Origin of the sequence: Hafnia paralvei ATCC 29927, assembly GCF_001655005.1 — a bacterium.
Classification (GTDB): domain Bacteria; phylum Pseudomonadota; class Gammaproteobacteria; order Enterobacterales; family Enterobacteriaceae; genus Hafnia; species Hafnia paralvei.
In genome coordinates, this window is the sequence record NZ_LXET01000013.1 from 1 (window position 1) to 57444 (window position 57444).

At 48.7% G+C, this 57444-nt stretch carries 57 protein-coding genes and 4 pseudogenes (1 of these 61 only partly in view); 25 read left to right on the forward strand and 36 right to left on the reverse strand.

Translation table 11 applies throughout. The features are described 5' to 3' along the window. Positions 1-183: 183 nt before the first annotated feature. Positions 184-375: pseudogene (locus M988_RS23320) on the forward strand (Arm DNA-binding domain-containing protein); the annotation flags it as partial. Positions 376-397: 22 nt separating this feature from the next. Next, positions 398-589 (forward strand): hypothetical protein, encoded by a 192-nt coding sequence (locus tag M988_RS23325; protein ID WP_428838866.1) that lies wholly within the window; start codon positions 398-400, stop codon positions 587-589. A gap of 250 nt (positions 590-839) precedes the next feature. Here the strand turns inward: M988_RS23325 and hxsA are convergent, their stop codons facing one another. The 7 genes from hxsA to M988_RS04415 all read right to left on the reverse strand — a co-directional run bounded on the left by hxsA (position 840) and on the right by M988_RS04415 (position 6271). After that, positions 840-1475: a His-Xaa-Ser repeat protein HxsA gene (gene hxsA, locus M988_RS22260; RefSeq protein ID WP_074388427.1), complete on the reverse strand. Its 636-nt coding sequence runs from the start codon at positions 1473-1475 to the stop codon at positions 840-842. Then, positions 1472-2584: a His-Xaa-Ser system radical SAM maturase HxsC gene (gene hxsC / locus M988_RS04390; protein ID WP_064572997.1), complete on the reverse strand. Its 1113-nt coding sequence runs from the start codon at positions 2582-2584 to the stop codon at positions 1472-1474. The genes hxsA and hxsC overlap by 4 nt, the downstream gene beginning before the upstream one ends. Then, positions 2577-3965: a His-Xaa-Ser system radical SAM maturase HxsB gene (hxsB, locus tag M988_RS04395; RefSeq protein WP_064573000.1), complete on the reverse strand. Its 1389-nt coding sequence runs from the start codon at positions 3963-3965 to the stop codon at positions 2577-2579. The genes hxsC and hxsB overlap by 8 nt, the downstream gene beginning before the upstream one ends. Then, on the reverse strand, positions 3965-4237 hold the full coding sequence (hxsD, locus tag M988_RS04400) for a His-Xaa-Ser system protein HxsD (protein WP_064573003.1): 273 nt from the start codon (positions 4235-4237) through the stop codon (positions 3965-3967). The genes hxsB and hxsD overlap by 1 nt, the downstream gene beginning before the upstream one ends. Positions 4238-4712: 475 nt before the next feature. Next, a complete protein-coding gene (locus tag M988_RS04405) occupies positions 4713-5051 on the reverse strand; it encodes a helix-turn-helix domain-containing protein (RefSeq protein ID WP_064573006.1) in 339 nt (112 codons plus the stop codon). A 53-nt stretch (positions 5052-5104) separates the two neighbouring features. After that, entirely contained in the window at positions 5105-5356 is a 252-nt protein-coding gene (locus M988_RS04410; RefSeq protein ID WP_064573011.1) for a YdgH/BhsA/McbA family protein, read from the reverse strand. 141 nt (positions 5357-5497) lie between these two features. Beyond that, complete coding sequence (locus M988_RS04415) at positions 5498-6271, reverse strand: SDR family oxidoreductase (protein WP_064573013.1); 774 nt, start codon at positions 6269-6271, stop codon at positions 5498-5500. Positions 6272-6419: 148 nt separating this feature from the next. Between M988_RS04415 and M988_RS04420 the strand changes: the two genes are divergently transcribed. Continuing rightward, positions 6420-7313, forward strand: a complete 894-nt coding sequence (locus tag M988_RS04420) for a LysR family transcriptional regulator (RefSeq protein WP_008815055.1) — start codon at positions 6420-6422, stop codon at positions 7311-7313. Positions 7314-7347: 34 nt separating this feature from the next. On the opposite strand, the gene M988_RS04425 is transcribed toward M988_RS04420, so the two are convergent. The 3 genes from M988_RS04425 to M988_RS04435 all read right to left on the reverse strand — a co-directional run bounded on the left by M988_RS04425 (position 7348) and on the right by M988_RS04435 (position 10417). Next, a complete protein-coding gene (locus tag M988_RS04425) occupies positions 7348-8337 on the reverse strand; it encodes an aldo/keto reductase (RefSeq protein ID WP_064573015.1) in 990 nt (329 codons plus the stop codon). 26 nt (positions 8338-8363) lie between these two features. Further along, on the reverse strand, positions 8364-9215 hold the full coding sequence (locus tag M988_RS04430; protein WP_064573017.1) for an aldo/keto reductase: 852 nt from the start codon (positions 9213-9215) through the stop codon (positions 8364-8366). A 203-nt stretch (positions 9216-9418) separates the two neighbouring features. Next, a complete protein-coding gene (locus M988_RS04435) occupies positions 9419-10417 on the reverse strand; it encodes a LysR family transcriptional regulator (protein WP_306822961.1) in 999 nt (332 codons plus the stop codon). A 116-nt stretch (positions 10418-10533) separates the two neighbouring features. Between M988_RS04435 and M988_RS04440 the strand changes: the two genes are divergently transcribed. From M988_RS04440 to M988_RS04460, 5 genes are all read left to right on the forward strand, one after another. After that, positions 10534-11595 carry an NAD(P)-dependent alcohol dehydrogenase gene (locus tag M988_RS04440; protein WP_061059654.1) on the forward strand — a complete coding sequence of 354 codons (1062 nt, stop codon included), beginning with the start codon at positions 10534-10536 and terminating at the stop codon, positions 11593-11595. A gap of 10 nt (positions 11596-11605) precedes the next feature. Beyond that, positions 11606-11899, forward strand: coding sequence for a Dabb family protein (locus M988_RS04445; RefSeq protein ID WP_061059655.1), 294 nt, complete (start codon positions 11606-11608; stop codon positions 11897-11899). Positions 11900-11929: 30 nt separating this feature from the next. Continuing rightward, complete coding sequence (locus M988_RS04450; RefSeq protein ID WP_064573020.1) at positions 11930-12706, forward strand: SDR family NAD(P)-dependent oxidoreductase; 777 nt, start codon at positions 11930-11932, stop codon at positions 12704-12706. Between the two features lie 464 nt (positions 12707-13170). Next, complete coding sequence (locus M988_RS04455; protein WP_061059657.1) at positions 13171-14001, forward strand: SDR family oxidoreductase; 831 nt, start codon at positions 13171-13173, stop codon at positions 13999-14001. 78 nt (positions 14002-14079) lie between these two features. Next, complete coding sequence (locus tag M988_RS04460) at positions 14080-15135, forward strand: NAD(P)-dependent alcohol dehydrogenase (protein WP_064573022.1); 1056 nt, start codon at positions 14080-14082, stop codon at positions 15133-15135. A gap of 31 nt (positions 15136-15166) precedes the next feature. Here the strand turns inward: M988_RS04460 and M988_RS04465 are convergent, their stop codons facing one another. The 9 genes from M988_RS04465 to M988_RS04505 all read right to left on the reverse strand — a co-directional run bounded on the left by M988_RS04465 (position 15167) and on the right by M988_RS04505 (position 22742). Beyond that, positions 15167-16057: a formylglycine-generating enzyme family protein gene (locus M988_RS04465; RefSeq protein WP_064573024.1), complete on the reverse strand. Its 891-nt coding sequence runs from the start codon at positions 16055-16057 to the stop codon at positions 15167-15169. 10 nt (positions 16058-16067) lie between these two features. Then, positions 16068-16652, reverse strand: a complete 585-nt coding sequence (locus M988_RS04470; RefSeq protein ID WP_064573025.1) for a flavodoxin — start codon at positions 16650-16652, stop codon at positions 16068-16070. A 9-nt stretch (positions 16653-16661) separates the two neighbouring features. Further along, positions 16662-17423, reverse strand: coding sequence for a carboxymuconolactone decarboxylase family protein (locus tag M988_RS04475; RefSeq protein WP_064573027.1), 762 nt, complete (start codon positions 17421-17423; stop codon positions 16662-16664). Continuing rightward, entirely contained in the window at positions 17401-17880 is a 480-nt protein-coding gene (locus tag M988_RS04480) for a (R)-mandelonitrile lyase (RefSeq protein ID WP_064573029.1), read from the reverse strand. Before M988_RS04480 ends, M988_RS04475 begins: the two co-directional genes overlap by 23 nt. Positions 17881-17984: 104 nt before the next feature. Then, positions 17985-18635 (reverse strand): DUF4405 domain-containing protein, encoded by a 651-nt coding sequence (locus M988_RS04485; protein WP_082919412.1) that lies wholly within the window; start codon positions 18633-18635, stop codon positions 17985-17987. A 51-nt stretch (positions 18636-18686) separates the two neighbouring features. Further along, positions 18687-19304 (reverse strand): flavodoxin, encoded by a 618-nt coding sequence (locus M988_RS04490; RefSeq protein ID WP_423749963.1) that lies wholly within the window; start codon positions 19302-19304, stop codon positions 18687-18689. 103 nt (positions 19305-19407) lie between these two features. Further along, complete coding sequence (locus M988_RS04495; protein WP_064573033.1) at positions 19408-20865, reverse strand: heavy metal sensor histidine kinase; 1458 nt, start codon at positions 20863-20865, stop codon at positions 19408-19410. A gap of 15 nt (positions 20866-20880) precedes the next feature. Beyond that, a complete protein-coding gene (locus M988_RS04500) occupies positions 20881-21561 on the reverse strand; it encodes a heavy metal response regulator transcription factor (protein ID WP_023320379.1) in 681 nt (226 codons plus the stop codon). A 14-nt stretch (positions 21562-21575) separates the two neighbouring features. Then, positions 21576-22742: an aldo/keto reductase gene (locus tag M988_RS04505; RefSeq protein WP_211271669.1), complete on the reverse strand. Its 1167-nt coding sequence runs from the start codon at positions 22740-22742 to the stop codon at positions 21576-21578. A gap of 250 nt (positions 22743-22992) precedes the next feature. Between M988_RS04505 and M988_RS04510 the strand changes: the two genes are divergently transcribed. Next, positions 22993-24042: an alpha/beta hydrolase gene (locus M988_RS04510; RefSeq protein WP_064573034.1), complete on the forward strand. Its 1050-nt coding sequence runs from the start codon at positions 22993-22995 to the stop codon at positions 24040-24042. Between the two features lie 186 nt (positions 24043-24228). Here the strand turns inward: M988_RS04510 and M988_RS04515 are convergent, their stop codons facing one another. The 6 genes from M988_RS04515 to M988_RS04535 form a co-directional block, all read right to left on the reverse strand. Next, on the reverse strand, positions 24229-25431 hold the full coding sequence (locus tag M988_RS04515; protein ID WP_064573036.1) for a multidrug effflux MFS transporter: 1203 nt from the start codon (positions 25429-25431) through the stop codon (positions 24229-24231). Between the two features lie 154 nt (positions 25432-25585). Continuing rightward, positions 25586-26197 carry an inovirus Gp2 family protein gene (locus M988_RS04520; RefSeq protein WP_064573042.1) on the reverse strand — a complete coding sequence of 204 codons (612 nt, stop codon included), beginning with the start codon at positions 26195-26197 and terminating at the stop codon, positions 25586-25588. Between the two features lie 326 nt (positions 26198-26523). After that, a complete protein-coding gene (locus M988_RS22265) occupies positions 26524-26904 on the reverse strand; it encodes a putative zinc ribbon protein (protein WP_071777514.1) in 381 nt (126 codons plus the stop codon). Positions 26905-26914: 10 nt separating this feature from the next. Next, positions 26915-27448 carry a hypothetical protein gene (locus M988_RS04525; RefSeq protein ID WP_064573043.1) on the reverse strand — a complete coding sequence of 178 codons (534 nt, stop codon included), beginning with the start codon at positions 27446-27448 and terminating at the stop codon, positions 26915-26917. Positions 27449-27548: 100 nt separating this feature from the next. Then, positions 27549-27761 (reverse strand): helix-turn-helix transcriptional regulator, encoded by a 213-nt coding sequence (locus tag M988_RS04530; protein ID WP_064573044.1) that lies wholly within the window; start codon positions 27759-27761, stop codon positions 27549-27551. A 98-nt stretch (positions 27762-27859) separates the two neighbouring features. Continuing rightward, complete coding sequence (locus M988_RS04535; protein WP_064573045.1) at positions 27860-28441, reverse strand: YagK/YfjJ domain-containing protein; 582 nt, start codon at positions 28439-28441, stop codon at positions 27860-27862. A 602-nt stretch (positions 28442-29043) separates the two neighbouring features. Here M988_RS04535 and M988_RS04540 point away from each other — a divergent pair. The 3 genes and pseudogenes from M988_RS04540 to M988_RS04550 all read left to right on the forward strand — a co-directional run. Continuing rightward, entirely contained in the window at positions 29044-29973 is a 930-nt protein-coding gene (locus M988_RS04540) for a hypothetical protein (RefSeq protein ID WP_156518152.1), read from the forward strand. A gap of 99 nt (positions 29974-30072) precedes the next feature. Further along, complete coding sequence (locus M988_RS04545; RefSeq protein ID WP_064573047.1) at positions 30073-30936, forward strand: GTPase family protein; 864 nt, start codon at positions 30073-30075, stop codon at positions 30934-30936. Positions 30937-31031: 95 nt separating this feature from the next. Then, positions 31032-31451 (forward strand): annotated as a pseudogene (locus M988_RS04550) (DUF932 domain-containing protein); the annotation flags it as partial. A gap of 92 nt (positions 31452-31543) precedes the next feature. Here M988_RS04550 and M988_RS04555 read toward each other — a convergent pair. Next, positions 31544-32035 carry a hypothetical protein gene (locus M988_RS04555; RefSeq protein ID WP_008814461.1) on the reverse strand — a complete coding sequence of 164 codons (492 nt, stop codon included), beginning with the start codon at positions 32033-32035 and terminating at the stop codon, positions 31544-31546. Then, positions 32022-32828, reverse strand: coding sequence for a winged helix-turn-helix domain-containing protein (locus tag M988_RS04560; protein WP_064573048.1), 807 nt, complete (start codon positions 32826-32828; stop codon positions 32022-32024). The genes M988_RS04555 and M988_RS04560 overlap by 14 nt, the downstream gene beginning before the upstream one ends. A gap of 336 nt (positions 32829-33164) precedes the next feature. Here M988_RS04560 and M988_RS04565 point away from each other — a divergent pair, with 336 nt between their 5' ends. The 4 genes from M988_RS04565 (at position 33165) to M988_RS04580 (ending at position 39568) form a co-directional block, all read left to right on the forward strand. After that, entirely contained in the window at positions 33165-33998 is an 834-nt protein-coding gene (locus M988_RS04565) for an EAL domain-containing protein (protein ID WP_064573051.1), read from the forward strand. Between the two features lie 197 nt (positions 33999-34195). Then, entirely contained in the window at positions 34196-35365 is a 1170-nt protein-coding gene (locus M988_RS04570) for an autotransporter strand-loop-strand O-heptosyltransferase (RefSeq protein ID WP_064573054.1), read from the forward strand. Between the two features lie 11 nt (positions 35366-35376). Continuing rightward, entirely contained in the window at positions 35377-38823 is a 3447-nt protein-coding gene (locus M988_RS04575) for an autotransporter outer membrane beta-barrel domain-containing protein (protein ID WP_064573055.1), read from the forward strand. A 61-nt stretch (positions 38824-38884) separates the two neighbouring features. Then, positions 38885-39568 (forward strand): hypothetical protein, encoded by a 684-nt coding sequence (locus tag M988_RS04580; RefSeq protein ID WP_039188382.1) that lies wholly within the window; start codon positions 38885-38887, stop codon positions 39566-39568. A 361-nt stretch (positions 39569-39929) separates the two neighbouring features. Here M988_RS04580 and M988_RS22270 read toward each other — a convergent pair. The 8 genes and pseudogenes from M988_RS22270 to M988_RS22275 all read right to left on the reverse strand — a co-directional run. Then, positions 39930-40034: pseudogene (locus M988_RS22270) on the reverse strand (tyrosine-type recombinase/integrase); the annotation flags it as partial. Positions 40035-40124: 90 nt separating this feature from the next. After that, positions 40125-40445, reverse strand: a complete 321-nt coding sequence (locus tag M988_RS04590) for a hypothetical protein (protein ID WP_008814454.1) — start codon at positions 40443-40445, stop codon at positions 40125-40127. A 440-nt stretch (positions 40446-40885) separates the two neighbouring features. Beyond that, positions 40886-41137 carry a zinc ribbon domain-containing protein gene (locus M988_RS04595; RefSeq protein ID WP_008814453.1) on the reverse strand — a complete coding sequence of 84 codons (252 nt, stop codon included), beginning with the start codon at positions 41135-41137 and terminating at the stop codon, positions 40886-40888. Positions 41138-41264: 127 nt separating this feature from the next. Further along, a complete protein-coding gene (locus M988_RS04600) occupies positions 41265-42011 on the reverse strand; it encodes an SAM-dependent methyltransferase (RefSeq protein ID WP_064573182.1) in 747 nt (248 codons plus the stop codon). Positions 42012-42025: 14 nt separating this feature from the next. Next, positions 42026-42340, reverse strand: coding sequence for a hypothetical protein (locus M988_RS23020; protein WP_174705374.1), 315 nt, complete (start codon positions 42338-42340; stop codon positions 42026-42028). 23 nt (positions 42341-42363) lie between these two features. Further along, positions 42364-42915 (reverse strand): GNAT family N-acetyltransferase, encoded by a 552-nt coding sequence (locus M988_RS04610; protein WP_061059678.1) that lies wholly within the window; start codon positions 42913-42915, stop codon positions 42364-42366. 10 nt (positions 42916-42925) lie between these two features. Then, on the reverse strand, positions 42926-43183 hold the full coding sequence (locus tag M988_RS04615; RefSeq protein WP_004110819.1) for a YjhX family toxin: 258 nt from the start codon (positions 43181-43183) through the stop codon (positions 42926-42928). A gap of 275 nt (positions 43184-43458) precedes the next feature. Beyond that, positions 43459-43599, reverse strand: a pseudogene (locus M988_RS22275) (aldo/keto reductase); the annotation flags it as partial. A gap of 384 nt (positions 43600-43983) precedes the next feature. Between M988_RS22275 and M988_RS04625 the strand changes: the two are divergent. The 8 genes from M988_RS04625 (at position 43984) to M988_RS04665 (ending at position 55088) form a co-directional block, all read left to right on the forward strand. Further along, positions 43984-45045, forward strand: coding sequence for a GGDEF domain-containing protein (locus tag M988_RS04625; protein WP_423749962.1), 1062 nt, complete (start codon positions 43984-43986; stop codon positions 45043-45045). A gap of 676 nt (positions 45046-45721) precedes the next feature. Further along, positions 45722-46549, forward strand: coding sequence for an SDR family oxidoreductase (locus M988_RS04630; RefSeq protein WP_008814450.1), 828 nt, complete (start codon positions 45722-45724; stop codon positions 46547-46549). An 80-nt stretch (positions 46550-46629) separates the two neighbouring features. Next, entirely contained in the window at positions 46630-47685 is a 1056-nt protein-coding gene (locus M988_RS04635; protein WP_039188389.1) for an NAD(P)-dependent alcohol dehydrogenase, read from the forward strand. A 782-nt stretch (positions 47686-48467) separates the two neighbouring features. Next, complete coding sequence (locus M988_RS04645; protein ID WP_039188393.1) at positions 48468-49478, forward strand: LacI family DNA-binding transcriptional regulator; 1011 nt, start codon at positions 48468-48470, stop codon at positions 49476-49478. Between the two features lie 117 nt (positions 49479-49595). Beyond that, a complete protein-coding gene (locus tag M988_RS04650) occupies positions 49596-51017 on the forward strand; it encodes a glycoside-pentoside-hexuronide (GPH):cation symporter (RefSeq protein WP_008814447.1) in 1422 nt (473 codons plus the stop codon). Then, positions 51001-52689, forward strand: coding sequence for a glycoside hydrolase family 32 protein (locus M988_RS04655; RefSeq protein WP_082919409.1), 1689 nt, complete (start codon positions 51001-51003; stop codon positions 52687-52689). The genes M988_RS04650 and M988_RS04655 overlap by 17 nt, the downstream gene beginning before the upstream one ends. Positions 52690-52743: 54 nt before the next feature. Next, positions 52744-54120 (forward strand): NosD domain-containing protein, encoded by a 1377-nt coding sequence (locus M988_RS04660; RefSeq protein ID WP_064573058.1) that lies wholly within the window; start codon positions 52744-52746, stop codon positions 54118-54120. Beyond that, positions 54120-55088, forward strand: coding sequence for a carbohydrate kinase family protein (locus M988_RS04665; RefSeq protein ID WP_061059682.1), 969 nt, complete (start codon positions 54120-54122; stop codon positions 55086-55088). The genes M988_RS04660 and M988_RS04665 overlap by 1 nt, the downstream gene beginning before the upstream one ends. A gap of 201 nt (positions 55089-55289) precedes the next feature. On the opposite strand, the gene M988_RS04670 is transcribed toward M988_RS04665, so the two are convergent. Further along, the gene (locus M988_RS04670; RefSeq protein WP_008814443.1) at positions 55290-56186 is read right to left on the reverse strand and encodes a LysR family transcriptional regulator; all 897 of its coding nucleotides are present in this window, start codon (positions 56184-56186) and stop codon (positions 55290-55292) included. A gap of 199 nt (positions 56187-56385) precedes the next feature. Here M988_RS04670 and M988_RS04675 point away from each other — a divergent pair, with 199 nt between their 5' ends. Then, positions 56386-57444: the 5' portion of an alpha/beta hydrolase gene (locus M988_RS04675; protein ID WP_064573060.1), read on the forward strand. The gene runs 78 nt beyond the window's last position; 1059 of the gene's 1137 nt are visible here — the first part of the coding sequence; it begins with the start codon at positions 56386-56388; its stop codon lies off the right edge, out of view.

Sequence of the window (57444 nt, forward strand, 5' to 3'; positions counted from 1 at the left end):
AAAGCCCGTATGTTGCGGTTTCTGGCCGGTATTATCTCCTGTTATCAACTGGACTTAACAGGAATCAAGTTACCAGTTGGGGGCATAAGTGGGGGCATTCTGTGTTCGGTCCAATGAGATGCTCCAATGAAGCTAAATGCGCGATAGGTAGATGCAGCTAAACCCAGATATAAAGCCCATAAGCTGGCAGATGGTGCTGGCTTATATCTTGAAGTTGTTCCCTCTGGTTCCCGATACTGTCGGATGAAATATCGCTTCAATGGAAAAGAGAAGCGTATGGCTTTTGGCGTTTATCCGGCAGTGTCCCTTGTACAAGCGAGGGCATTACGCGATGAAGCCAAGAAAAAGCTGGTTCGGGATGTACAGCTCAATAACGGAGCATGGATTCCGCCACACGATGAGTACGATTTTGCATGAAGAAGGGTTCAATACGGCGTGGATTGAAACCCAGCTTGCGCATGTCGATAAGAACGCGATTCGTGGGACGTACAACCATGTGTTGTATCTGGAAGGGCGGAGGGAGATGATGCAATGGTATGCGGATCATGTTGATAACGTTGTAAAATATAAAATAATCATAGACTTATGATACGTTCCTTAAATTGGTCGCTTATTAGTAGATAGCGTAGCTACTAAAGCTGAACACCTCCGTTTTGGAGGCGTTCAACCCCAGAAATATTCTTTTTTTGCTGCGTTACATTTATGCTTACTTCAGAAACTTTACATTTGCATCTGACGGTCTGTTTAGTACTAGGAGAGGACGTCGCTTGATCGTACTCACAAATAGTGGACATGCGACTAATACAATTTACTACTTTTCATTTATTTCCCACTGAGATTTAACGAGCCAAAATATTTAAAGAATTCAATAATTGAGTGTCGAGTGTTTCAGTTGCAGGAATTGGTAATCCGTTAGCAATGCGGTAATTTTTCACAGACTGCCTTGTAGATGGCCCCATTATGCCGTCAATATTCCCGTTATAATAACCTTTGTCCAGCAAAGCGAATTGAACCCGCATGATTAAGCGCTTACGCTTCTCTGTACCAGAAGTCAGCCCATTACTTGCACGGTTAGCTTCTGTAGTTCCAACTGAATTCGTCGTATTAGAGTTGTTATTGTCGCTAGAACGAAGCGAACGGACAGAGGAAGAGGACGATGACGAACTTGTTCCTGAACTTGAAGACCCAGATGAGCTTGGTGAGCTGTATGTTTTTGGATAATAAGGAGTGCTGCCACCATAGTACCCGCCACCTGATGATGATCGGTGAGAACTATGGCTACGATGGGAGCTATGACTGCGATGCCCTGCAATGTAGAATGGAACTTCGGTGTTAAGTGGGGCTATCACTAAATCATGTTCATTTAGAGTCATTCCAGGCAAATCACTTGCTCCGATAGATGAATCACTTGCCCATACAGAATTATTGAGTGCCAAAAATCCCGGAAGTAGAGCAGCAAAATTAAATTTTTTCATAAAATTGGTCTCGGTGATTGATGAAAACGGCCTGTTGAGGAACTGAAATAACCAGTGCAGGAAGACTTCTGAGTGCATTCATCACATTCTTTAGGATAGTAATTTTTCCAATCAGAGATAGACTGAGCAGCAAGCTCCCAAGCTCTTTCAGGAAGATGACACAAAGGATAATTAAAAATTGTTAGAGGTATACTTGACCTGTGTGCTGCGTCTATGGCGGAGGTTATTTTCTCACTATAGCTGCTGTGCTCAATGAAGATTGTTGACCAGTTTTTTCGTGCCCAACCGATAGATTCCAACCCCATAAGGGAAATCTGATTGATGTTGGAGAACACACGGCCAACGAACTCTACGATATCATCCAATTCTGTATAGTTAGCCAGTGTCGGAATAACTCTAAGTTCGATATTAATCCCTGAGTTTCCTGCATTGATCAACCCCTTAACCGTTTCATTAAATGCGCCATCACTCCCTACCAGATGATCATGCACAAGCGGTCTTGATGAGTAGAGTGGGATACCAAAGGTGATTTTGATTTTTTTGCTTCGCTTTGCCATTTCCTGAGTAAAATTTATATCAGCAAATTTGCGTCCGTTTGTTAAAACATGCAAAGCAGTATCTGGTGAGTTCTCGATGATAAAATCAATGAAGTCTAGGAAATCATCCCCATACAGTAGAGGCTCACCACCGCTGACCCCAACAACTCCATTCAACCCAAATGAAGCTATAGCAAGAGCTGATTGGGTAAGCAGCCAGCCATCATTTGCTTTCTTTGGTGGCTGGGAACAAAACAGGCACAGGTTATTGCATCGTTCCGTAACTAAGACAGTATTATGATTGGCTCTGCGGGACAGAATAACGCGTATCATATTGCCATTATTGATTATCCCAATATCTCCATCTTCAATTGACTCAAATAATTCAGTGCTAATAATAGAGTAATCAAAGCATGGTAGAATGGCTTCATTATTGCCTTCAGCAACTATCAACAAATTGGGCAAAAAGAATAAAGGATTCACTGGTTTTTGTTTGCATAACCGATAGAAGCCCGTGGGCACATTCTTTTTTGAAGAAAAATGAAAGATATCGTTCCTGATAACCTCAGACATATGCCCATCCTTTTAGCATCTCAGCCTTCGGACCACCTTCTGAGATGCAGTTCATCAGATACCTGAACATCCCTTTGTGATACTGACAAAACGTTGAACGACTCCTATCACCGACAGGCTCACCCTGTACACTTATGTTTTGGCATGGATCTGCACCGCAAAATGGTTGATATGCGCATGTATCACAACCTGGCAGAGCAAAATTGAACGATGAACTCAATACTGCGTTATAGTAAGGACTCTTGGAAAATGATAGCGTTTTAACCTCACCCGCACTGAACTCCGTTTCAGGGTTCACCTTCTGCAACATACGGCTCTCATCGCTACCATATACTCGACCGTCATAATTGAACAGAATACTGTTAAGCACGACCCCACTTGGCGACTTTAAATCCGCATAACCACTAAAGCCGGGATTGAAGATTCTTTTTAGATGAATGGAGGCAGAATGTTCCACAACCCTTATCCCTTCATTGTTGATCTTAAGGATTTCATCTATCAACGAGGCATAGAAACTGAAGTATTCGTCCATAGAAAAGGTAAACGATGCTTTTTGTGCAAACCCATAGGGACTAACAGGTCGGATAAACATGTCTTTGAGGCCAAGAGACAAGTGAGCCTGGACAATTGATCCAGGGTGCCTGATAAGATCTTTAGTAACTGTAGTAACGGTTGCAACGCGACCAGCGCCTAAAGACCGTTTGATAGCCTCTATCCCTGACACTGTTCTACTGTACGCAAGCCCATGACCAAGAATTCGATTACTGTTGTGAACTACTTCCTCACCATCAAGCGAAACAGAGAACGTTATGTTCCTATATCTCGACCATTCAAGCATATCCTCATTCAAGACAGACAGGCTTGATGCTACCACCATCTCAAAATCGGTGCTTCCCAGCGTTTCAGCACATTGCTCATAGATAGACTGAACTAAATCGAACCGCAAGAGTGGCTCTCCACCCTGTATCTCTATCTTGTAAGGTGGTGTCGATAGTTTTTTGATAGTTGAAATGATGTCAGGTATGAGATTGGGATTTAGATCATAACCAGAGGCGTTAACGGAAGCTCTACTGACCTGACAATACTTGCAGGTATGGTCACAACGTAATGTGGGCACAATCATGAAAATTGGCCTGACTGCCAGTTCATTCATCAATCGTTTTGCAAAAGCAGCACTTAAAGCATAGGGGGTTGTGGCTGATGAGCTTTCGTTGGTTATGAAAAGCTTACTTTCTAGGGCGTTTGATTGCTCTGCACTTATTTGCTCATCAGCCAGCTCAAGCAGGTCTTGCTCATCGATGAAGTGATGAAAGCCAGCAAGATTGCTTATAAATACCCGTCCATTAGGCAATCTATCAAAATTGAAAGGCATCAATTCCATTAAGAAAGCCTTTCATCGACACTGCGAAGCACTTTATGGACAATAGAATCTCTCAACGACCCTGTTTTATGCTGTAGTTTTTCTCGCAAAGTGTAATCATTTAGCAGCCTCTCGAATTCATAGAGGCATTCGGGACTATCGCTTTCAAAAGAGATTGTCCAGCAGGATAGCTCCTCACGGAGTTTCCATTGAGTAAGTGGGGTCATCCAGTATAGGCTATTGCGTATAACCCATTCAGAATAAAGTCCTTTTTCAAGCATCCTTTCGCGCATTTCCATTACCTTCCAACTCGAATAATTACAATCAGTAACCGCTTTAAAGCAAACTTTTCCTATGGCAACAATAATACAACATTCCATTGATATGTTACAGGTGACCTGTTCCCCGTTGATTAATACATCTCGACGTTAGTAATGTCATCACCAACAGTGAACTTCCGCATGTCGCTCACATCGGACCTTCAGCTCTGTTAGCTTGTCTGTTCAGTGCCATGAATCGACTAAATAAGATATCTAAAGCTAATGGTTTGCCATGATGAGTATATGGTTGAGATATCGATCTGGTTCTGATCGATTTTTCCGCTGATGTGTGTAATGGCTGAAGGTCATGGTCTAGACGTTGGATGTTAAAACTGGGCTGAGCTTCGTTCCGAACAAGAACCTTCTAGCTCAAAAGGCCTTCAGTTTTTGATGCTGGAATAAATTATCATTCAGGTGATGCTGCATAAGGTTGAAAATATTTAAAATGTTAATTTTTCCTCTTTTCGGCGTTTCTATATCTCGATGGTGGCACTTTGTATTTTTTAGAGAAAATTCGAGTAAAAGTCTGTTGTGAGTCAAATCCATATTTATAGGCTATGCTCAGCACTGGTTCATTAGTTTCAATAAGATCTTTTGCCGCAAGGCTGAGTTTTTTATCTTTGATATATTTCCCAAGGCTAACTTCTTTCACCTGTACAAAAATACGCTGAAGATGCCACTTGGAGTATCCTGCCCGCGCAGCAACATCTTCTATCTTCAGCGGTTTATGTAAGTTTGAATCAATCCATTGAGTTATCTCATCGATGATGTCTTCTGTTCTTAACATAAATCGACGCTCACTATAAGAGGGGGGCACATCATGTTCGAGATGCTAATGATTTACTTATAGATTTCAGCAACCCCATGTAGCTTGTTATCCCCCGTTGCCGACAGGATTTTGAATGACGTTGCTCCTTGCTCATCAGCCTTACGAGAGAGCGCATTCGATAATTCATCAAGCGTATAGGCATTGCTGGCTGAGACTACACCGATCTTTTCTTTCCCATCTGCATGGTTAATTTCCTGAGCGGCAGATGCGGCATTTACTGAAATAAATCCCATGACCAATGAAGTAATAAGTAGTGATTTCATTTCTAATACCTCTTTTAAAATCTATTTTTGAAACTGGACTCGTATCAGGGGAACTATCCCCCTCTGTATATTTGAATATACAGACCTAAGCTGTCATGAGACTGACCGCTATATGACTAAATTGTCAGGGTTGTAGATTGGTTATTTTTTTGAATACAGGTTCAGCTCGTTAATAATGCACTCCGGTTCTTCACGCAAAGGCATATTGTCTATGTCTAAAACCCCATCATTTTTTTGTGGATCATCAGTCTGCAGATCTGCAAACAGTGGGGTAAGATCCTGCTGTGCTTCGCCTCGCTCAGCCACCAGCTCGAATGTTTTATTTTTTGCCTCGTCGTTGGTTAGGGCACTGACCAGAACCTGGGCGATTTGTTCCCGGGATATCACACCATCTTCCGGTGTTCCCGCATGGCGACGATCCCCCTGAAGCATAACAATTCTGTGTTCATCATCATTGTTGTAATCAAACCAGCCGGGCCTGACGATGGTATAGGGATGACCACTTGCCCTGACCAGACGCTCGGAACGTCTTTTCCAGTCATGAACCTCAGTGTGTTGATTCCAAGTGCTGAGTCGTTCAGTTACGCCAATCGTGGTCATCAGGCCGATACGAACAGGCGTATCCTTGAATATGCGTAAAATATTACGCACTCCGCCGTAATCTATCGCTCTGGCACCAATACGACCCTGACCATCGGAACCGAGAGTGAAGATGATGGCATCAATATCTTTCGGCAATTCGGTGAGTGTTTCCGGCATTGAAACATCACCATAAAAAACATCCGTTCCACGAGGAAGCAATTTTACTTTGCGTTTATTTCTCACCAGCGCCACGGGCTGATGACCCATTTCAATAGCGGTATTCACGACATGAAGACCAATACTTCCTGTCGCGCCTGCAACGAGTATTTTCATGATAAACCTTCTGATAATTCGGACTTATTTTCGATACGGTCAGAATATCAATTATCATTATTGTCAGTAATGGGGCTAAAATGATTGTGTCTATGAATACCCTTCATGAGTGTGCGATGAAGGGAATGCCTCTATAAGGAAATCGCCGATGCTCAAAGAAAACTTCAACGAACTGCAAATCTTTCTTGTGGTGGCAAGGGAGCGAAGTTTTACCAAAGCAGCGGGAAAACTGGGCGTTTCTCAGTCTGCGCTCAGCCACGCGATGAAAGCCCTGGAGGAAAGGCTCAATATTCGCCTTCTGACTCGCACGACCCGAAGCGTTGCCCCTACGGAAGCCGGTGAGAGAATTATTGCCTGCCTTGAACCGCGTATTGCCGATCTTGAGCAGGAGCTGGAATCGCTTGTTCAGTTGAACGGCACCGCCTCCGGCAATATTCGTTTATCTGCTGGGGAGCATGCCGCGCGAAGTCTGGTATGGCCGAAGTTAAAACCTTTCCTCAGGGAATATCCGGAAATTAATCTCGAACTGGTGGTTGATAACGGCTTTGTCGATATTGTTGAGGGGCGTTTTGATGCAGGGATCCGCCTGGGCGAAAGCGTGGATAAGGACATGATTGCGGTAAGAATTGGGCCGGACATGAGAATGGCCGTAGTGGGAGCACCATCTTATTTCGCGGAAAATCCTGCACCTGAAACGCCGCACGAGCTACAAAATCATCGGTGTATCAATATGCGCCTGCCAACTGCCGGTGGACTTTACCACTGGGAGTTTGAGAAGGAAGGGAAACCGTTACGAGTCAGAGTGGAAGGGCAGGTCACGTTTAATCTTCAGGCGGAAAGGATTGATGCGGCGTTATCCGGTTTTGGTATCGCCTGTATACCCGAAGACAGGGTGCAGGATTATATAAAGTCAGGAGAGCTTATTCAGGTTCTGCAGGACTGGTGTCCGTCTTTTCCAGGATATTATCTCTACTATCCGAGCCGTAAGCAGCATCCACCCGCTTTTGCACTGATGATTGATGCACTTCGCTACTCGGAATAACGGGTCCGCCATTTGTTGTGGACCCGTCCGGATATTAACGGCCTACTCGAGCCTGATGCTCAGGTGAGTAACGTTCGCCGACGATTTTAATCGTTTCAAGCGCCTGAGTTATCTGCCGTGAGTCATCCTGCGAAAGAATGATGTCGGCAGCTCCCAGGTTTTCTTCCAGCCGGTGCAGTTTCGTGGTACCAGGGATAGGTACAATCCATGGCTTTTGTGCCAGCAGCCATGCCAGCGCGATTTGTGCAGACGTCACGCCTTTCCCAGCCGCTAGTTCGCCCAGCAATGAGACCAGCTTTTCGTTGGCCTCAATTGCCTGTTCGGCGAAACGCGGCACGGTGCTGCGGTAATCATCCTTGCCAAACGTCGTTCCTGGTTTAATTGCTCCCGTCAGGAAGCCTTTACCTAATGGGCTGAAGGGAACGAAACCAATGCCAAGTTCTTCCAGTAACGGTAGGATCTCCTGCTCAGGTTCGCGCCACCACAGGGAATATTCGCTTTGCAGCGCAGTGACCGGTTGTACGGCATGCGCACGGCGAATGGTTTGCGCACCTGCTTCGGACAGACCGAAATGTTTTACCTTACCTTCCGCGATCAGGTCTTTCACCGTTCCCGCAACATCTTCAATAGGCACATCCGGATCGACACGGTGTTGATACAGCAGATCAATGACATCAGTCTTAAGACGGCGTAATGATCCTTCCACTGCTTCACGGATATGCTCCGGACGACTGTTTAAAATCTGCTGCTTGTTGTCGTCGCCAAAGGTAAAACCAAACTTGGTGGCGATGACCACGCGGTCACGAAACGGTTTTAAGGCTTCACCGACAACCTCTTCATTAAGATATGGGCCATACACTTCAGCGGTATCGAAGAAGGTGACGCCGCGTTCAACCGCAGCGCGAATCAGCTCGATAGCCTGACGAGTATTGGTCGCCGGGCCGTAGCCGTGGCTGAGACCCATGCAACCGAGACCAAGCGCGGAGACTTCCAGCCCAGATTTACCAAGAATACGTTTTTGCATTTTATGAATTCCTCTTTTTGCATCGCTTAAACGTCGAGTTTGCGGCCAGTCAGCCATTCCACCATTGCAGGATCACGATGCGAGAAGAAGGCGCTGGTGGCGGTATCAAGTGCGGTAATCTGCAGCATATCTTCAGAACTGAGTTCAAAATCGAGAATGTTGATGTTCTCTTCCATACGTTCTTTTCGCACAGATTTAGCCAGAGAAACGATGCCTCGCTGGAAGATCCAACGCAGTACTACCTGACCCACGCTTTTGCCGTACTTCTGGCCAATTGCTGTTAGCACGGGATGCTGGAACAGACCATTTTTACCCTCTGCAAACGGTGCCCAGGCTTCCGGCTGAATGCCACGGCTTTGATTCCATGGAACCGCATGCAGCTGCTGGTTGAAGGGGTTAACTTCAATCTGGTTCACCGCAGGAGCCACTTTGTTGAAGGCGATAAGGTCGGCCAGTCGGTCTGGATGGAAGTTGCTGACGCCAATGGCGCGAATTTTGCCTGCCTGCTGCAGTTCTTCCATAGCACGCCATGCCCCATGGACATCGCCGTAAGGCTGGTGAATCAGGTACAGGTCAACGTAATCAAGTTGCAGTCGATTCAGAGAGCGTTCGAACTGGGCTTTAGCGCCTTCGTAATGGGTATCCTGTAGCCACAGTTTGGTCGTTACAAAAAGTTCGTCACGGGCGATACCGCTTTGTTTCAGAGCATTCCCGACCTGAGTTTCATTCTGGTAAGACGCGGCGGTATCGATCAGACGGTATCCCGTATCGATGGCATCAATAACGGCTCTTTCGCATTCAGCGGCATCAGACATCTGAAACACACCAAAGCCCAGCAGGGGCATTTCAACACCGTTGTTCAGTTTTACAGTTTGCATGACGTTATCCTTCAGCTGTTGTGTAGGAAAAGCATAACGCAAACTGATTTATTCGATTAGATGGGGTAATTAGCTAGGGTTTATTAAATGTGTTCATTAATTTTGTGGTACTAACGGTAGGCTTTGTACCAAATATAGTTATTCATAGTCTGATTGAGCCCTCAAACCCGGTTTGTTTCAATAAAGGACTTTTCTGTACCCACTCATGGTGACTTATTCAGCCTTTCAGCAGAATAAGTCAGCAGTTCATCTGTAGTCAGGGTAAGCTCCCGGTTGTCCGTTAGCCGTTCAACGGCGAGCTCGATAAATTTTCTGACTCTCAGTGGCTGCGCTTTGCGGCTACCGTAGTATGCGTACAGATGGAGGTGGCTGGCCACATGCTCTGTCAGTAGGGGCACAAGACGGCCTTCGCGTATCAGCGCAGCAGCGGATAGCGATGATAGCTGTGCAATGACCTGCCCGGTCAGCGTGGCCTCGACTTCAATGTCCGTGCTGTTTGTTGCCACAGTTGGAGGAAATTCTCGTGTCTGGATTTCTCCCCCCATGTTCACATACCAGGGGAAAATTGCGTCAGTTCCCGGATGGCGGAAGACACTGCAACGGTGGTACGCCAACTCTTCAAGCGAACGGGGTACACCATGTGCGCGGAGATATGCCGGTGATGCACAGATGATTAGCTGCGCACGGAACAGCGGGCGTGCGATAACCCCCTCAGCAGGCGGAGAACCAAACCGGAATCCTACGTCCACTCGATCAAGTACCCAGTCCCCCATGTTGTCATTGAGCTGCACTTCAGGCTGAACGTCAGGGAAGCGCTGGCAGTATTCGTCAATGATTGGCCATAAAACTGGCGTGAAGGCTGAGCGGGGTCCAACAATCCGCAACGGGCCGGCAATCTCATCTTTTGCCTGCCGTGCACGCGTGAGGGCGCGGTCCAGTACAGCCAGTGCTGGTTGCGTAGCTTCCAGCAGTTGCCTACCTTCCTCTGTCAGAGAGAGGCTGCGCGTTGTCCGGTGCAGAAGACGTACTCCAAGAGAGTCTTCAAGTTGAGCCAGCGCCTGGCTGGCGGCCTGTGAGGTCACCCCTTTTGCGAGAGCGGCCTGGCGCAGGCTGCCCAGTTCCACAGCTTTTGCCAGTATGTCTATTGCTCGGATGTCTTTCGTCAGCATGATGCTTTTTCCGGCCAGGATAAGTGACACCATTATCAATCTATACTTGCAACAGCTTCAACATTTTCCTATCTATTCACTTGATAATTGACTCCCTATAGTAGTCGCACTTCCCGGCACCTTTGGCCGGGATCAACCGGGAGCAAAGAATGTACGTAACCAAAGCTTATGCGGCCACGTCCGCAACATCCCCCCTTGCACCGTTATCGATACCGCGTCGTGATCCGAATGAGCACGATGTCCAAATTGATATTCTGTTCTGCGGGGTGTGCCACTCTGATATTCACCATGTGCGTGATGAGTTCGGTAGTGCCATGCCAACCGTCTACCCGATTGTTCCGGGTCATGAAATTGTGGGCCGAGTTATCTCTGTGGGCACGGCGGTGACAAAACACAAGGCTGGCGATATTGTCGCTGTGGGCTGCCTGGTCGATGCCGATCCGACCTGTCCCCACTGTAAAGCGAATCGCGAACAGTATTCCCCTTCCAAGGTGTTGACGTATAACTCACCGGATAATCACGGTACTGCACCGGTGACCTACGGTGGTTACGCCGAAAGCATTGTGGTGGATGAGCATTTTGTCCTTCAGGTACCGAGGAATCTCGATCTGGCAGGTGTTGCACCGCTAGTATGTGCGGGTATCACTGCCTATTCCCCCATCCGTCGCTGGGGTGTAAAGGCCGGTCAGAAAGTCGGCATCGTAGGTCTGGGCGGGCTTGGCCATATGGGCGTGAAATTTGCCCGTGCCCTGGGCGCACATGTGGTTCTTTTCACCACATCCTCTTCCAAAAAAGAAGATGCACTTCGCGTTGGCGCTCACGAAGTGGTGGTTTCACGCAACACGGAAGAGATGCAGGTCCACGCCGGTACCTTTGATTTTATTCTCGATACAGTGTCCGCCCCACACGATTTGAATATTTACCTTAACCTACTGCATCCGGAAGGCAATCTGACGCTGGTTGGTGCTTCTGCAGACAAAATCGATGTCTCAGCCTACAGCCTTGTTTTTGGTGGACGTAGCCTATCCGGCTCACTGATTGGCGGGATTGCTGAAACACAGGAAATGCTCGATTTCTGCGGTCAGCACAACATCACATCCGATGTGGAAATTATCGGGATTCAGGAGATTAACGACGCTTATGTACGCCTGGAAAAAGGTGACGTCAAATATCGTTTCTCTATTGATATGTCCACCCTAAAAAATGCCTGAGAAATCCCGAATGCTGAAACATATTTTCATTGGCAAAACGTATCAGGGTAAGACTGAAGCAGAGCTGTCTGCTGTAGTCGACATCCTCCGCAATTTGCCCACCATTGTCCCCTGGCTTAAAGCCTTCAGCGTTGAAAAGACGCTCGACTGGTCAGAAACCCAGGCAGTAGTGCTGATTGCCGAATTTGACTCCCGGGAGGATTGGGAGCGTTACATGCACGACCCGGAACACCTGGCGCTCGGAGAGAAAATCAAAGACATCATCGATCTCTCCTGTATGAGCGTAGTGCAGACGATCGCTTAAGCAGCCTGAATGACAAACAGAGGAATATCTATGTCGGTTCAAACATTAAAAGGTAAGGTGGCACTGGTTACGGGCGGTGGAACTGGGCTCGGTCTGGGTGGCGCAAAGTGTCTGGCTGAAGAAGGCGCTTTTGTCTATATCGTGGGTCGCCGTCAGAGTGTCCTGGATGAGGCGATTAGACAGATTGGCCCGAACGCCCGCGCCATCGTTGCCGATGTCTCCCGCAAAGAAGAGATGGTGAATGTCGCCTCTATTATTCAGCAGGAAAAAAGCCAGTTGGACATCATTTTCTCCAATGCAGGCTACTGTATCGGTAAGAAACTGGAGGAGGTGAGTGAAGATTTCTTCGACGACATGTTGAACGTCAATCTGAAAGGGCAGTTATTCACCGTACAGGCCATGCTGCCCATTATGAATGCGGGCGGTTCAATCATTCTGACGTCCTCCATGACCGCCTTTATTGGTCTGCCGGAATACACGACTTACGCTGCGTCCAAAGCTGCGGTTATTGGCATGGCTCGCGTCTGGACCACAGAGCTTAAGTCACGAAATATTCGCGTAAATGTTATTAGTCCAGGAGCTATCCCGACTGAAGGTTATGAAACCGTGCAGGGTATGACCCCGGAGCAGATTGAAGACTTCGCGGCTAAATGTGCCGCTGAAATCCCTGTTGGGCGTGTTGGTCGTGCTAATGAGATCGGAGATGGCGTTGTGTTCCTGGCCTCTGACGCCAGCAGTTTTATCAACGGCATTAATCTGACTATCGACGGTGGGCAGACACAGGTTTACGCCGGTAACCTCTCATAACCCGCTCATACCATGTCAGGAACGCTGGCCTCTCTGCAGGCTCTCTCGAAGCGAAAGAAATAGCTGGCAAGTTCTGTCAGCTTCACGATCAGCGGCCACGCGACTGGTCCAATAAAGTCCTTATCTGCCATTGAGTAAAGTTGCAGTGATTGTCAGCTGAATAAACTTAGCCGCCAGGGATGGGGCTTCCACCTTTCGTTCTTACCGAATCTTCAACGTAATGTACTTGCCAGCTTCGTCAACATTGATGCCATTGTGTTTCCCAGCGAATCATGCAAAGTCATCCTGTTTTCTTGTGTCCCTTTCTCCGCACCAGCCGGACCCAATCTCCGCGATTCATGAGCAAAACTCATAGAGCTAAGCGCGTTAGCCTGGTTAACCCCTTTGTCTATAACCGCTATGCTTTACGCATCGTCAGTGCCGATCTTTATGGTTACTGCTACAACCTATAAACAGGAGTTGGTATGAAAGACGTCATTGTTGTTATCGGAAGCGGGTCTATTGCTCAGGCTATTGCGCGACGTGTCAGCGTAGGAAAACATATTCTCTTGGCCGATATAAAAACTGAGAACGCTCAACAGGCCGAAAATACTCTTTCACGGGCCGGTTTCGAAGTAAGTACTACCACGGTAGATGTCCGTTCTCGTCAGTCGATCCAGGAACTTGTGAAAACTGCGTGTAGCATGGGCGAAATCATGGGGGTTATCCATACTGCAGGATTGTCACCGTCTCAGGCGCAAGCACAGGATCTCATTCGCGTTGATCTCTACGGCAGCGCCGTGCTGTTTGAGGAATTTGGTAAGGTTATTGCGCCAGGTGGGTCCTGCGTCGTGATTGGCTCGCAGTCCAGCCATCGCTTAGCCGTTGATGCGTTGACTCAGGCACAAGCAGATGCATTAGCAGCGTTACCGCCGGAAGAGCTGCTTGAATTGCCGCTGATAAAAGATATTGAAGACAGCCTATATGCTTACCAGATTTCCAAACGCTGCAATGCGCTGCGTGTGATGTCAGAAGCGGTAAAATGGGGCAAGCGTGGTGCGCGAATTAACTGCATCAGCGCCGGTATCGTCTTTACGCCGCTGGCCTATGACGAGCTTAACAGCGCAGAGCGTGGCGCGTTTTATCGCAATATGCTGGATAAATCTCCGGCAGGTCGGGGCGGTACGCCGGATGAAATTGGCGCGCTGGCAGAGTTTCTGTTCGGGCCTAATGGTACCTATGTGACCGGTAGCGATCTGCTTATCGATGGCGGCGCAACGGCATCTTATAAATATGGCGAATTACGCCCGCAATAATCTTTCTTTTTTATCCCACGAGATGATGACCGTCCCATGGCCATCATCTTGCCTCACTTCTTATTCGGAGATTCACAGATGACGTTAAATGTGAAAGGTTATGCCGCTTTTGGTGCGAAAGAAGATTTAGTGCCACATAACTTTGTTCGTCGCGATCCGCGCGATAACGATGTGGTTATCGAGATTTTATACAGTGGGGTTTGCCACTCAGATATCCATAATGCTTTTAATGACTGGGGTGGTGCAAAATATCCGATGGTTCCAGGTCACGAAATCATTGGCCGTGTTATTCAGGTCGGGAAGGCCGTTACAAAATTCAGCCCAGGCGACTATGCCGGTGTGGGCTGTATGGTAGATTCCTGTCAGCATTGCAAACCCTGTGTTCAGGGGTTAGAGCAGTACTGTGAAGAGGGGAATACATTAACCTATAACGACGTTGACAGACATGACCATATGCCAACCTATGGCGGCTATTCTGACAAGATTGTTGTCACCGAAAAATTTGTTATCAAAGTTCCTGATACTTTGGATTTAAAGGGGGCGGCACCGCTGCTCTGTGCCGGTATCACAACATGGTCACCGCTGCGTCACTGGAATGTAGGCCCCGGCAGTAAAGTGGCTGTGGTCGGTTTAGGTGGCCTGGGGCATATGGCGATTAAATTAGCGAAAGCACTGGGTGCAGAAGTTACATTATTCAGTCGTTCGCCGAATAAAGAGGCCGATGCCCGTCGTCTGGGGGCCGCGCATATTGTTATTTCAACCGATGAAAAGCAGATGCAGGGTACGCACAACCAGTTTGATTTGATTATCGATACGGTACCTTATGTTCATGATCTGAACCCCTATATTCCCACACTGGCGTTGAGTGGAACGCTAGTGCTTGTAGGGTATCTGGGGGATTTGAACCCAATGCTAAATAGTACCCCGCTGATCTTAGGGCGAAAATCTGTGGCCGGGTCAGTCATTGGTGGGATTGCAGAGACACAGGAGATGATTGATTTTTGTGCGGAACATCAGATCACATCAGATATTGAGTTGATCAATATTCAGGATATCAATACCGCCTGGCAGCGAATGCTGAAAAGTGATGTTAAATACCGGTTCGTGATTGATGTTGCATCTCTCCAGTCGTAATGAAAAAGGCGGTATATCCTACCGCCTTTTTTTATGGTTTTGGTAAGTCGGTGTAAACCACTCTGAATCCAATACTTATTCCACGGTAATCGGCAGGGTAGGGTTTTCGCCATGCGCTATGCCAGCCATTCGCTGTACTATGCCAGCTACCGCCACGCACGACACGTTCCGAACCATCGTCGGGGCCTTGCGGATTGTGTTCTGGGCTTTGAGCATAATAGCCGGTACTGTAATAATCGCTGACCCATTCCCAGGCATTGCCATAAATATCATATAACCCCCAGGGGTTTGGTTTTTTCGTACCGACGGGATGTGTGCCACCGGTAACAAAATTTTCTCCATGCCAGGCATAATTATCTAACGCAGAAGCGTCATCGCCGAAAAAATAACGTGTAGTACTACCTGCCCGAGCTGCATATTCCCATTCAGCTTCTGTCGGTAATCGATAGCCGGTTGTACCTTCTCGTTTATTGAGTTTCTCTATAAATTCTATTGCATCCTGCCAGGATACGGTCGCGGGATGATCTGGGTGCGTAATACGGTCTGCCATACCTGGAAGAAGATAGTAGGGATTGGAGCGATCGCGTACATAAGGATTTTCCCCCATCACAGCCAACCAGTCTGCTTGTGTAACCTCAAATTGCCCCATGAAAAGATCGTCAGAGAATGTCACTAAGTGTTGAGGTTTTTCTCTGCTATCAGCCGCTGCATCCGATGAACCCATCAGAAATTGCCCTGCCGGTATTGTGATAAAACGCATCCCTAACGAATTAACATATATCTGTTGGTTATTCTCCTGAGTGCTTTCAGTCAATCCCGCATAGGCTGAACCTGATAAAAAAAGAAATAATCCAATACCCTTTAGTACTATCGGCACGCTGATCTCCCTTTGATTTTTCACCATTTTCTTTGCCAGAATCATTTATAAAGAGCTAGTTGCGTATCGTCTCTAACCAACTGGTTACCGTTTCTGTAGTTCTTCGTTCCTGGTCGCATTCAATGACCAGCGGTTTTTCCCGACGCGCAGTTGGGGCGAGACGGGTAAGGAGGTCGTCGCTATCTCCTTTACCGTAGCCACCGTGAGTAATGAAGGGGATGAGTAGTTTGTCCGCAAGGTTGTGGCTGCTGAGAAATGCTTGCACGACAGGCGGCACGCTGGTCCCCCAAATGGGAAAACCTAAATACACGGTCTCATAGCGTGAGATATCTGCGACGCTATTTTTTAATGCGGGCTTTATTCCCCGCTCACGCTCATTTTGCGCTTGTTCAACGTTCTGAAAATAGTCTTCCGGATAAGGCGTAGCCGGTTCGATTTCAAACAGATCTGTATTCAGGCTGCGGTGAATGACACCCGCAATCACCCGCGTATTTCCGCTGCGGGAAAAGTACGCCACCAGAATACGACTTTTACCCTGCACGTTTGCGGTTCCGGTCGCGGCTGATGCCAAAGAAACGTTCGCCAGCGTCAGCCCGGCAAGTGCGGTGATTAATATTCTGCGGTTGGGATCATGCTCCATAACCCACTCCTAATTGTTTGCTAGTGCCTGTTGCAGCGCCTTTTCAGCTCGCGTAGCCGCATCATTTTCACCATGCTCACGCAGAACCTGCGCCAGCTGCCGCAGCTGCTCTGCCGTTAGGCCGACCCGCATGCTTGCTCGCGTATGCGACAGCAGTTGTGATTCGACGCCCGGCGTGGCCGCTAATGCGCCAACCGTTGCCAGCTCGCGGCTTTGCCAGTCGAGGTTATCACGGGCGAAAATGTCGCCGAAAAGATGCGTTTGCAGGAACTGGTTAATCACCGGGGCAAAATCAAACAGCGGGCCCTGGACGGGCGCGCCTGAGATTTTCGTCTGGTTTGCAGTACCGACACGGCGAAGCTCATCCCCGACAGGGATAGGGGCAACCGGTTCTTTGCCCTCAACGTCTTCGATGCCTCGTTGTTTACGTGCTTCGACGACCTTCATCAGTTCATTAAGCGCATTCAGGCTGCGAGGGAAGCCCGTGTAGGCATAGAGCTGGACGAGGATCTCTTTAGCTTCGTTTATCGTAAGTCCGGCGTCGAGTGCCTGATTCAGGGCGGCATTCAGCTTATTCATCTGACTGCTGGCCATCAATGCGGCAATCAACGGGATGGCCTGCTGGCGAGCTGACAGCGTATCTGAAACGGTTTGTTCGTGGTTCATTTCTGAGACTCCTTTATTGACGGGCGCAGCATGTGCCGCGAGACCAGAACCAAAGGTTAGCAGTACCGCTGCCGCTAAAGCTTTAATGGGCATGGTATTGTTCATCTGTCACTAACTCCTTCCAGTTAACGCTTTTGCCATCCACAATCCCGGTTATCGCCAGATGCGTCATCGCGCTGCCGGGGGCCGCGCCATGCCAGTGTTTGACGCCTGCCGGGCAAGAGACTACGTCACCGGCGCGGATAATTTGCACCGGCTGGCCTTCTTGCTGGGTGAGCCCAACACCCGAGGTCACAATCAGCCGCTGACCTGCCGGATGCGTATGCCAGGCGGAACGAGCTCCGGGTTCAAACGTGACATAAGCCCCGGAAACAGGGATGTCGTTATCTGGCTTGAAGAGAGGATCAACCCGGACGCGACCGGTAAAGTTCTCGGCTGGCCCGTACACCGCGTTCTGACTTCCTGTGGGGGCGATATGGACAGCGGGATTTTGCTCCGCTGCCCAGGATGAAAATGTAAAGAGGGGCAGTAACAGCCCGAGGTAACGTAAATGTCTGATCATGCAAAGCGTCCTTATCTACGATGATGGGGAGGGTCTGCAATGATTCTAATCAGGGTGACATGTCGTCAGACTGACGCCAGCCTGACAATTCTGTCAGTTAACCTCTATTGGGGTGACATCGCTTTGCATTTTCTAAATATAAAAAACCAAAGCAAAAAGCGCGTCATTAAGGCAAATAAAACAATAATGGCCAGGTAGCGGAAATAAAAAAGAAGGGCAGATTCATCGTAATCGAAAAAGGAGAAATCGACTTTCATCAGCAAATAATCGAGATAGTCCGTGTTCAGTAATCCGTACAATCCCAGTAGTGCGATGAGCGAAAAAACGCCCGGCATAATGATATTGGCAACGGGTGAGCTGCCGGAGATGTTCAGGATCCGGCAGAAAAACGTGGCCAGCATTTTCCAGTGCGACCCAACATGTAGCGCCAGAATGAGCATCCCCCAATGGACCGACGTCATGTGTACTTTTCTGACCCAGTTCGCAGGGTTGTGGAACGGCAACTCCAGAAGAATATGTCGGGACAGCATCATGCCAGAGACAATAGCGGTCAGGATGACAACGAACGTCACTGCATTAATGACTCTGTTAACTCTTTGCATCGTTAACGGAATATTCGGTGACAGTGACCATAGTCGACGTCGGTTAAGGTATAAATGCAACATAATGAGCAGCGTAAAAATAATCCCCGCCCATTCATGCACGATTTCACCATGAAGGTGAAACCCCATCAGTACCAGCAGAAGTAACGTCATCAGCGTATCCTGCATGACCTGGAAAATATAAATTTTCTTCATGTCGATGGGTTAACGCTGCGGCTGAACTTGTTTTACCCATTGCTCAACCTGCGCGGGTACGTCAGGGCCTGAAACATCATTGCGCGAGATCGAGAGCGCACGAGTGATCAATCTGGCCTGTGGCTGCATGCGGGCTATTTGTCGCAGGGAGTCGGCTAACCGGCTGCCGCCGTGGGTGGTAAAAGGAATGACCGTTTTACCGGCAAAGTCATTTTGCTCAAAGAGGCTATATATCACCATTGGCATGGTATACCACCAGATGGGATAACCAACGTAAATGGTGTCGTAATTGCTGAGGTCGGGGAGTGGCGTTTTAAGTGATGGCCTGGCGTTAGTTTGCTGCTCCTTTTCGGCAACCCGTAACAGTGCATCATGCTGGCGAGGGTAGGGGGTGGCGGTTTCAATGCGATACAGGTCGCCGTGGGTCTGCTTCTGAATCAGCTGTGCGACAAACTGCGTGCTGCCGGTCTCCGGCGTATTTTTTTGTAATACGCTGGCCCCAGAAAAGCCATCAACGGCACCAGGTTTCATCTCCTCGGGCTGGGAAAAATAGATAATCAGCGTGCGGGACGGGGCGGATGAGTTCTCTGATGAGAACGCGGGTTGTCCCAGAAACCCCATGACCATCATCGCCAGAAACCCGCTAAATACCTTTCCTATTCTCACTGTTTCCTTCCTTCAATCAGCAGTGGTGAGTCTTTGCCGTGATTCTGACGCAGGCAACCTGACATCAAACTGACGGCTCTCTGACAATTTTGTCAGCAGGCTTAAAGAGAGGGCGCTCTGACATGGGTTCCTTTGTGCGGATAGGCTCAGGCTGTTTAGCAAACGTCAGCCCAAAGGTATTGATACCTTTCTCGCTCCGGGCAAAGACATCTCCCCGGTGCATAATGGCGACGGCGCGTACGATCGACAGGCCCAGCCCATGGTGGGTATCACTTCTCGCCCGGGAGGTGTCAACGCGATAGAACCGCTCGAAAAGCCGGTGTAGGTGTTCTGGTGCTATTGGATCGCCCGGGTTTGACACTTCAACACAAGCTTGATGACCTTTTTCGCTTAACCGCACCGTAACTGTGCTATTGGACGGCGAATGCCTTGCACTGTTTTCCAGTAAATTAGCCAGTGAACGGTGGAACAGCCGCCGGTCGATATGTGCGGTGACGTCGCCTTCCACATCCAGAGAAAGCTGTTTTTCAGCAAAAGAAGGTTCCACATACTCCGCTGTTTTCAAAGTTTCTTCTCGCAGTGACACTTGGGTCAACTGGGACGCATGTTCACCCGCGTGGGCATGGGACAGGAACAGCATGTCGTTAACGATAGACGTCATGCGTTCGAGTTCTTCCAGATTGGAACCCAATAATTCTTCCAGTTCATCATGCGAACGTCGGCGTGAGAGACCCAGTTGCGTCTGGCCGATAAGGTTGGTCAGCGGGGTACGGAGTTCATGCGCAACATCGGCGTTAAAGCTGTCGAGCTGACGCCAGGCGATTTCCTGACGTTCTAACACGCCATTAAATGATGACGCCAGTTGTTGCAGTTCTTCTGGCAAAGCGCGGGTATTCAGGCGCTGGCCATGGTCACCCGGTGCAAGATGCTGGGCCTCTTTACTGAGTGCTCCAACGGGACGAAGACCGATCCTTGATACGATGTATCCCAGCAAGGCGACAATCACGACGCCCAGCGCGGCTATGATTAACAGCGTCCGGGTGAAGGCATTCAGTGTGCCCATATACGGCGTGGAGTCGATGGCAACTATGTAGCGCAGCTCAGGCCTTTCACCGTTGGCGGGGATCGTTTTCACTAACAGAAACAGCGAGCAGGCACCTTCCGATGCGCCGGGAACTTTATTAAAGCCTTCCTGTAAAGAAGACCACTCAACACCCACCGGTGGTGTTCCCCCCATGCTAAAGCGTGGGTTATCGCTCACTATCCAATAGCGAACGCGCTCACCTTCAGAATTGGTTAACACAGTGAATTTATTGGCCAGCGTCGACCAGCCATCTGCCGAGGTTCGGGCGGTGATCCACGGGCTCATTAATGATTCCCGGAATAGCAGTTCGTTGTGCATCTGCTTCTGCAAAGAATCATGCAAAGAGCTTCTGAGCAGAATGCCGATAACGGACACAATCAGCAGCGCGGATAAGGCAAACATCAGCGCCAGGTGAACGGAGATGGAACGCTCAGGCATGCTTATCCCCTTCATTTATTCGGACCGGACTTCGAGGACATAACCCATGCCACGAACGGTATGTAATAGTTTGACGTCGAACGGCGCATCCACTTTGGCTCGCAGGCGTTTAATGGCCACTTCAACCACGTTGGCATCGCTATCAAAGTTCATGTCCCATATCTGCTCAGCTATCATCATCTTTGACAGAATCTCCCCCTGATGCCGGGCCAGAAGGCTCAGCAGGGAAAACTCTTTCGCGGTCAGTTCCAGCCGCGTTCCGGCGCGAAATACCCGGCGAGCCAGCAGGTCGAGATGCAGATCGTGAATCTGCAACTGAGTGATGTCTGCGCCATCCGTAGCGCGGCGACGCACCAGTGCCTGAATACGCGCCACCAGCTCAATAAGCGAGAAGGGCTTGGGGAGGTAATCATCCGCGCCAAGGCGAAGCCCTTTAACGCGTTCATCGACCGAGCCGCGAGCCGAAAGCATTAGCACCGGCGTCTGTTTGGCTGCTCGCACACCCTCAAGTACCCGGTAGCCATCCATCCCCGGCAGCATCACATCCAGTATTATCGCGTCGTAGTCGAACTCCAGCGCGTAATGAAGACCTTCAGCTCCGTCTGCAGAGACATCTACCGTAAATCCGGACTCACTCAACGCACGGTTGAGATAGGTTGACGTTTTTTCTTCATCTTCGACTAACAACAGGCGCATAACGGGACTTCCTCTTAACTTTTCATCGGTGCTTCAACATCGGAATAAACCTGCACGGCATCCGGCAGACGTTGACCCTGGATAGTGATGGCGTCCAGTGAGCGGGTGAGCTCGGTCATCTCGGCGGAAGTCAGCGACACGCCGGTAGCCGCTGTGTTTTGCAGCATATGGTCTTTATTGGTGGTGCCAGGAATGGGAACAATCCACGGTTTACGGGCCAGGAGCCATGCCAGTGCAATCTGCCCCGGTGCGGCATTTTTTCTTATTGCCCAAGATTTCAGTAGTTCAACCAGCTGTAAGTTGTGCGGCAGGTTTTCAGGCGAGAAGCGCGTTTCCGTCGCGCGGAAATCACCGGCAGCGAACCGGGTATTCTCATCAATCCAGCCCGTTAAAAATTGCACGCCGAGTGGACTCCATGGCACGAACCCGATGCCCAGCTCTTCACACACTGAAAGTACCTGCTTTTCAGGGCCGCGCCAGAGCATGGAGTATTCACTTTGTACGGCGGTAACGGGTAATGCCGCATGGGCGCGCCTCAACGTATTGATGCCCATTTCTGACAGACCCCAGTGCAGGACTTTTCCCTGATCCATTAAATCTTTCACCACACCGGCGACATCTTCGACCGGGATCTGTGGATCAACCCGGTGTTGATACAGTAAATCGATACGATCAGTACGCAGACGTTTGAGCATGTTTTCGACGACCTGTCTGATATGCTCCGGCCTGCTGTTAAGCCCCGGCAGACGTTTCCCTGTCTGTTGGTCAATGTTCCAGCCAAACTTGGTGGCGATAACGATTTTGTCCCTGAACGGGGCGACACCTTCTCCGAGAATTTTTTCGACTTCAAACGGGCCGTAGGCTTCAGCAGCGTCGAAGAACGTTACCCCTTCATCAAATGCCTGACGGATAACATTGATCATCTCGGGACGCCAGGGAACGGACGTGTCGTATTTGCGACTCATGTTCTGCACGCCCAGACCGACGGCAGAAACTTCCAGCTTCCCGAGTTTACGCTTGCCAGGAGCAGCAGGGCGTTGACTGGGTTGTCTGGATAAATCGACCTGAAAGGATTGGCTCGCCGCTGATACGTGGGGAATCAGCGAGGCGGCGGCAATACCGGCCCCGGCGACTAATAGCTTGCGCCGCTCTGGCATTGTTGGGGCATTCTGGCTTTTCATTGATCGCTCCGTTTCTCAGCAAATTAAACATGACTCTCATTTAAGCGGGACCATTCTGCGTTGTGATTGCCAACATAAAGCTGACGGTTTTCTGACAGCTCTGTCAGAAATGCTTTCCCATCCCAGTTTGTTTCCTGACAAAAATGTTATTTCCCCGTCACGATGCTGACAGCGCTCTCCGCCTAATCTGAGCCTGCAAATTTGATTCCGCGAGCCTGCATAATCAGGCTGACACTCATCGGGAGAGACCATGAAATTCACGCTTATCAGTGCAGTGCTACTCACGGCAATGGCCGGAGTGACCTCAGTCAATGCGGCTGATTACAAACAAAACCCTTTCACATTGGCCTATGACGGTGCCATCACCGAGAACGTCAAAGGCAAGGTCAACATTCATCCGGTGAAATACGATCTGCATGGCATCCAGATTGCTGCGAATGTCTATACCCCTGCTAACTACGATCCCGCAAAAAAATACCCTGCGGTGGTGGTCGCGCATCCAAATGGCGGCGTAAAAGAGCAGGTCGCTGGGTTGTATGCCCAGCGTCTTGCTGAGCAGGGCTACATCACAATTACCGCCGATGCAGCGTATCAGGGCGCTAGCGGTGGAATGCCTCGAAGCGTGGATAAACCCGCTAATCGTATCGAGGATATCCACGGCATGGCTGACTACATTAGCCAGTATCCTGGTGTAGATACTGCCCGCCTCGGTCTGCTTGGCATTTGCGGTGGCGGTGGTTATTCACTCGTTGCGGCCGAAACTGACAAGCGGTTCAAATCGATAGCAACCATCAGCATGTTTAATTCAGGCCTTGTGCGCCGCAACGGTATGCAGGATTCACAGCTGGATACTCTCCAGCAGCGGCTTCAGCAGGCTTCTGACGCACGTGCTCAGGAAGCCGCCGGAGGCGAAGTACTTTACTCTGGTGATGCCAACCTGACTGATGAACAGATTTCTAAATTACCTTTTGCCTTGTATCGCCAGGGCTACGAGTACTACTGGAAAACCCACGCGCACCCGAACTCCACGTTTAAATACACCACCAGCAGTCTTCTGGATTTGATGAGCTTTGACGTAACGGACCATATCAATCTCATCAATAAACCCCTGCTGATGATTGCTGGTACAAAAGCGGATACGCTCTATATGACTGAAGATGCGTTCGCGAAAGCCACCGGTACGAAGGACAAAGAACTCTTCCTGATCGATGGCGCGACCCATATCGAAATGTATTGGGTACCCAAATATGTTGACCAGGCAATGCAAAAGTTAGACGTCTTCTTCGATAAGAATATTTAATTAGCCTCCGATAACGCCCCAGCCGCGCAGGCTGGGTATGCCTTTCAGTTGAAGCCACTTACCGCTGCATTTCACATTGCGTATTCACGCGATATACCCAGATTAACCAAGTTGCGGTTAAAGATAATTACGCTGATTAAATAGGTGCTATGAGTTAAATTCATAAGCGTGGCGGAGATGCGGTGGTCATTCTTTTAGCTGAACGGTCAGTGCCATCAAGGCGCTAGCTGCTGTAAACAACGCAATTATCCAGCCCATGGTCCACGGCGTGCCATCACTGAACAGAGCGAGAAGCAGTGAAGATATGATGCCGCTGCCGTATTGTAATGCGCCCATTAGCGCCGATGCGGAACCAGCCACATTAGGCACTGCGTCTAGTGCGCAAGCCGTGGACGTTGCAGCGATGATGCCATTCATAGAGAAGAACACGAACACAGCGCCGATAATCACGGTAATTCCACCTATCCCTAGGCCCGTTGTGACCGCCAGCACTATTGCCGCAATAGTGGCGATGAATACGGCATTCCTGAGCAACGCTTCCAGTGGATAGCGGTGAACCAGACGTCTGTTGACCATGCTCACCGCCATCAGTCCAACAATGTTTACTGCAAACAACCAACCGTAGTGCTGTGGATCAACGCCGAAGTAAGTGATGTACACAAACGGAGAGCCGGTGATAAAGGCGTAGGCTGCAACGTAGTAGAACGTCAGACATAGCGTAAAACGCATGTATTTGGCGTTGGTCAGTAAGGCATAGTAATTGTGAAAAGCTTTGGTTACGGATGCTCGTGAGCGTTTTTCAGCGGGTAATGTCTCCGGCAACCAGAATAAAGACAACAGCATTAATGTTCCGATAATCGTCAGTAGCCAGAAAATGGCATGCCACGAGGTGACTTTAATCATCTGCCCGCCGATAAGGGGCCCAGCAATTGGCGCGATGGCCATGATGATCATCAGGGTCGAAAGCATTTGTGCTGCACGAGTGCGGCTAAACAGATCGCGGATCATTGCTCGAGCCAGCATCGGCCCGGTACAGGCACCTAAAGCCTGAAAAACTCGCCAGAAGACAATTTGTACAATATCTGTTGATAACGCGCAGCCCACCGAGCCGATGATGAATAGACCTAAACCGATAAACAGTGGCAGACGACGCCCATAACGATCGCTAATGGGTCCCCAAATGAGTTGTGCAATGCAAAAGCCGATAAGGAACCCTGTGATTGTCAGCTCTGCGTCACCCTGTAAATCCTTTGCCATGACGGGCATAGCTGGAAGATAGATGTCGGTTGATAAAGAGGTAACAGCCATCAGGGCGCTGAGAATGAGTAGAAACGAGAGACCGGTTTTGTTAGCTGTAACCGGTTGTGTTTGTGCCTGTTGATTAAGCATGGTGATCCGTTGGACATGAAGAGATAGGAGTATGTTAACGGGTTTGTGCTTATTGATAATCACAGGGGGAGGATAGGGATTATGAATGGCATTCATCAATTTCTGGAATTGCCTACGAAGCAATTACCCTCTTCCATAGATGCCTCAAGAGGTATTAATACTGACTACAGCCAAAAGAACGCTCTTGACGGCTGTAGGATTTGGTTCTCTCTTTAGCGAAGTAACTCAAGCGAAACGTCAGTTGATTATAAACTTCGCTGTAACCGGGGGAGTTAATATCCAGGTAATAAAGTGGGTTATCGGGAAAGCGGGCTAGCGTCCAGTGCTCTGGGTGGTGACTAAGCTGTAAAGCACTCAGCCAGGCCTCTCGTATCAAGGACGCCAGGCCCGTCCCGTCTTCTTTGTAACTCCCCAGCCCATTGAATGTATCGTTATTCACGAACAACACCATGTGGTAATGCGATTTCTGATTAATTTCACCCACCTCCCGAACCCAGGCATCGCGAAGGTGGCATGGATATGTTCGTTTACCCTGCTTCAACTTACTTCTATAGCGCGCTGCAATCTTTGCATCAAGGGATTCAATAAAACGAGATATCAGGCCCTGTCGGTTAATGAGCATATTGTCAGGAAGACGCAGGTCTACCCGAACAGCCATCGTCCGTGCATGCTCTGCAGTCGCGTTATTTATAACGCGTAGAATACGCTGTAGGTAAGTGGTGTTGAATGGTGCATGCCGTCTATCGAGCCAGATATTGTCAAACATATAATTTTCCTTGGGTAATAAATTGCGGGCAGGGCAGAGCCTTACCCGCAATGGGCTGTTAAAGGGATTAAGGATTTAAAGGGCGATACCAGACATTAAGGCTGTCGTGTATGAGTAACCGTATATGGGCGTGACAGTGAGATAATATTGTTTATATATCAGTTGGTTAATTGAAATTACCAACCCGTCATGGGTATGAATTACGAATCCACAAGCACCAGGAGCTGGATGATAGAAAGTGATTGATTTTTACTCCGAAGTTATATGCCCCCATATAACAACTTTCTGGTGTACCAATCAATTCCATGATTGCCTGGTACGTATCACTAAATTCGTATCTCCCGACTGTATATCCCTTTTCTGCATTGAGGGCAGCGTTTCTCACCGCCATATGACAGGCCGCACATCGTGCATTGCCATTGGGTTGTTGTAATGACTGGGGGCAGTTGTGCAAGAAGGCGCTGTAGCTTAGCCACCGCTGAAGGTTTTCCATTGACGGGGGCCAGATAGGGGCATTGCAGCAGTGTTTCTGGTTGTCCCTGAAGTATGTCGTGTTCGAACCAGGGCGGTGACGTTATGGTGGGTGGATGGAAAACCAACGGGCACTGGCAGTGATGGCAGAACCACTCATCGCCTGAATTCAATTGGCTGACAGCGAAAATCTCACCAGTTTTACGCTGTGCGATATAGCATTTTGGTATCAGCATTATCCGTCCCTCACATCGGCTGGGTGGCACGAATGTAACAGTCAGTCAGCGTCTTCAGTCCCCGGTATGTCCGCTGTTTTACTGCCAACCATTGCGTCAGCGTGTCAGGCAGTGGCAGATGCAGCGCATACCATTCCTCCATATCCTTACCTGTTGCCAGCTCACACCAGCACAGCAGGGTCAGCGCCTGGCGCATACCAGGCTGTATATTAAGCCGGAATAACATCTGTAACTGGTCTGCCAGCCGACTTTTCCCCAGTCGATAACATTCGCTGAGCAGCACACCGGGCAGAAGGGTATAATCGGTGTGTTTAGTCAGACTGGAGGCGGCAGTACATGATCCCAGTCGACCGGTCCGGGTGACCGGCAGCAGGCACTGTGGAATGACGACTTCTGTTACGCTACTGCCAGGGATCGGACTGGCTGTTATCGCCAGCCTGTGCCACTGTGTGATGTGCTGCTGGCATAAACCGTGGAACAGATTGACGCGGGTAAAATCGTCCAGCCAGGCCTGGTAATGGTTGAGTAAGGGTGAATTGTTCATTTCTGATATTCCTTGAATGAGTAACTGACATGCAGCCGTAAGCCTCCGCAAGGAGCGGATATGAGATCACGTACTGGTTTGTTAACGAACGGGAAAGGGTTTAGCGCTGAGGGCGGGATGCATCAATACGGGCCTGCAGCCAAGCTTCGACTTCGCTTTGTAACCAGCGGGACCTTCGTCCCAGTTTGATGGGTTTTGGAAATATGCCATCCTTAATGAGTCGGTAAATCCATTTATCACTGACCCCCAGCAGGCGGGTGATGAAAGCCATATCAACAAAGCGATCTTCGAGTAGGGTTGGTTTAACTGTCATGATTTGATTCTCCGGTAGCTAAATAGAAACCGGAGTCGGGGTTATTCTGCTGCCCGCTCCGGCATAGCAACCGGTGGTGCTGTAAAAAATTGGTTATCTTATTTGGCTGTTCTTGGTCTGCCCTGTCGTGCAGGGGCAGGAACCTCATTACATCCCCAAATTAGATAACCATATTTTTGGTCTTCTTTTGTTAGATAACTGGCTATACGTTTCAGGCTGTTTATGGCTTCGTTGTTGCGATATTCAATAACATTGTTAATGTTGTCCTGATGATATTCCTTTGGCTTACATCGCTGGTATTTACCTTCGCCATAAGTAATCTGATGCCACAGTTCCCCTGCCTGTAAAATGAACGGAAATGATTTCTGATGTTTCTGACCATTAAGATAAAAAATAGCATGAGCATGAACTGCCCCTTCTGATGTCCATTCCAGTACCCAGAAACTACCGATAACGCCTGGAAGAGTGATCATTGCCTGCGTCAGTTCTCTAAGGTCATCCTGTATTTCGATGGAAGAGTTACGAATAAATCGGTTAGTGCCTCGCTGGTAATCAAAATCTATTCTAAAGGCCAGTACCTTGGAGTGACATGCCAGGACCTGATTAAGATGGTGATTAATCAAATTCAGCAGGAAATCATTAGGGATGACTTTCTTTAAATGTGGGTAATATCTTTGCATTGCGTTGTTCCTTTGTATGAATTCAAAGGAACAGCAGATACTGTTTTTTTGTTCTGACCCTGAAAAGGTTACTTATAAAGTAAATTTAAATCGTTTCTGACAGATACGCCCATCCTCCAGCGGAGGATGGATTGTTGCTATAAGTTGATAACTACTGCTCTATAATACCAATAAACCTTAATTATTAATTTTGCAAACAGACTCTTGGCTATTAAGACTTTTTATCATCCTCCGTACTCTATTCTCCCTTGTTTAATAAGAGGTAACTTACTGGGCCATTCCTATAATAGCTATACAGGTACGTTGGCTGCGCCCACTCGCTCCAGTCACATAGTTATCTATGCTCCTGGGGACTCGCGGGCTTGCCATCATCCTGTAACTCAAAATCCATTGGGTGTAGATAGCCACTGGTGTGTGCAAACGATGATGCAGGATACGCGATTCATAAATTTCTTACGCTGTGGTGTATGAGAGGCTTTTTCAACAGCTATGGATAAGCCTTTGCTTGTTTTTTAATTATCACTTTATTACCTATTGATTATCATTTAGTTACTGTTTTATTATCCTTTCATTACTTAAATGATGAGTGTGTAGAAGGTACGATGAAAGGACGATTTAGCTCAGATTCAGATTACGATAGTCGCTTATGCGGCTACATCAGTCAGGCGTTGAAAAGCCAGTCCATTACATTTACGAGCCATTTAATGAAATCAGGGGTGGACAATTGGATAAGGTTTCTACATAAAGAAATACCCGAAATTAATACCGACATTGATGTTGAACAAACAAAATTATTACTGGATAACATAGTTAGTTCCGCATTAGAAAATGTATATAAATTCAGTGATTTCTCTTGGATTGAGGACAGTGACAGGGCTTGTTACTGGGTGTGGTGTAACATTTACACAATGGCTGCGCTCTTTTTTTCACCACCGATTAAGAAGCCAGACGTAACTCCTTATATTTATTTGGGCTGTGATCCCCTTCCTGGAAATAGCAGGGCACGATTCTTTAATATTGTGAATTTTTTTGATCGATGGATTAACCCTCAAGACAAACGTAGATTTTTAAATGAAATGAGAAATTCTTACAGACAGATCACTTGCAAAAAAAACGCACTATCATTTCTGTCGCCCAAGAAAAAAGATGATTGTCTGTGGGCATGGCATTATCTTAATGAACGAAACATGGTTGGTGAATACATCACACCAATAATGGATAACCCACATGAGGTTTATCTGGCAGTCAATGCAGCATTTGATATATGGTGTACTACCAATGCTTTGCTTGATGAAACTATTATTAACTTTAGTAAAAAGATAAAAAATGCATATGCGCAGAGGAATTTCAAAGCATCCAGGAAAAACACAAAAGACAAGACTAAAAAAACAGTGATTGCCACTTTGACGCCAGAACTACAAAAAAAACTGTCTGATTTATCACAAGCCAGTGAGATGACCCGGCAGGAAATGTTAGAGTTGTGTATTAACTCCGCATATTTAAAGCTTCCGAAGAATGCCAGAAGCATTTAAAAATATTTCAGACAGATATTATCACAATGATCATCCCCGAAAACTCGCCTGAATTATAGACATTCAGGCGAGTTTCTTTTATTTGTCTGAGGTTATTTGATGAAGATACATGAAGGTTTGCAAGATATCACGCAGTCTGTGGCTGTTCTTCCGGATGTTATTAGAAAACAAATACTTTCGAATATTAGCAGGCTTGCGGATTATGAGCCAGTGATCGGTATTATGGGTAAGACCGGAGCCGGAAAATCCAGCCTGTGTAATGCGCTTTTTGCCGGGAACGTTTCGCCGGTCAGTGATGTTGCAGCCTGTACCCGTAAACCGCTACGCTTCCGTTTTCAGGTGGGCGAGCACTTTATGACCATCGTGGATCTGCCCGGTGTCGGTGAAAGTGAAAGGCACGATGAAGAATATGCTGCGCTTTACAGCGAACTGCTTCCCCGGCTGGACCTGGTACTCTGGCTGATTAAGGCCGATGACCGGGCGCTGGCGGTGGATGAACATTTTTACCGAGAGGTGATTGGTGAGGTATACCGGCATAAGGTGTTGTTTGTTATCAGTCAGTCGGATAAGGCCGAACCCACCAGCGGTGGTGAAAAGCTGTCTACAGAGCAGAAACAAAATATCAGCCGCAAAATCTGTCTGCTGCATGAGTTGTTCCAGCCGGTAAACCCTGTCTGTGCGGTGTCGGTACGTTTGCAGTGGGGCCTGCGGGTGATGGCCGAACGGATGATCCGTTGCCTGCCGCGCGAGGCCAGCAGCCCGGTCGTATCTCAGCTCAGTGCGCCGCTTCGTACTGATGACGTTAATAAAAAAGCGCGTGATGATTTTGGGGAAACGGTCGGCTCGGTACTGGACACAGTAAGTTCCATGCCCCTGATACCGTCCCCGGTTCGGACTGTCATCCAGTCTGTACGCGACATCGTGGTATCGGTCGCTCGTGCAGTCTGGAACTTCTTCTTCTGAACATTAACCCTTCTAACCCGTAGTTTCCTGAGCCCTGCCGCGATTGAGCGGTAGGGCTTTTCTGTCTTTATTTTCCCATCATGAGGAGTCTGCTTATGACCCGTCTGGCTTCGCGCTTTGGTGCATCAAATCTTATCCGTCGTGACCGTCCGTTAACCCGCGAAGAGCTATTTCGTGTAGTGCCCAGTGTTTTCAGCGAGGACAAACACGAATCTCGCAGTGAACGGTATACCTGGATACCAACCATTACCGTTCTTGAAAACCTGCAGCGCGAAGGCTTCCAGCCCTTCTTTGCCTGTCAGACCAGAGTGCGTGATCCAGGTCGCCGCGAGCACACAAAGCACATGCTGCACTTGCGTCGGGTGGGGCAAATTACCGGCAAGCAAGTTCCGGAAATCATTCTGCTCAACTCTCATGACGGCACCAGCTCGTATCAGATGCTGCCGGGATTATTCCGTGCTGTGTGCCAGAACGGGCTCGTCTGCGGTGAGTCGTTTGGAGAGGTGCGGGTGCCGGGACTCACGCCGGAAGAGGGGCTAAATAAGAGGAGATGTTATGAAATAGCCGGCATGTCATACAGGCATTCCGGTCAGGCTGCCGGTATGCGCTAGCGGTCCTTATTCACGCAAAGCGCAAACGGTGACTGCAGATTTTCAATCAACCAGCCATTTAACAACGGATTGATCCTGAGCTGACGGACAGTGCCCTCCGGGACATAAAAGAAGCCGTGTCTGAATATTTCATCACTGGCGGTGTCCTGTGATTTTTTAACATAGCGCATATTGCTCACTGAAATCTCGCCAGGCCTGTTCACCTCGTAGCCGAAATGAATCATCCTGGAAACCGTTTCGGGGCCACCTTCAGAATTTATATATCCGGATAACACAACCTGACCAGAGAATTGTTTATCGAGGCGAAAGACGAGGTTCAGTGTGGCAGTAAAATCAGGGTTAAGATGGTTATAACGAATGATCGTATTGCAGTCCACGTCCATGCCATTCTGTCGCTTAAGCATGTACATATAGAACCCGATGGACGATGCCATGACCAGTAGCAGACTGACAGCTGCGCAAAAGCGACTTATCTTAATTGCTTTCATAACCATTCCAGTAGTTATTAAGACAGGATATATACTGCTTATCTTTCGTTGTGCATCTGCTGATAAATACCCGGCCTTTACTGCCATAAATATAAGCGTCTGACGCCTGATACAGGAATAGGGTCCCGTCCAGGCAGTCAAGGTTATTCTGTCGGGCCAGAGTGATAAATACGTCCTTCTTTTTCTCTAGGAATGAAGCGGAATTTTTATGAATGGTGTACACCGGGCAATTCTGATAGTTAAAAAGAAAATAGGTCTGAATATCTTTCAGGGTCGCGGTGTTTGTTGTCGGAATCTGACTGCCTGCAATAAAAATGACGGCACTGGCGACAAACAGAGCTAACAGCAGAATGTTAAAGCTAAGTCTGTGTTTTGCCGAAAATGCAGAAAACTGTCGGTTTATTCCAGCTCCGGTGCTGTTTATCAGTGCAGTCGACTCATACACCGGGGATGTATCTGTCATCACCACGACATCGATATCCTGATTAAACATAAAACCGATCCGTGGCACGGTGGTGATACATTCTGCATGGATCCCAGTGCTGACAAAGTGTTTTCTGAGTTCGGAAATATATTTATTCAGGGTGTGGTTTGACGAGCGCAGGCCGTGTAAATCCCAGACATTATCCAGCAGCTCATCCCGGTTAATCACCTGCCCCTGTCTTTCCAGCAGATAGGCTAAAAGCCTGTTCATGGTTGCTGTCAGAATAATGACAGAGTCTTCATCCGAGACCGGCCAGATTGCGCCGTCATCTGAGCGATACCTGACCAGAGAGCTGATTAAATAATCCACATGGGCACTCCAATATCCTGAACGTAAGGCGATAAAACACGCCTGCTCCGCCTCATTACTACGTCGTCTGACTTCTGCAAAGCATACCACACGCGGTCAGGCGCTTCTAATCATTGAATTAATTGATTGTAAATCACATGTATTTAAGCGTTTTACTCTGTGAAATCAATTAATGCCGATACATGTACTTATTTGCCACCATTCGTAGTTAGGATTGTTCGCAGAAGTGAATAAGCAGGTTCTTATCATCTCTTGGTCATCAGTCTTACTGCCATTCACCGTCCGGGATATGTAGAGATCCCAGCTTAACGAATCGAACAGCAAAGGAGCGAAACGATGATCAGCACCAGAATGCTCAGGAAGGCAGAACGTTTCTTCAGCCAGGCGGGCACATTGATTAAAGAATCGATCCTGTCAGCAGAACTGACTGGTGCTGCCTTTGTGCCTTATGTTCAGCCGGTTTACAGGGGTGACAAAATTGCAGGTGGAGAGGTGTTACTGAGAGTCCGGAAAGATGGCGTTCTTCACTCTCCGGAAAAATACCTCTCAGCAATGGAGTCATGTGAGGTCATTAATGAGGTGACCTGCTCTTTGCTGTCTGATGTTAAAACCTTTTTTGAAGGGTATGAAGGCCCTCTGCCAGACGACTTCTATCTCTCCTTCAATATTTGCGCAAGACAACTGAACTCTCCAGAAGTCATCGAAGCAGTGACCGATTTTAATAAAACATTTGAAGGGCGCATTGCGGTATTACTTGAAATTGTTGAACGGGGCACGATGCATTTTGATGATTTTGCACTTGAAGCAATGCAGCACCTTACCGATGCCGGTGTGAGGTTTGCGATAGATGACTTCGGGAACGGGAGTTCGTGCCTCAAATATATTGAGCATACGGGGTTTTCAACCATCAAGATGGATAAATGCCTTACAGTGGCCAGCAACGGTTCATTAATTTATTCCGCGGTAATTGATTCAATCGTAACACTCTCTGAACTATTGCAAATCCAGCTCGTAGCAGAGGGTGTGGAAAATAAAGAGCAATTATCTCTTTTGAAAGATAAAGGCGTGAATATTTTTCAGGGATATCTGTTTTCAAAGCCCGTAAGCATACGCGAGTTCTGTAAACACATTTACCACCTTCACTCCTGTAAACAGACCGGACATGACTGAAGGGAAATAAAAAAGCCCGCCCTCAGCTGCAGGGGAATTTTAAACGCATTTACAGTCGCGGAATTTTAATCCGGGACCGCTTATGGGCCTGAGTTAAAAACAGCTCACAGCCTGTCACAAAATATATTACCGATATGAACCAGTGCAATTGACTGAACAATTTTCGATTGCATATGAATACCGAGGACAGATGAAATATGTCAGGTAACTTCGCAACACCTCCTGAATTTCCGACCTGTGCCGGACCGGAAGGCATTCTTTTTGACTTTAATTACGGCGCGCGCGTTTATCTTCCGGAGGGGAAATGGCATGTCATTTTACTGGATGATGATTCCGGCAATGTTCTTTTCAGCTGTGATTCTGACGGCGGGTGGGTCGCCAGCACCAAAAAATATTACGTTCGTTTCCGTATTCAGGTATTCCATCAGGGAGAAACGCATCCGGTCCTAGATGAAACACTGGACATGAAGGACAAGCCGGTCGTCATCTTTTTCCCGACCGGAACACTGGGCGATATGCTTGGCTGGTTCCATTACGCCGAGCGATTTCGTCAGCTGCACCGGTGCCATCTTGAATGCGTTATGGGGCAGGAAATCATTGACCTGCTCAGCGCACAATATCCGGAGATTACCTTCTCCACCAAAGCATCCCTCCGGACAGTCAATCCCTACGCGTCCTGGCACGTCGGTCTTTTCTTTAAGGGTGACACCCTTCATCAGCCCGTTGATTTCAGGAAAGTCGGCTTCCACCGCAATGCCGGCTACATCCTCGGGGTTGACCCGCGGGAGTGCCCGCCACGCCTGAAACTGGATGCAGAGCGAAAAATTGCGGAGCCCTACGTCTGCATCGCCGCGCAGTCAACCAACCAGGCGAAATACTGGAACAACGGTCATGGCTGGGCAGAGGTGGTGGTCCACCTTAAATCACTGGGATACCGGGTGCTGTGCATTGACCGCCAGGCCCGTCACGGTCAGGGCTTTGTCTGGAACCACATCCCCTATGGTGCCGAAGACTTCACGGGCGACATTCCGCTTCAGGAACGGGTGGACCTGTTAAGGCATGCGAGCTTCTTTATCGGTCTGGGCAGCGGGCTGTCATGGCTTGCCTGGGCGGCCGGCATTCCGGTGGTGTTAATCAGCGGATTCAGTCTTCCCAACAGCGAGTTTCACACCCCCTGGCGGGTGTTCAGCAGTCATGGCTGTAACGGCTGCTGGGATGACACGTCGGTTGATTTTGACCACCAGGATTTTTTGTGGTGCCCGCATCACAGGGATACCCCAAGACAGTATGAGTGCACGCGGCTGATAACCGGACGACAGGTTACAGGGGTGGTGGACCGTCTGCATGCAGGATTAGTTGATAATTAAGGAGCGTTACTATGAACAAGATATATACCACCGTCTGGTGCGAGTCGCGCCAGCAGTGGGTGGTCACCTCTGAGCTGGCATCCGGGTCCGGTCGCCCGAAGCTGGCGCCGAAGAAAAGCGCGCTGGCGCTGCTGCTTGGGGCAATGCTGCTGCCGTCAGCGCCGGTTATGGCTGTGGATTATGTGGACGTGACGCTAACGGGTGAACAGACTATTTCTTCAGGAGATACGGCCACCTCTACTACTATCAACGGTGGCAGTCAGTACATCTACAATGGGGGCTCAGCCACGGAGACCGTCATCAACGATGGGGGCATGCAGGACGTCTACGTTGGGGGCTTGGCCACTGAGACCACCATCAACAACGGTGGCGACCAGTACATCTTAGGTGGCACAGCCACTGACACTTCCATCAACAGTGGTGGCAAGCAGGAGGTTATTAACGGCGGCACAACCACTGCCACCACCATTAGCGGTGGCAGTCAGAATGTCTACAATAGGGGCACAGCCACTGACACCACCATTAACGGTGGTAGTCAAAGCGTCTTCAGTGGCGGCTCTGCCACTGCCACCATCATTAACAGCGGTGGCTGGCAGAACGTCTCCAGTGGCGGTACAGCCACTAACACCACCATCAACAGCGGTGGAAATCAATACATCAACGGCGGCACAGCCATTGATACCACCATTAACAGAGGTTTCCAATGGGTCTCCCATGACAGCACGGCCACTGGCACCACCATCAACGGTGGCTGGCAGGACGTCAGCAATAGGGGCACAGCCACTGACACCATTATCAACAGTGGAGAGCAGTACGTCCACATTGGGGGCACAGCCAATGAGACCACCATTAACGGCAGTGGTGAACAGGCCATTTATGGTGGCACAGCCACTGACACCACCATCAACAGCGGTGGTGCCCAAGCCATTTTCAGTGGGGGCTCGGCCACAGACACCACCATTAACAGCGGGGGTGGACAGTACATATCCGTATCCGGTGGCGGCACAGCCACTTCCACCACCATCAACAGTAGCGGCTTGCAGACCGTCTACAATGGGGGCTCTGCCAATAACACCACCATCTATCTCGGTGGCCGGCAGGCCGTCTCCAGTGGCGGCACAGCTACCAACACCACCATTAACAGCAGAGGCGCGCAGTGGGTCTTAAGTGGCGGCACAGCTACCAACACCACCATTAACGGTGGCGCGCAGGACGTCGCCAGTGGCGGCACGGCCATTTCCACCACCATCAACAGCGGTGGCCAGCAGTGGGTCCAAAGTGGCACGACCACTGACACCACCATTAACAGCGGTGGGGTACAGCTCGTCTTAAGTGGCGGCTCGGCAACCAGCACCACCATCAACAGCGGTGGCAAGCAGCATGTCTACGACAGCACAGCCACTGATACCACTATCAACAGCGGTGGCCAGCAGGACGTCTCCAGTGGCGGCACAGCCAATAAAACCACCATCAACAGTGGTGGTCATCAGTACATCTCTAGTGGCACAGCCACTGACACCACCATTAACGGTGGCGCGCAGGACGTCGCCAGTGGCGGCACGGCCATTTCCACCACCATCAACAGTGGTGGCTTGCAGACCGTCTACGATGGGGGCTCTGTCAATAACACCACCATCTATCTCGGTGGCCGGCAGAACGTCTCCAGTGAGGGCACAGCCACTGACACAACCATCAACAACGGCGGTCAGTCCTGGCTGCTGACAGGCGCACTGGCTAACGGCGAAACCAAAGTGAACGCCGGTGGTGAACTGCTGATGGACGCTGGCTCTGTCGCAACAGATGTGCACATCACGGGGGGCACCCTCTCTGTCACCGACCTTACCAGTACCACCGCCAGTTATACCCCGGCTCAGGTCGATAAGCTCACCATGAACGGCGGTAACGTCAACTTCCTGCGCAACAGCGACGGTGAATTCGCGAAACTAACGATTACGGAACTGAACGGAACCGGGAACTTCCTCTTCAACACCTCTCTTGCCGACCGCAAAGCCAACTTTGTCACCATCGAGCAGGGCTCAGGTCAGTTTGGCATTGCCGTGAATGACTCCGGTAAAGAGATATCAGACCACACTGACCTGACGGTGAACCTCATCCATGAGAAGGGGGGTGACATTGATTTTGAGATGGTTACGGCTAACGGGCGAAGCACCAACATGGTTGACGGCGGGACCTACATGTACACCCTGTTCAGCGAGCAGAATAAGGACGGTCTCAACGGCGGTAACGTCTGGTACCTGGGCGCGATGACGGAAGAGCCTGGCGGTGGCGAGAACCCTGGCGGCGGTGAAAACCCTGGCGGTGGCGAGAACCCTGGCGGCGGTGAGAACCCTGGCGGCGGTGAGAACCCTGGCGGTGGCGAGAACCCTGGCGGCGGTGAGAATCCTGGCGGTGGTGAAAATCCTGGCGGCGGTGAGACCCCTGGTGGTGGTGAAAATCCTGGCGGCGGCGAGAACCCTGGCGGTGGTGAGAATCCGGACGGCGGTGACAACGGCAACACCGGCGGAAGCGGCGGCAAGAAGCCGATGACCACCCCGGCAACGGACGCTATCCTGGCCATGTCGAATGCCGGCCTGAATGTCATCCACTCCGAGCTGGAAGGCCTGCGCATGTACCGAGCGAATCTGGATAAAACCGGACCGGAAAGTAACGTCTGGGGTCACTATCTTGGCAGCAAAAACCATACGGATACCAGCAACGGCGCGGCGTATCAGCTTAATCAGAACGGCATTGAAATCGGTGCCGACGCGCGGACGGATTTTGCGTGCGGCAGCCTCGTTACGGGTGTATTCATGTCTTACAGCGACAACGCTGTTAAGCATGCCCGCGGTGGAAAAAGCAAAATCGACAGCTACGGTATCGGCCTGTATGCAACATGGTTTGATGCCAGCGGCTTCTACGCTGACGGTGTGGTGAAGGGTAACCGTCTGAACAACAAACTGAGAGCCGTGATGACCAACGGCGGCAGAACCGGCGGTGACTGGACGCAGTATGGGCTCAGCACGGCCGTTGAAGGTGGCTATCAGTTTGATGTGAGGGACGACCTGAGTCTCACGCCTTATGCCCGCCTGGCGTATGTTCAGATGAGCAGTGAGGACGTGAAGCTGAGCAACGGCATGAAGGGTAACACCGGCACGCCGCGCTCGGTAACGGGTGAGGCCGGCGCGAAGCTGACCGGCAAGTTCAGCCTCGGTGCGGCAGAATTTAAACCTTACCTGTCAGCGGCGATCGTGCAGGAGTATGCAGACTCAAATGAAGTCACCATCAATGCGCGCAACCGCTTTGACAATAACGTTAAGGGCACGTCGGGCAAGTACGGTCTGGGCGCATCAGTCAGTGTCGGCAAGGACGTAACGCTGTACGGCGAGGCGAATTATCGTCAGGGCAGCCATACGGAGACGCCGGTTCAGGGTGTGGCCGGTATCCGTATCGGATTCTGATTTTATTTCAGGGGTCTCAGGGCCCCTTTTCATTCTTATCCTTCATGCCCCGGGAATGTCTATGCCTCACATCATTTTGACAAAAGATGTTTATTTAAAGAAAGCGTTGTCTGTCATTCTTCAGCAGGTTCCTGCTGACAGAAAACTTTGTATCATTGATATTGAATCGTTCCGGAGTCTGGGAGCAATTTTTAATATTCTGAAAAGAAAGCTATCAACGGATAACCGTCAGTTGATTTTCATCGGCGGCAAAAATGTCAGCTCAAGAGTGCTTGAGCCACTTGTAACGTTGTACAGAAAATCCAGTTTCATTGACTTTCGTCGGCAACTTATAAGCGGACGCACGTACACCCTTGAATATGCCTTAAATCACATAGCGAGTTGCAGAAATCTGAGCATGCTTACCCGAAAGGAAAAAAAAGCAATTTTTGCCCTTCTGGATACTGATGATATCCAAACTGCAGCGGTGAAGATTAATCTGTCACCTAAAACTATCTATACCTACACCTACAAGATAGGTATTAAAATGAACCTTTGTTCGATACTTCAACTCCGACAATTCATCTATTCTGAGTTCAAACTCGATAAAGAATCTTTATTAGACTGCTCATTCCCCCTTAAGATTAAATCCTCTCATTCCCCCTTAAGATCAAATCCTCTCATTACCCCGATAGGGCTTAAGAGCCTTCACACGATGCCGCATGATTGCGGCATCGAAATAATATCATGCTGCTCTTTCGCGTGAACACAACTCGAGAAGTGAACTCGCTATTAGACTGAATAAACTGCAATTTCGGATCTGACAGTGAAAGAACAGAGTCTGTATATAGGTTCTGTACGGTATGTATGAAATGTATTGTATGCTTTTGTGTATTTTTTACGCGGGGTGAACGATGACGCCATTCCCTGAAAGACCGGAGCCAGACCATGACCACACTTTCCTCGGACATCGTCCGCCGTATTGAAGACGCCGCTGCCGCCCTGATCGGCGGTGGCTCCCTGTCCAATATCTCCCCGGTGATGCGTGCGTTCCGTGCCTGCCAGCGCGAGCTGGCGGTGCTACGGGTGGTGGTGGCCGAACCTGACCGCCTGCTGCAGGACACGAAAATCCAAGCCACACGGCGTTGCATGTCAATCTGCTGCCATTCCAGATTAACGATGTTTGAGCGGCGTAGTCCGGTAGACAGCGCGAACTTAACTACCGACTTTAATGATATGTCTCATAAATCCTCCAAATTTAGGCAATAAAAAACCCCGCCGGAGCGAGGTTCATTTGGTTCGATGATGTAGGGCTATTTGCCTCAGTCGGCAGTGCGCCCGCGCCAACGTTTGTTAGAGTCTGATGTTTTATCAGTAGATACCGGATCAACTAAACCTTCATCAAAACGCAAAGCATTAGCTATTAATAATGCCTGTTCTGACTGTTTCGATAATGCTCGAAGTGATTTGCTATCCAGTGCGCCAGACCTAACCAATTTCAGCTTTAGTGCTAATTGCTTTTTGGCTTCAGTGCGGTTTTTAGGTGGAGTTTTCAGTAGCTCCAATTCTGATTTTGCATCAGGCTTGTTAGCGATTGCCTTTGCTCTGGCAATCATACGGCCTATGCTGCGTTTTTTAGACATGTTCGACATAAATCCCCCATCCTTGGATTATACATTCTACGCTGAGAGGGGGCTATTTCTGCTCCTGTGCTGGGGCTGCGGCAAGCATTGAGTCTTCAAAAGCCTTTACGCTTATCTCAATACTCGGATGTTTAGAAACAACTGCGGCACCAATGGCATTAAAGAGGTCTTAATAGTCAAACTTGCCTTTAATTCAGCCGTTCTCGCTTACTAAACGCTCAGTTGTTAACTTAGTCATTGCTCTGCTCCTTGCTTCTACGTGCGCGTGGGCATTGGCCTATATAGAAATGATGATGAATGAACTCAGTAATAGGCTAAGGTTTTGTTTATTGGAATTACACTAGCGGCAGGTGGGGGCGCTAAGATCCCCCTATTATAATGTAAGAAAATATTGTCTCTCCTTGATGGATTTAGGGGAGGGGGAAGATAATCAGCTCAAATCACTCATCCGCTTTATGAGCCCAAGCGGGCATTGCCGTCAGATAACGTTTTGCCCGCTTTTTTGCTTCTTCCGGACCGACTTTTTGCCAAGAATCAAGGAAGCCGGCTAAGCCTGATACCGCTTCTTCCCAGGGTTTAAGATTACCGTTGCTGTCGCTGCAGTACGCGCAATATGTATCACTGGTACTGTGTGCATCGGGAGCCGACATCGGCATTCCACAAGCCTGGCAGAACTGTTCATGTTGTGACATATGATGCTCCTGATAGTGATGTCCTGATTAATAAATATACTGAATACGTATTGTGTAGGTGATGCATCAGATCAAAGCAAAGGCGAAGCTCCCAGTATCTCCAGTCAGAAATACCGGGAGCCTGTTGTTACTTGGCGATAAGCGCGAACACGCCCCAGCCAAAGTATTCTCTTGCATACGCAACGTGGCGTTTAGGTGAGATGTTTAGCTCGGCCCTGACTTCCGCTGCGAAGTCATCGTCTGGATTAGCCTCCAGCCAGCGACGCATGGTCAGCCATTTCGCGGCCTCATACCGATCCCAACCTTCCTGATCTGCTAGTACCATTTCCACCACGTCATAGCCGAGATCGTCGAACGCGCTGACAAGTTCCGGCAGCGTCAGGAAATCAGCGATTGAGCTGACGCCACAGGCCTGGGCTATTTCTTCCGTCGCGGGTAGCTGACGCCAGTAAGGTTCACCGATAAGCATGATCCCGCCCGGTTTTAGGCTCTGCGCCAGCAGTTCGACCGTTCCAGCAAACCCACCAGCAATCCATGTCGCGCCGACACAGGCCGCCACGTCACATTTTTCATTGGCGACGTAACCGGCCGCATCGTTATGAATAAAATGCACTCGTTCGCTGACGCCGAGTTCTTCGGCGCGCCGTCGGGCCTGCTCGCTGAACAACTGGCTCATATCGATACCGACACCGGTAATGGCGTGATCCCGGGCCCAGGTACAGAGCATCTCGCCCGAGCCGCTACCGAGGTCAAGTATTTGGGTGTCCGGCTTCATGCGCAGCACGCGACCCAGCGTGGCGTACTTCTCTTCGGTGAACGGGTTATGGATGCGGTGTTCACTTTCGCTAATCGTAAAAATACGTGGGATATCCAATGTTGGCATTCCTTTCATTGAGTGAGTAGTAAGAGAATAAGGTTCGTTTTTTTCGGCCAGCAGTGCGTACAGCTTGTCGGCAAAAGTGTCGCTGACCGGCCATGCCGCCGTATCCGGGCGGTCATCTGGCTGCCGAAGCGCGTCACGTTGCCGTTCTCTTCAATCGCCATAAACCGCGTTGAGCTGGTTTGCGCTGCGGGATCCCAGTCGTGCTCCTGTGACAGATGGTTTTCCAGCATACGCTGGCTAAATGCCGGTTCATCCCAGGGGATTTTGCGCACATCCTCTGGCAAAACTGCGTTTGCGGAATCCCTAATAATCGTACTCATCGTCATCATCATTTCCTTATTGATTACTCGCGCCAGTGCTCGGGTTTCATTAACGCTCGGGCGCACTGTATCTGTCCCGTTCGCTGCAACGGCTGAGACGAAAGCCGCTGCAGCATCCAGCAGGCTTTATGCTCCTCGGGAATGGGATAAGGTGCCGGATAGCCTTTATCTCCGGCACATGGCTCAAATCCATGTCTCGGGTAGTAGGTTTCATGTCCCAGAACAAATACCGCCTTGCCTCCTGCGGCTTTCAGATGCTCAATACCGCGTTGGATAAGTAATCCGCCTATGCCAACGCCCTGATATTCAGGCACCACCGCCAGCGGAGCTAGAAGGTGCATCATTGGCGAGTCAGGCTCCCCATTGAACGTCGCGCGGGTAAATAAAATATGCCCAACCGCCTTACCGTTATGCCGGGCCAGCAGCGATAACATCGGGTAGGTGCTCTCATCGTTAAGTAAATCGGCCACCAGATTGGCCTCTTTGCTGTAGCCGAAAGCGCGGGCTTCGACGTCGAGAATGTCATCGGTATCGCCTTCAGAGGCGACATGAAAAGTGAGGCTGGGGTTTGTCATCAGAGGCTCCTTAGCGATTGTCCAGTTGTGCGCGGACGTTGTTCAGCCCGGTGGTATTGATACGGTAGGGTTGCCCGTTGACGGACTTAATAAGCTTTTTGGTTTTGAGTTTTTTGAAAACGGCGAGCGTGCAGTCGCTGAGCAGGAGCCCTTCGCGGCTGTAGCATTCAACAGAGGTTACGCGGCCTGATGCATCGCGAATGTGCGCGATCCGGCCACCTTTAGCGAGAACGTGTAAGGTACGTTGTTCCTGACGGGATAAATTCATACTGAAGAACCTGTTTAATCATCATGTGCAAAACGTGCAAACACACAGCGGTGTCCGCATTCGATTTCGGCGCATTGATAATCAGTCCGGCCTGAAAAGGTCGGTAAGCTGATTATCGGATGATTACATTCTCCAGCATCAAAGCCTCGTGTAGAGTTGAAAGGTATTTACGCAGTGAATGATAACACGTAGTTTTAGGAGGGATATATTTCAGTAGAAAAAGTGTGATGTACTTTGGAAATCGAACGCCAGCCCACTTACTGAAAAAAGACATGCGCGGCGGTATCGATCAGGGGGTATCCCGTATCGATAGCACCAATAACGGCTCTTTCGCATTCAGCGTCATCAGACATCTGAAACACACCAAAGCCCTGCAGGGGCATTTCAACACCGCAGTGCAGTTTTACAGTTTGCATGACGTTATCCTTCAGCTGTTGTGTAGGAAAAACATAACGCAAAGTGATTTATTCGATTAAATGGGGTAATTAGTTAGAGTTTATTAGTGGCGTTCATTAATCCTATTGAGGATTGATGACGACTTTGTGACAGAAGCAGACGTTGAGAACCTTTTGAACGTTGCTCGAAGCAAGACGTTGAGGTGAAAGAGAATAGGAAGGTGGCGTTAATTTAAATAATACTTACCGAGTTTGATTGTTCTGCCTGAAACGCCTGCAATGAGATATATCTATATTACACTGGATAGTAATTATCCATTTGTGGGGCAATTAGGGATGGAGCAGCATTCGAACAATAAGCGCCGTACTTTCAATACTGCAAGAATGTGGCAGAACTATAGTGATATGGTCAGACAGGCGTTATCTGTGAGTATCCCGTGGTTCACATTTGTGAATGTTAGTTTTGCGCTGATCATTTTGTTCCGCAATTTTCTCATCAGTCACTTTGACCGCTCGCTCGGCACACACACTGAAATATTGCCGTTTATAGACGAAATAACGGTCGGTATTATTGTTTTGTCGCTTATGTTGGTACTTTTCATCTATCGCCTCCCCGCTAGGTTTACACCCCTTTGTGTGGCGATGCTGATGACTATCAGTCTGATGTGGAGTTACTGCAGTTTCTACTTTATTGTCTGGTGGCAACTGCCTTTTGCTTGGCCTCTCAGCGTCATCCTTATGCTCACCGCGCTGGCAGCACTTTATTATCATCCACTGGCCTTGCTACTTTTCATCATCCCTTTATGGTTGACTACCCTGCTGGCCAGTGTGCAGCTTAATCAGGGGGTTAACATTCGGTTTTTATTGGTCTGGCTTCTTCTCACTGCCATTCTCATTTATGGCCGCGTTATCCTACAACGCTGGTTTGATGAAGCTTGGTTGCGTTATCAGGAGAACCGGATGCTTATCGCGCGGCTCGACGTTATGGCTCATCAGGATGCGCTGACGGGGACTGCTAATCGGCGGTCAATGGAAAACTTTCTTGATGATGCTCTTCTACAGGCTGAGCCGTTTGCGCTACTTATGCTCGATGTGGACTATTTCAAACGCTATAACGACCACTATGGTCATCAGGCTGGAGATGCATGCCTGATAAAAGTAGCCGACATAGTGAAGACGTCAATACGTACTCCGGCCGATTTGGTAGCGCGTTACGGTGGCGAAGAGTTTGTCATTGTGCTGCCCGCGTCCTCCTTGGATGACGCTGTGCGGGTTGCCGAACGTATTCAGACGAACCTGCGAGAAATCTCACTGCCGCATGCCGCTTCGGAGGTTAGCGAAATGGTCACAGTCAGTATGGGCATCACTCTTTCCAAGGACGGTGATAGTGCTTACGGAATTATTGCCAGAGCAGATGAAGCCCTTTATCGGGCAAAACAGCAGGGACGTAATCGTTGGGAAAAGTAAAACCAGTCGCCATTCCAAATCATCTACCATATAGGTTACTAGAACAATGAAGTTTCTAGATCCTTAAAAAATAGTCTACGGAACCCATCTTTATTATCCTACACATGACTATGCTGCTTAGCATAAGGCTCGCTCAACGCTGACAGTCATGTTCAACAGCTTTGCACCAACATTAGACCATTTATTATTATAAAGCAGATGATTGTATTGAGCCCTCAATAATGAAGGCTCATACATCCTCGGTTATGTTTGCCGTTCAATTATATCTGAGTTGTCAGCGTTAATTATTTAGCACTCCTGATTGCCCTTATTTGGTAGACGTCATGAATGTGGACGATTAGCTGCATATCTTTTCTAACCTGTTCAGTTTTACTATTTGCATGAGGCTATCCTTCAACTGTTCTATTGGAAACGCGTAACTCAAAGCGATTAATTCGATTGGGTGGGGGCATTCACGAGTGTTTATTAGTAGTGTCCATTAATTTGCAGATATTTGAACGATAGATTTTTGCCTGAAGTAGTTATTTATGAATAAGGCTCATAAGGCTATGTTCTTTGGCTGACTTAACCTGATCGTTTAGAGGCGCTATGCTGTATGAAAGCTCACCATGATAGGGTCAATACCTGAAATGACTTGCTATAAGCTGATGGCTATATCTGTAGAAGAGGGATACAAATGAAAGACGTTATTGTTGTTATCGGGAGTGGCTCGATTGCTCAGGCCATTGCGCGACGTGTCAGCGTTGGGAAACATATTCTTCTGGCTGATATCAAAATAGAGAATGCCCATCAGGCTGAAAACACGCTCTCTCGTGCGGGTTTTGAGGTAAGCACGACGACTGTCGACGTTAGTTCCCGCCAATCGGTTCAGGCGCTGGTGAATACAGCATCTGCGTTAGGTGACATTAAAGGCGTTATTCATACGGCAGGGCTTTCTCCCTCGCAGGCGAAAGCACAGGATCTCATCCGCGTTGATCTCTACGGCAGCGCCGTGCTGTTTGAGGAATTTGGTAAAGTTATTGCGGCAGGTGGGTCCTGCGTTGTGATTGGCTCACAGTCTAGCCATCGTTTAGACGTTGATGCTCTAACACAAGCTCAGGCGGATGCGCTTGCAACCCTACCGCCTGAAGACCTTCTCGAACTGCCTTTGGTGAAAGAAATTAAAGACAGCTTATATGCTTATCAGATATCCAAACGCTGCAACGCACTTCGCGTTATGTCAGAAGCGGTGAAATGGGGTAAGCGCGGTGCGCGAATTAATTGTATCAGCGCAGGTATCGTCTATACGCCTTTGGCCTATGACGAGCTTAACAGTGTTGAAAGGGGCGCATTCTATCGAAATATGTTGGATAAATCTCCGGCTGGACGGGGTGGTACGCCGGATGAAATCGGTGCGCTGGCGGAGTTTCTGTTTGGGCCTAATGGCACCTACGTGACGGGAAGCGACCTGCTGATTGATGGTGGCGCAACGGCCTCTTATAAATATGGTGAATTACGTCCGTAGTAATGCGCCCTGATTTCCCCACAACGTGATGATAACCTTGTTAAATCATGACGTTCCATTTCCTGTTTGGAGATTCACCGATGACTTTAAATGTGAAAGGTTATGCCGCTTTCGGAGCGAAAGAAGATTTAGTACCACATAACTTTGTTCGTCGTGATCCTCGCGATAATGATGTAGTTATCGAGATTTTATACAGTGGCGTTTGCCACTCAGATATCCATAACGCTTTTAATGATTGGGGTGGTGCAAAATACCCGATGGTACCGGGGCATGAAATCATTGGCCGTGTCATTCAGGTCGGGAAGGCCGTCACCAAATTCCGCGTGGGCGACTATGCCGGTGTGGGCTGCATGGTGGATTCCTGTCAGCATTGTAAACCTTGTGAGCAGGGGCTGGAGCAGTACTGTGAAGAGGGGAATACATTAACCTATAACGACGTTGACAGACATGACCATATGCCAACCTATGGTGGTTATTCCGATAAGATTGTTGTCACCGAAAAATTTGTTATCAAAGTGCCTGAGACTCTGGATTTAAAAGGGGCTGCACCGCTGCTATGTGCCGGTATCACAACATGGTCACCGCTGCGTCACTGGAATGTTGGCCCTGGCAGCAAAGTGGCTGTAGTTGGTTTAGGTGGTCTGGGACATATGGCGATTAAATTAGCGAAAGCTCTGGGCGCAGAAGTTACGTTATTCAGTCGTTCGCCGAATAAAGAAGCCGATGCTCGCCGCTTGGGGGCCTCGCATATTGTTATTTCAACCGATGAAAAGCAGATGCAGGGGGCGCATAACCAGTTTGATTTGATTATCGATACAGTACCTTATGTCCATGACCTGAATCCCTATATTCCCACGCTGGCGCTGAGTGGAACTCTGGTGCTTGTAGGATATCTGGGGGATTTGAACCCAATGCTAAATAGCGCACCGCTGATCTTAGGGCGAAAATCCGTGGCTGGGTCAGTCATCGGTGGGATTGCGGAGACGCAGGAAATGATTGATTTTTGCGCGGAACATCAGATCACATCAGATATTGAATTGATCAATATTCAGGATATTAATACGGCCTGGCAGCGAATGCTGAAAAGTGATGTTAAATACCGGTTCGTAATTGATGTTGCATCGCTCCAGTCGTGATGAAACAGGGGGTATATTCTCCTGCGTATTTTCTGTCAATGCGGCATAGGCTTACCTGATGCGAACAGGGATAACCCTGTTCTCTTTAGTATTATTATCGGCTGGCTGATTTTCCTTTTATTCTCCATCATTTTCTCCAAAAAGTGCGATGAGCAGCTAGGATGGTTACCCCTGTAGCGCTTGTCGCTCAATCATTCCAGAGGGTAAGAAAAGGGTCGTTTTGATTCTTTTCTTACCCTTATTTTTTGTCAGCATCATAAATAAAAGATCGTAGTTGCGTATTGCTGCTAACCAACTGATGACCGTTTCACTGGTTCTCCGCTTTTGGTCGCATTCAATGACCAGCGGTTTTTCCCAGCAGGCTGAGAGCGTCACAGCAACATACCCAAACATCCTCTGAAACACACCAAAGCCCAGCAAACACCGTGGTTAAGTTTTACCGTTTGCATGACGTTATCCTTCAACTGTTGTGTAGAAAAAGCATAACGCAGAGTGATTTATTCGATTAGATGGGGAAGGGAACGAACTGGGGCTTATGAGGTGGATTCATTAAGTTTATGATTATATGAATAAATGCAGAATGGCAGGCTTAGGCCTGCTTTGACACGAGGTCGGCCTAATTGAAATTTTATTTGAAAGGGGGGTTATAAGCGAAGATTCACACTGAAATGAGAGAGCAAGCACGGTTTCATGTAACGCAACAACATGTGAACTGGCTTACATTTTTGACCTCTATCACACTTTATAGTGACACCACGGTTTAGATGGCACATTTGATAATCATGGCTTCCATTAAAGATGTCGCAAAAAAAGCAGGAGTATCAACAGCTACCGTATCGCGGGTGTTAAATAATCATCCCAGCGTGGTGCCTGAAACGCGTCAGGCAGTACGTGATGCGATGGATTACCTGTGTTATGTGCCCAGTAAAAGTGCGTTTCAACTGAGCGGCAAACGCTCCGGCTTGGTCGCCGTCGTGCTGCCGAATCTGGTTAACCCACATTTTTGTGAACTGCTGGCTACCTTTGAGGAAGAAGCACGATACATTGGAAAGACAGTGATCGTTAAAACGCACCAGAACCAACCTCAACAGGATAAACAGATTATCCATACCTTAATTGGCATGGGAATTGATTGCTTACTATGGGTACCAACGGAGGCGGAAGCTGAACTTGCAGAGTGGCTAACGGCCACCCGTATTCCAGTTGCGGTTGTGACACAGGTTTCCCGTTTTTTTAATTCGGTCTCCATTAACCAGAGCAAAGGTGCGGCAAGCATTGCTGAGCATTTTATACAAACAGGACATACCTCATTTGGTTTTATTGCTCAGGAAAGTGTCGATACTAGAAAGGTATCTTCTTGGACTAAAAAAATAACGAGTCAGGGGTTTACCTTGGATAAAGAAAATCAATTCTGGATAGCGAAAGGTGAGGGCGAAAAAACATCAGGCCATATCAGTATCCTTGACGATATTATTGAAAAATTAGCCAGTCGGAGACAGAGATGCTCATGTCTTTGGGTTTATAACGATGTTGCTGCCAGCTATATTATTGATGGATTAAAAGAAAAAGGCGTTTCTGTACCTAAAGATATTGCTATCGCCAGTTTCGATAACACATTGCTTGCACAAACTAAAAGAATAACAAGCGTAGCACAACCTATACATGAAATAGCTCATCTGGCGTTTCAAATGGTTAAGAACGAAAATAATCGAGAAGGTATCGAAATGTATGAGATTACCTCCAGGCTAATAATTCGAGAGAGTAGCGTTAATATTAATGTAACCATTCTATAAAGTTGTATTTTTAAAAGTATTTTAAATATAAATAATAAACTATTTTATCACTATAGCATTGGTCGTAATAACTGGTGCTTTATATTTATGACAGCTCAATAATATTGAGGGGTATGTATGTCTGCTACATCCGCAGAAAAACACAGTGCTTATGAAAAATTGAGCCTGAAAGAAAAGATCGGCTACGGGATGGGGGATGCCGGTTCCTGTATGATCTGGAGCGTGCTAGCACTCTATCTGACATGGTTTTATACCGATGTTTATGGTCTTGACGCTGGGATTGTTGGCACACTTTTTCTCGTTATCCGTGTGTTTGACGCATTCAGTGATCCTATCATGGGCGCGATTTGCGACCGCACTAGAACTCGTTGGGGTAAGTTTCGGCCTTGGTTGCTGTGGATGGCTGTGCCGTTTGGGCTCGGCGCAGTGTTAATGTTCACCACACCTGACCTGAGCATGAATGGAAAAATTATCTATGCTTGGGTCACTTACTTAGTCATGTCACTGATTTATACCGCTATCAATATTCCTTATTGCTCGGTAGCTGGCGTCATTACTCTCAACCAGAAAGAACGCCTAGGGTGTCTGTCATGGCGCTTCTTCCTCAATGGTTTAGCCACACTTATCGTCTCTTCTTCTATTTTACCGTTAACCGACTGGCTGGGTAACGGCAACCGGGCATCCGGCTTTCAGTTGACAATGATGATGATGGGCGGAGCGGCGACCTTAATGTTCCTGTTCTGTTTCTCCAGTATTAAAGAGCGCGTCGTCTCGATTAAAGCCAATGACAGCTTAAGGAAAGATCTCAAAGATATTATTAAAAATGACCAATGGTTGCTAATGATCTCGATTACTTTCCTGAACGTTTTCCCTGCATTCATTCGAGGAGCTGTGACCATATATTATGCCACCTATGTGATGAAAGCCTCCGTAGGATTTATTACCTTCTTTATGGCCCTCGGTGTGGCCTGTAATATGTTGGGCAGCGTCATTGCTAAACCGTTGACCGATCGCTTTGATAAAATAAAACTGTTCCGCATTATTAATATAATTCTCGGCATCCTTTCTTTCGCCCTGTGGTTTGTTGATCCACATTCACTGACGCCGCTGCTGGCTTTGTTTATTGTGATTAATATTTTGCACCTGATTCAGTCTGGTCCTATTTTGTGGGCAATGATGTCCGATGTTGATGATTACGGTGACTGGAAATTTGGCAAGCGTCTGACCGGTATTTCGTTTGCTGGCAATCTGTTTATGCTGAAAATGGGATTAGCCGTTGCTGGCGCTATTGTTGCTTGGATACTGTCTTACACTGGTTATATCGCGAATAAACCGCAGCAAAACGAACAGACCCTTCAAGGGATTATTATCATGTTCTCGTTATTACCCATGGTGAGCTACTTCATCAGCGCATATATAGTGCGTTATTTCAAACTGAACAACCTATTACTTGAAAAAATCAAAGTTGACCTCGCGAAGCGTGAACTGGAAAACGGCTCTGCCCAGAATCAGGAGTATAAAGATGTCCCTGTCGTTTAATATTAAGCAAGGCCAGCGGATTGATTTATGGCTGAGAGAAACAAAGCCAGCCAGCCACCCTCTATTCTCCATCCGTATGGAAAATGAGGTGGTATTTAAAGTCACCACGGCTCCTCGCTACTACCATTATTTTACCTGGACCGCATGGCAGGACGGGAGTGTCTGTTTGGACTGGCTGCCAGAGAACAGCGAGATCTCACTGTGCTACAGCTGGCATCCGGATACCTTGCCCGAAAACGGAGTCAGTTTTATCGCCACTCAGGACAACGCGCTTTGTTTGTTGAGCGACCGCGACATTGCCACTGCGTATTTGCAGGATCCGTTACGCCCAGCGCTGCATTTTTCTCCGCGCACTGGGTGGATGAATGATCCTAATGGTCTACATCGCAAAGGCGACGAGTGGCATCTGTTTTATCAGTATCACCCACACAGCACACAGTGGGGGCCGATGCACTGGAATCACGCGGTGAGCAAAGACCTTTACCACTGGCGACACTACCCAGTCTTTCTTCAGCCTGAGCAAAATCTGGCCGCTCTGGGAGCGACAGGCGGTGCTTTTTCCGGTAGCGCCTTTACTGATGCACAAGGCAAAACCCGCTTCTGGTATACCGAGCGGCTGCCGGCTTACGATTTGTATCGCGGCTATCGAGAAATTCAGAAAATGGTCGTGCCTCTACAGAGCTACGACAAACCCGCGTCGGTCACAACGGTATTAACGGAGCTGCCTCCCGGCGTTGACTGTGATTTCCGCGATCCGAAAGTCTGGTATGAGGAGGCAGATGCGACCTTCTATATGATCCTCGGTGCCGCTGTAAACGGCGACCCAGCGATGCTGCTGTTTCATTCCGCGGACAGTGAGAACTGGACGTTTCATCATGTACTGTACGTGGCCCCCGCTTACTTTCGTGAAAACGGCGGCCGTTGCGTAGAGTGCCCAGACTTTTTCTGTCTGGATGGCGTGTGGGTGTTAATTATTGGCGTTGTGGGTTATACCGAGCCCGTAACTGGTCGCCACAATCTGCTGTTCGCACAAACCGGTGATTTCCGCGACGGCTATTTCATTCCGTCGTCACATCCGCTGCAAATGCTGGATTTCGGCACTGATTTCTACGCCTTACAAACTTGGGGCGAGGAAGATGCGCGGACCGGTTTTGCCTGGCTGTATAACTGGGCCACGCAAAAAAACGTCGAGTCTAGCTATTGTGGCGAAATGTCCTTACCGCGTCGCTTTCATCTCAACGCGCAACAGCAGCTTTGCATGACCCCTGTTTTACCGCCAGAGTCCTTGGTTATCAATCAGACTAGGTTAGCTGATAACGAGCGTTGGTCGAGCACTGAGGTCAATAGAGCCTGCACGATCGCGTTTACCCCGACAGATGCTTTTTGTCTGACGCTGAGTGGGGACAACGGTCAGGAAATTGTACTGGAATTTGACGGCAAGGCGCTGACATTACGGGAAAAAGGTCAGGACGATGGTCGTTATCGTGCACCGCTGGCGAGCGTGGAGGATGTCATGGTGTGCTTTGATGCTGGGATCGTTGAAGTCTTCTCCAATGGGGGCAGTGTTTGCGGTACGCGACGCTACTATTCATGCAGTGCGCTGACACAAGTACACCTCTCAGGAGCTCCGGCAATACTCACCCAGTATCGTGCCACTTATGCTTATAAATAATATTCCCACGCGATAAATCTGTTTATTCTTAATAGCACAGAAGGATTCAACATTATGTCGAGTAATAATTATTACGATGTCACGGAATGGAATATAGGTAATCCGTATGATGATATTGGTGAAGTGATTAATAGTATTATCGCCGATATTAAAAACAGACAAACCAATACTGATATTAATGAAGGTGGAAAACCCGGAGCGGTGATTTATATTCCGCCGGGTGATTACCATCTTCTCACTCAAATAGTGATAGACATTAGCTATCTGAAAATTATGGGCTCTGGACATGGCTTCATCTCTTCCAGCATTCGTTTTAATACTCCAGAGAGTGATTGGCCAAACTGGCACGAATTATGGCCGGGTGGCAGCCGTATTCTGGTCGATATGTCTCCGGCGGAAGGCGCAGCAGAATCTGCAGGGGCTGCATTCTATATTGCGCGCAGCGGAGATCCTCGGATAAGTTCGGTTGAGTTTGCTGACTTCTGTATTGATGGTTTGCATTTTGTCGACGATGGTTCTGGCAGCGATGACCCTGAGAACAGTTATCTCAACGGTAAGACGGGTATTTATATTGCCAGCGCGCAGGACTCCTTCCGCATCAGCGGTATGGGATTTGTCTACCTTGAGCACGGCGTGACAATTTATAATGCTGATGCTTTGGCTATTCATAACAACTTCATCGCTGAATGTGGGAACTGTATAGAGTTACGCGAGTCCGGTCAGGCGTCAAAAATAACCGATAATCTGATCGGTGCGGGCTACAGAGGCTATTCTATTTACGCTGAGAACTTTGGGGGGCTTTTAATTACTGCTAATAATATATTCCCTCGAGGAAAAAGCGTTGTTCATTTCTCGAATGTGGTTCGCTCCTCAATCAGCAGTAATCGATTCCATGCGTTTTACCCTGGCATGTTGATAATGGAGAACGGCAGCGCGGAGAATCTGGTGTCATCTAACCACTTTTTCCGCGAGCGTGAACCGTGGGCTCCGATGCAAGACTACAATAACGGATTAGATGATTTATATGGCCTGCTGTATATTAGCGGTGATAATAACTCGATCATTGCCAATCATATTTCCGAGTCCATTGATACACAATATATTACGCCGACGGGTGCCACACCGGTGATTATTCGGGTGGTTTCTGGCAAAGGAAATACTATTTCTAATAATCATGTTGTCGCCACGACCGAAACCTCCGACGGACAGGCGGCGGCAGACGCCAGTGCGTGTTTCTCTACCCAAGTCAGCGCGTTACTGGCGACCGACGGCCTAGCTGCGTTGACGGTGATCGCCGTCCAGATAGAAGCAGCCTCGCAGCAAAATACCGTGCTGGATTCAGGTACTGACGGTCAGGTCGTGATGGATAAAACCGTAAATGCCTTCAGAGCAACGCCTACTCCCGGCGCGACAGTGGAGGGATATTGTTAATGCCTAACCATCACATTGCCTGTCTTGGCGAACTGTTGATTGATTTTGTTTGCACCGATATTGGATTGGGTCTGAAACAGGGGACCCAATTCCTCAAAAAAGCAGGAGGGGCTCCCGCTAATGTTGCCGCTGCTATCAACCGTAGCGGAGGTCACGCCAAGCTGGCCGCGAAAGTCGGTGACGATCCCTTTGGTGATTTTCTGCTTCATACGCTAGCGTCGGAAGGCATTGAGCTTTCTGGCGTCACGCGCAGCGCCACGCCCACAACGTTGGCCTTCGTCGGTTTGCAGGATGATGGTGAGCGAGATTTTAGCTTTTTCCGTGGCGCCGATGGCGAACTTGGCTGGCAAGATATTCCCTCTGACTTTCTCGACGATGTGAGTATCGTTCATTTTGGAGCCGCTGCGGGTCTGTTGGACGGGGAGCTATATGTGACCTACCGACGTCTCTTACGCGAAGCAAAACAACGCGGTTTGTTGATCTCATTTGATCCAAATTATCGTGAAGGTTTGTGGGGGAGGGCGCCGCAAGAATTTATCGCTCGCTGCAAGCCGTGGTTTCAGCATGCAGATATCGTTAAAGTCAGTGAAGAGGAGCTACACTTCATTACCGACGCGAAGACGACAACAGAAGGCTGCCGCGTGTTGCATGAGTTTGGCGTCAGCTATATCGCTGTCACTTGCGGCGATCGTGGAACATGGATAAGTCACAAATCAGGTATGCAACAACTCATCCCCTCTGTTCCCGTTAATGCGATTGACTCTACTGGTGCAGGTGATGCGTTTATTGGCGCATTGCTACAGCAGATTAACCAATCCGGTTGCAGGTTAGACGACCAGACACAATTCCTGCATGCCGTGCATTGGGCCAATATCTGTGGAGCATTGACTTGTACACAGTTTGGCGCAATTGATGCGATCCCTACTGCAGCGGAAGTCGATGCTATTTTTTTGAGTCGTGGCGCTTGAGAATCTACACTGGTGCGGAGTTTTATTTCCGCATCGTTCACTTTTATCAGTCCATCGATTTAGAATCCCACGAGATGTCGGCAGTCAATTGTCCTATTACCCCCGTTTTTTGTTCACAGGTCACTAGAATTATTGTTATTTCCGAACCGTGTCGCAAGTGACAATGTTCACTTGCCCACGGCTAAATCTCCACGGAATATTTCATCTATTGATATCCATTTTTAGTGTCTCAATGACTATCCTTAGCGCTGGTGACACGTTGCGATGTGGATAATAAAGAAATGAACCATCTAATCGTTGACTATAACGTTGTAATACCCTGATAAGACTACCTTGTACTAAATCATCAGCCACCAACTCCTCTGGAACATAAGCTAACCCTAGACCTAATCTAGCCGCCTTTGCTTCCATATAGCTGTCAGCAAAAGCCCATTGCCCCTGTGGGCGGTGAGTGATTTTTTTACCGTCGTCATTGAGCTCCCACGCATACAGGCTTCCGTCACCAAACTGGTAGGCTATGCAAGGGTGTACCACTAAATCGGCCGGAGTTTGTGGAAAGCCGTAGCGACGAAAATGCTCGGGTGTGCCCACCACGACCATCTCCATGTCGGGTGAAATACGCACGGCGACCATACCATGGCCAACATCGGATCCTAGGCGTACACCGGCATCGAATCGTTCCTCAATAATATCAACAAACCGACTTTCGCTAATGAGCTCAAGCCTGATATCAGGATACCGCTGTTTAAACATTGCGAGCTTCGGCAAAAGCACTTTATCAATGGCGTGTTGGCTAGCATTGATACGAACCGTGCCGGATGGGGTTTGTCGATAATGCGCCAGAGTGGCAAGCCCCATGTCTAAAGCATCAAAGCCGGATTCTACTGTCCGATAGAGTTGTTCACCTGCCTGTGTCACTGACAGCTTGCGTGTAGTTCGAACGAGAAGTTGTACACCTAGCCTTTCTTCTAGTTCGCGAATGGAACGGCTGATCCCTGATTGTGCAAGCCCAAGCCTTTGTGCCGCTGCGGTGAAACTGCCTTCTCGTACTACCTGCATAAACAGATAGAGTTCATTATAGTTTTCCCGTTTAGCCATTCGTTATCCTCGGCCACTGACTAAGCCCTACGCCTGTTACAGCACGTCTATTTATAACAATTTGATATTAATCCTAGCATTTTTCACCCACTAATCAGCACTATTTTAGCTAACTATAATGATCGCATTGAAACAAAGCTCGGCGGCGTTTTCTGTATGGAACCTGCGACCCTATCTTATTTTTAAGAAGGAACTTTACATGATTGCTTTCACCAAAAAATTGACAGCAGCAATACCCTCAATGCTGCTATTCGCATCATTAAGTGGAGTTACTACAATGAGTTATGCTGATGTAACTAATCCAAACGCACCTGTCTCGATGACAGAAAAGTGGGATAAAACCTTTGCAGAGAGTACGAAAGTTGCTCATCGAAAAGTGATCTTTCAGAACCGTTATGGGATCTCGTTAGTTGGAGACCTCTATATCCCCAAAAATCGTGCTGAACGCAAACTAGCGGCGATTGCCGTTAGCGGGCCTTTTGGCGCGGTAAAAGAGCAGTCAAGCGGGCTGTATGCACAAACGCTGGCAGAATTGGGATTTGTTACTCTGGCCTTTGATCCATCGTACACGGGGGAAAGCGGTGGTTATCCGCGTAACGTTGCTTCTCCGGATATTAATACTGAGGATTTCAGCGCAGCGGTGGATTTTCTCGGCTTACAAACAGAGGTAGATCGCAACCGTATTGGGCTACTTGGCATCTGTGGCTGGGGCGGTATGGCGTTAAATGACGCCGCGATGGATACGCGCGTTAAAGCCGTTGCTACCAGTGTCATGTACGACATGAGTCGTGCAATGGGTCATGGCGTTGGTGATGGCAAAGACCGCTACACGACCTCTGATCGTCGCGCCGTGTTGCAGTATCTGAATGCGCAACGCTGGAAAGATGCGGAAAGGGGGACTTTTGCCACTGGTGGACATGACGTTTATGTCGATGAAAAAGGCAACGTAAGTGCAGCGAATCGTATTCTGCCGGAGGCTTTACCTACGGATCCACATCGCGTATTGAAAGAATTCTTTGATTATTATCGCATGCCACGTGGTTTCCATGCGCGTTCCGTAAATTCAACCGGTGCTTGGACTGCGACAATGCCACTGTCATTTATGAATATGCCGCTGCTGAGCTATGCAAATGAAATTACAATTCCTGTGCTAATTGTGACGGGGGAAAAAGCGCACTCACGCTATTTTGCTGAGGATGCCTTTAACGCTGTCGGTAGCAAAGAAAAAGAGTTGGTGGTGGTTCCGGAAGCGAACCAT

What these genes read in the sequence shown, in the direction of transcription:
- M988_RS04625 (WP_423749962.1), top strand. Translation starts at nt 43,984, where the DNA reads ATGGTCAGACAGGCGTTATCTGTGAGTATCCCGTGGTTCACATTTGTG.
- M988_RS04660 (WP_064573058.1), top strand. Translation starts at nt 52,744, where the DNA reads ATGTCGAGTAATAATTATTACGATGTCACGGAATGGAATATAGGTAAT.
- M988_RS04545 (WP_064573047.1), top strand. Translation starts at nt 30,073, where the DNA reads ATGAAGATACATGAAGGTTTGCAAGATATCACGCAGTCTGTGGCTGTT.
- M988_RS04565 (WP_064573051.1), top strand. Translation starts at nt 33,165, where the DNA reads ATGATCAGCACCAGAATGCTCAGGAAGGCAGAACGTTTCTTCAGCCAG.
- hxsA (WP_074388427.1), bottom strand. Translation starts at nt 1,475, where the DNA reads ATGAAAAAATTTAATTTTGCTGCTCTACTTCCGGGATTTTTGGCACTC.
- M988_RS22265 (WP_071777514.1), bottom strand. Translation starts at nt 26,904, where the DNA reads ATGCTGATACCAAAATGCTATATCGCACAGCGTAAAACTGGTGAGATT.
- M988_RS04655 (WP_082919409.1), top strand. Translation starts at nt 51,001, where the DNA reads ATGTCCCTGTCGTTTAATATTAAGCAAGGCCAGCGGATTGATTTATGG.
- M988_RS04520 (WP_064573042.1), bottom strand. Translation starts at nt 26,197, where the DNA reads ATGTTTGACAATATCTGGCTCGATAGACGGCATGCACCATTCAACACC.
- M988_RS04500 (WP_023320379.1), bottom strand. Translation starts at nt 21,561, where the DNA reads ATGCGCCTGTTGTTAGTCGAAGATGAAGAAAAAACGTCAACCTATCTC.
- M988_RS04430 (WP_064573017.1), bottom strand. Translation starts at nt 9,215, where the DNA reads ATGCAAACTGTAAAACTGAACAACGGTGTTGAAATGCCCCTGCTGGGC.
- M988_RS04535 (WP_064573045.1), bottom strand. Translation starts at nt 28,441, where the DNA reads ATGCAAAGATATTACCCACATTTAAAGAAAGTCATCCCTAATGATTTC.
- M988_RS04615 (WP_004110819.1), bottom strand. Translation starts at nt 43,183, where the DNA reads ATGAATTTATCCCGTCAGGAACAACGTACCTTACACGTTCTCGCTAAA.
- M988_RS04485 (WP_082919412.1), bottom strand. Translation starts at nt 18,635, where the DNA reads ATGACGTTACTTCTGCTGGTACTGATGGGGTTTCACCTTCATGGTGAA.
- M988_RS04490 (WP_423749963.1), bottom strand. Translation starts at nt 19,304, where the DNA reads ATGGTCATGGGGTTTCTGGGACAACCCGCGTTCTCATCAGAGAACTCA.
- M988_RS04425 (WP_064573015.1), bottom strand. Translation starts at nt 8,337, where the DNA reads ATGCAAAAACGTATTCTTGGTAAATCTGGGCTGGAAGTCTCCGCGCTT.
- M988_RS04630 (WP_008814450.1), top strand. Translation starts at nt 45,722, where the DNA reads ATGAAAGACGTTATTGTTGTTATCGGGAGTGGCTCGATTGCTCAGGCC.
- M988_RS04465 (WP_064573024.1), bottom strand. Translation starts at nt 16,057, where the DNA reads ATGATTCTGGCAAAGAAAATGGTGAAAAATCAAAGGGAGATCAGCGTG.
- M988_RS04645 (WP_039188393.1), top strand. Translation starts at nt 48,468, where the DNA reads ATGGCTTCCATTAAAGATGTCGCAAAAAAAGCAGGAGTATCAACAGCT.
- M988_RS04455 (WP_061059657.1), top strand. Translation starts at nt 13,171, where the DNA reads ATGAAAGACGTCATTGTTGTTATCGGAAGCGGGTCTATTGCTCAGGCT.
- hxsD (WP_064573003.1), bottom strand. Translation starts at nt 4,237, where the DNA reads ATGCGCGAAAGGATGCTTGAAAAAGGACTTTATTCTGAATGGGTTATA.
- M988_RS04410 (WP_064573011.1), bottom strand. Translation starts at nt 5,356, where the DNA reads ATGAAATCACTACTTATTACTTCATTGGTCATGGGATTTATTTCAGTA.
- M988_RS04575 (WP_064573055.1), top strand. Translation starts at nt 35,377, where the DNA reads ATGAACAAGATATATACCACCGTCTGGTGCGAGTCGCGCCAGCAGTGG.
- M988_RS04540 (WP_156518152.1), top strand. Translation starts at nt 29,044, where the DNA reads ATGAAAGGACGATTTAGCTCAGATTCAGATTACGATAGTCGCTTATGC.
- M988_RS04460 (WP_064573022.1), top strand. Translation starts at nt 14,080, where the DNA reads ATGACGTTAAATGTGAAAGGTTATGCCGCTTTTGGTGCGAAAGAAGAT.
- M988_RS04570 (WP_064573054.1), top strand. Translation starts at nt 34,196, where the DNA reads ATGTCAGGTAACTTCGCAACACCTCCTGAATTTCCGACCTGTGCCGGA.
- M988_RS04635 (WP_039188389.1), top strand. Translation starts at nt 46,630, where the DNA reads ATGACTTTAAATGTGAAAGGTTATGCCGCTTTCGGAGCGAAAGAAGAT.
- M988_RS04525 (WP_064573043.1), bottom strand. Translation starts at nt 27,448, where the DNA reads ATGAACAATTCACCCTTACTCAACCATTACCAGGCCTGGCTGGACGAT.
- M988_RS23020 (WP_174705374.1), bottom strand. Translation starts at nt 42,340, where the DNA reads ATGAGTACGATTATTAGGGATTCCGCAAACGCAGTTTTGCCAGAGGAT.
- M988_RS04555 (WP_008814461.1), bottom strand. Translation starts at nt 32,035, where the DNA reads ATGAAAGCAATTAAGATAAGTCGCTTTTGCGCAGCTGTCAGTCTGCTA.
- M988_RS04510 (WP_064573034.1), top strand. Translation starts at nt 22,993, where the DNA reads ATGAAATTCACGCTTATCAGTGCAGTGCTACTCACGGCAATGGCCGGA.
- M988_RS04665 (WP_061059682.1), top strand. Translation starts at nt 54,120, where the DNA reads ATGCCTAACCATCACATTGCCTGTCTTGGCGAACTGTTGATTGATTTT.
- M988_RS04505 (WP_211271669.1), bottom strand. Translation starts at nt 22,742, where the DNA reads ATGAAAAGCCAGAATGCCCCAACAATGCCAGAGCGGCGCAAGCTATTA.
- hxsC (WP_064572997.1), bottom strand. Translation starts at nt 2,584, where the DNA reads ATGTCTGAGGTTATCAGGAACGATATCTTTCATTTTTCTTCAAAAAAG.
- M988_RS04670 (WP_008814443.1), bottom strand. Translation starts at nt 56,186, where the DNA reads ATGGCTAAACGGGAAAACTATAATGAACTCTATCTGTTTATGCAGGTA.
- M988_RS04470 (WP_064573025.1), bottom strand. Translation starts at nt 16,652, where the DNA reads ATGGAGCATGATCCCAACCGCAGAATATTAATCACCGCACTTGCCGGG.
- M988_RS04595 (WP_008814453.1), bottom strand. Translation starts at nt 41,137, where the DNA reads ATGTCACAACATGAACAGTTCTGCCAGGCTTGTGGAATGCCGATGTCG.
- M988_RS04515 (WP_064573036.1), bottom strand. Translation starts at nt 25,431, where the DNA reads ATGCTTAATCAACAGGCACAAACACAACCGGTTACAGCTAACAAAACC.
- M988_RS04450 (WP_064573020.1), top strand. Translation starts at nt 11,930, where the DNA reads ATGTCGGTTCAAACATTAAAAGGTAAGGTGGCACTGGTTACGGGCGGT.
- M988_RS04610 (WP_061059678.1), bottom strand. Translation starts at nt 42,915, where the DNA reads ATGACAAACCCCAGCCTCACTTTTCATGTCGCCTCTGAAGGCGATACC.
- M988_RS04580 (WP_039188382.1), top strand. Translation starts at nt 38,885, where the DNA reads ATGCCTCACATCATTTTGACAAAAGATGTTTATTTAAAGAAAGCGTTG.
- M988_RS04415 (WP_064573013.1), bottom strand. Translation starts at nt 6,271, where the DNA reads ATGAAAATACTCGTTGCAGGCGCGACAGGAAGTATTGGTCTTCATGTC.
- M988_RS04475 (WP_064573027.1), bottom strand. Translation starts at nt 17,423, where the DNA reads ATGAACAATACCATGCCCATTAAAGCTTTAGCGGCAGCGGTACTGCTA.
- M988_RS04590 (WP_008814454.1), bottom strand. Translation starts at nt 40,445, where the DNA reads ATGTCTAAAAAACGCAGCATAGGCCGTATGATTGCCAGAGCAAAGGCA.
- M988_RS04480 (WP_064573029.1), bottom strand. Translation starts at nt 17,880, where the DNA reads ATGATCAGACATTTACGTTACCTCGGGCTGTTACTGCCCCTCTTTACA.
- M988_RS04495 (WP_064573033.1), bottom strand. Translation starts at nt 20,865, where the DNA reads ATGCCTGAGCGTTCCATCTCCGTTCACCTGGCGCTGATGTTTGCCTTA.
- M988_RS04445 (WP_061059655.1), top strand. Translation starts at nt 11,606, where the DNA reads ATGCTGAAACATATTTTCATTGGCAAAACGTATCAGGGTAAGACTGAA.
- M988_RS04650 (WP_008814447.1), top strand. Translation starts at nt 49,596, where the DNA reads ATGTCTGCTACATCCGCAGAAAAACACAGTGCTTATGAAAAATTGAGC.
- M988_RS04530 (WP_064573044.1), bottom strand. Translation starts at nt 27,761, where the DNA reads ATGACAGTTAAACCAACCCTACTCGAAGATCGCTTTGTTGATATGGCT.
- M988_RS04440 (WP_061059654.1), top strand. Translation starts at nt 10,534, where the DNA reads ATGTACGTAACCAAAGCTTATGCGGCCACGTCCGCAACATCCCCCCTT.
- hxsB (WP_064573000.1), bottom strand. Translation starts at nt 3,965, where the DNA reads ATGGAATTGATGCCTTTCAATTTTGATAGATTGCCTAATGGACGGGTA.
- M988_RS04405 (WP_064573006.1), bottom strand. Translation starts at nt 5,051, where the DNA reads ATGTTAAGAACAGAAGACATCATCGATGAGATAACTCAATGGATTGAT.
- M988_RS04435 (WP_306822961.1), bottom strand. Translation starts at nt 10,417, where the DNA reads ATGGTGTCACTTATCCTGGCCGGAAAAAGCATCATGCTGACGAAAGAC.
- M988_RS04420 (WP_008815055.1), top strand. Translation starts at nt 6,420, where the DNA reads ATGCTCAAAGAAAACTTCAACGAACTGCAAATCTTTCTTGTGGTGGCA.
- M988_RS23325 (WP_428838866.1), top strand. Translation starts at nt 398, where the DNA reads ATGAGTACGATTTTGCATGAAGAAGGGTTCAATACGGCGTGGATTGAA.